Origin of the sequence: Burkholderia sp. KBS0801 (assembly GCF_005937855.2) — a bacterium.
In the GTDB taxonomy this organism is placed as follows: Bacteria; Pseudomonadota; Gammaproteobacteria; order Burkholderiales; family Burkholderiaceae; genus Burkholderia; species Burkholderia ambifaria.
Map to the genome: position 1 here is coordinate 57,672 of NZ_CP042177.1, position 56,170 is coordinate 113,841.

The 56,170-nt window shown below is 65.8% G+C and carries 55 protein-coding genes (2 of these 55 only partly in view); 34 read left to right on the forward strand and 21 right to left on the reverse strand.

Features of this window, described 5'->3' with window-relative positions; translation table 11 throughout:
* Both FFI87_RS00260 and FFI87_RS34395 read left to right on the forward strand, forming a co-directional pair.
* Positions 1-79, forward strand: the 3' end of a protein-coding gene (locus FFI87_RS00260; RefSeq protein WP_138846918.1) for an efflux transporter outer membrane subunit. It extends 1,451 nt beyond the left edge of the window; 79 of the gene's 1,530 nt are visible here — the last part of the coding sequence; its start codon lies beyond the left edge, outside the window; the stop codon is at positions 77-79.
* 244 nt (positions 80-323) lie between these two features.
* Positions 324-482: a hypothetical protein gene (locus FFI87_RS34395; RefSeq protein ID WP_012362731.1), complete on the forward strand. Its 159-nt coding sequence runs from the start codon at positions 324-326 to the stop codon at positions 480-482.
* A 164-nt stretch (positions 483-646) separates the two neighbouring features.
* Here the strand turns inward: FFI87_RS34395 and FFI87_RS00265 are convergent, their stop codons facing one another.
* The 8 genes from FFI87_RS00265 to gspG are packed head-to-tail and all read right to left on the reverse strand — an operon-like array spanning position 647 to position 6,619.
* Positions 647-1,435 carry a type II secretion system protein N gene (locus FFI87_RS00265; RefSeq protein WP_138848441.1) on the reverse strand — a complete coding sequence of 263 codons (789 nt, stop codon included), beginning with the start codon at positions 1,433-1,435 and terminating at the stop codon, positions 647-649.
* A 31-nt stretch (positions 1,436-1,466) separates the two neighbouring features.
* Positions 1,467-1,973 (reverse strand): type II secretion system protein GspM, encoded by a 507-nt coding sequence (gene gspM, locus FFI87_RS00270; RefSeq protein ID WP_012362733.1) that lies wholly within the window; start codon positions 1,971-1,973, stop codon positions 1,467-1,469.
* Positions 1,970-3,340 carry a type II secretion system protein GspL gene (gene gspL, locus FFI87_RS00275; protein ID WP_138846917.1) on the reverse strand — a complete coding sequence of 457 codons (1,371 nt, stop codon included), beginning with the start codon at positions 3,338-3,340 and terminating at the stop codon, positions 1,970-1,972. Before gspL ends, gspM begins: the two co-directional genes overlap by 4 nt.
* A 24-nt stretch (positions 3,341-3,364) precedes the next feature.
* Positions 3,365-4,486, reverse strand: coding sequence for a type II secretion system minor pseudopilin GspK (gspK, locus tag FFI87_RS00280; protein ID WP_138846916.1), 1,122 nt, complete (start codon positions 4,484-4,486; stop codon positions 3,365-3,367).
* A gap of 2 nt (positions 4,487-4,488) precedes the next feature.
* Entirely contained in the window at positions 4,489-5,193 is a 705-nt protein-coding gene (locus FFI87_RS00285; protein ID WP_011655581.1) for a type II secretion system protein J, read from the reverse strand.
* Positions 5,171-5,578, reverse strand: a complete 408-nt coding sequence (gene gspI, locus FFI87_RS00290; RefSeq protein WP_081467163.1) for a type II secretion system minor pseudopilin GspI — start codon at positions 5,576-5,578, stop codon at positions 5,171-5,173. The genes FFI87_RS00285 and gspI overlap by 23 nt, the downstream gene beginning before the upstream one ends.
* Positions 5,575-6,123 carry a GspH/FimT family pseudopilin gene (locus FFI87_RS00295; protein ID WP_011655583.1) on the reverse strand — a complete coding sequence of 183 codons (549 nt, stop codon included), beginning with the start codon at positions 6,121-6,123 and terminating at the stop codon, positions 5,575-5,577. Before FFI87_RS00295 ends, gspI begins: the two co-directional genes overlap by 4 nt.
* 43 nt (positions 6,124-6,166) lie before the next feature.
* Entirely contained in the window at positions 6,167-6,619 is a 453-nt protein-coding gene (gspG, locus tag FFI87_RS00300) for a type II secretion system major pseudopilin GspG (protein ID WP_006751354.1), read from the reverse strand.
* A gap of 177 nt (positions 6,620-6,796) precedes the next feature.
* On the opposite strand from gspG, the gene FFI87_RS00305 reads away from it, so the two are divergent.
* Positions 6,797-7,207: a type II secretion system protein N gene (locus FFI87_RS00305; RefSeq protein ID WP_006751353.1), complete on the forward strand. Its 411-nt coding sequence runs from the start codon at positions 6,797-6,799 to the stop codon at positions 7,205-7,207.
* Positions 7,208-7,236: 29 nt separating this feature from the next.
* Here the strand turns inward: FFI87_RS00305 and gspF are convergent, their stop codons facing one another.
* From gspF to gspD, 3 genes are read right to left on the reverse strand one after another with little or no spacing between them, the layout of a single operon-like run.
* Entirely contained in the window at positions 7,237-8,454 is a 1,218-nt protein-coding gene (gene gspF / locus FFI87_RS00310) for a type II secretion system inner membrane protein GspF (RefSeq protein ID WP_006751352.1), read from the reverse strand.
* 4 nt (positions 8,455-8,458) lie between these two features.
* The gene (gene gspE / locus FFI87_RS00315) at positions 8,459-9,958 is read right to left on the reverse strand and encodes a type II secretion system ATPase GspE (protein WP_012362738.1); all 1,500 of its coding nucleotides are present in this window, start codon (positions 9,956-9,958) and stop codon (positions 8,459-8,461) included.
* Entirely contained in the window at positions 9,955-12,291 is a 2,337-nt protein-coding gene (gspD, locus tag FFI87_RS00320) for a type II secretion system secretin GspD (RefSeq protein ID WP_041489732.1), read from the reverse strand. Before gspD ends, gspE begins: the two co-directional genes overlap by 4 nt.
* Positions 12,292-12,660: 369 nt before the next feature.
* Between gspD and FFI87_RS00325 the strand changes: the two genes are divergently transcribed.
* Both FFI87_RS00325 and FFI87_RS00330 read left to right on the forward strand, forming a co-directional pair.
* Entirely contained in the window at positions 12,661-13,110 is a 450-nt protein-coding gene (locus FFI87_RS00325; RefSeq protein WP_138846915.1) for a lytic transglycosylase domain-containing protein, read from the forward strand.
* A gap of 186 nt (positions 13,111-13,296) precedes the next feature.
* Positions 13,297-14,607, forward strand: coding sequence for a GTP-binding protein (locus FFI87_RS00330; protein ID WP_138846914.1), 1,311 nt, complete (start codon positions 13,297-13,299; stop codon positions 14,605-14,607).
* Between the two features lie 135 nt (positions 14,608-14,742).
* Here FFI87_RS00330 and FFI87_RS00335 read toward each other — a convergent pair whose 3' ends face one another.
* Positions 14,743-15,021 (reverse strand): HU family DNA-binding protein, encoded by a 279-nt coding sequence (locus tag FFI87_RS00335; RefSeq protein ID WP_006401505.1) that lies wholly within the window; start codon positions 15,019-15,021, stop codon positions 14,743-14,745.
* A gap of 390 nt (positions 15,022-15,411) precedes the next feature.
* Here FFI87_RS00335 and mnmC point away from each other — a divergent pair, with 390 nt between their 5' ends.
* From mnmC to FFI87_RS00385, 7 genes are all read left to right on the forward strand, one after another.
* Positions 15,412-17,370: a bifunctional tRNA (5-methylaminomethyl-2-thiouridine)(34)-methyltransferase MnmD/FAD-dependent 5-carboxymethylaminomethyl-2-thiouridine(34) oxidoreductase MnmC gene (gene mnmC / locus FFI87_RS00340; RefSeq protein WP_138846913.1), complete on the forward strand. Its 1,959-nt coding sequence runs from the start codon at positions 15,412-15,414 to the stop codon at positions 17,368-17,370.
* A 675-nt stretch (positions 17,371-18,045) separates the two neighbouring features.
* A complete protein-coding gene (locus tag FFI87_RS00355; protein ID WP_012362743.1) occupies positions 18,046-19,260 on the forward strand; it encodes a cation:proton antiporter in 1,215 nt (404 codons plus the stop codon).
* Between the two features lie 14 nt (positions 19,261-19,274).
* Positions 19,275-20,390 (forward strand): YbdK family carboxylate-amine ligase, encoded by a 1,116-nt coding sequence (locus FFI87_RS00360; RefSeq protein ID WP_006751345.1) that lies wholly within the window; start codon positions 19,275-19,277, stop codon positions 20,388-20,390.
* A gap of 505 nt (positions 20,391-20,895) precedes the next feature.
* Positions 20,896-21,534, forward strand: a complete 639-nt coding sequence (locus FFI87_RS00370) for a MarR family winged helix-turn-helix transcriptional regulator (protein WP_011655591.1) — start codon at positions 20,896-20,898, stop codon at positions 21,532-21,534.
* 28 nt (positions 21,535-21,562) lie between these two features.
* Positions 21,563-22,273, forward strand: a complete 711-nt coding sequence (locus tag FFI87_RS00375) for a glutamine amidotransferase (RefSeq protein ID WP_105830794.1) — start codon at positions 21,563-21,565, stop codon at positions 22,271-22,273.
* A gap of 216 nt (positions 22,274-22,489) precedes the next feature.
* Positions 22,490-23,602, forward strand: a complete 1,113-nt coding sequence (locus FFI87_RS00380) for an NADH:flavin oxidoreductase/NADH oxidase (protein WP_012362745.1) — start codon at positions 22,490-22,492, stop codon at positions 23,600-23,602.
* 180 nt (positions 23,603-23,782) lie between these two features.
* Entirely contained in the window at positions 23,783-24,319 is a 537-nt protein-coding gene (locus FFI87_RS00385) for an SET domain-containing protein (protein ID WP_012362746.1), read from the forward strand.
* Between the two features lie 90 nt (positions 24,320-24,409).
* Here FFI87_RS00385 and FFI87_RS00390 read toward each other — a convergent pair whose 3' ends face one another.
* Together FFI87_RS00390 and FFI87_RS00395 are read right to left on the reverse strand one after the other, a co-directional pair.
* A complete protein-coding gene (locus tag FFI87_RS00390; RefSeq protein ID WP_138846912.1) occupies positions 24,410-25,894 on the reverse strand; it encodes a sensor histidine kinase in 1,485 nt (494 codons plus the stop codon).
* A gap of 116 nt (positions 25,895-26,010) precedes the next feature.
* A complete protein-coding gene (locus tag FFI87_RS00395; protein ID WP_006401494.1) occupies positions 26,011-26,703 on the reverse strand; it encodes a response regulator transcription factor in 693 nt (230 codons plus the stop codon).
* 122 nt (positions 26,704-26,825) lie between these two features.
* On the opposite strand from FFI87_RS00395, the gene FFI87_RS00400 reads away from it, so the two are divergent.
* Positions 26,826-27,056 (forward strand): DUF3717 domain-containing protein, encoded by a 231-nt coding sequence (locus FFI87_RS00400; protein ID WP_006756491.1) that lies wholly within the window; start codon positions 26,826-26,828, stop codon positions 27,054-27,056.
* A 98-nt stretch (positions 27,057-27,154) separates the two neighbouring features.
* Here the strand turns inward: FFI87_RS00400 and FFI87_RS00405 are convergent, their stop codons facing one another.
* Together FFI87_RS00405 and phhA are read right to left on the reverse strand one after the other, a co-directional pair.
* Complete coding sequence (locus FFI87_RS00405) at positions 27,155-27,463, reverse strand: 4a-hydroxytetrahydrobiopterin dehydratase (protein ID WP_012362748.1); 309 nt, start codon at positions 27,461-27,463, stop codon at positions 27,155-27,157.
* A gap of 161 nt (positions 27,464-27,624) precedes the next feature.
* The gene (phhA, locus tag FFI87_RS00410) at positions 27,625-28,551 is read right to left on the reverse strand and encodes a phenylalanine 4-monooxygenase (RefSeq protein WP_138846911.1); all 927 of its coding nucleotides are present in this window, start codon (positions 28,549-28,551) and stop codon (positions 27,625-27,627) included.
* A 106-nt stretch (positions 28,552-28,657) separates the two neighbouring features.
* Here phhA and FFI87_RS00415 point away from each other — a divergent pair, with 106 nt between their 5' ends.
* The gene (locus tag FFI87_RS00415; RefSeq protein WP_006408082.1) at positions 28,658-29,143 is read left to right on the forward strand and encodes an Lrp/AsnC family transcriptional regulator; all 486 of its coding nucleotides are present in this window, start codon (positions 28,658-28,660) and stop codon (positions 29,141-29,143) included.
* Positions 29,144-29,197: 54 nt separating this feature from the next.
* Here FFI87_RS00415 and FFI87_RS00420 read toward each other — a convergent pair whose 3' ends face one another.
* The 5 genes from FFI87_RS00420 to FFI87_RS00440 form a co-directional block, all read right to left on the reverse strand.
* Positions 29,198-29,731 (reverse strand): class IV adenylate cyclase, encoded by a 534-nt coding sequence (locus tag FFI87_RS00420; RefSeq protein WP_006751335.1) that lies wholly within the window; start codon positions 29,729-29,731, stop codon positions 29,198-29,200.
* Between the two features lie 134 nt (positions 29,732-29,865).
* Entirely contained in the window at positions 29,866-30,669 is an 804-nt protein-coding gene (locus FFI87_RS00425; protein WP_138846910.1) for a hypothetical protein, read from the reverse strand.
* Positions 30,669-31,478 (reverse strand): hypothetical protein, encoded by an 810-nt coding sequence (locus tag FFI87_RS00430; protein ID WP_138846909.1) that lies wholly within the window; start codon positions 31,476-31,478, stop codon positions 30,669-30,671. The genes FFI87_RS00425 and FFI87_RS00430 overlap by 1 nt, the downstream gene beginning before the upstream one ends.
* 1 nt (position 31,479) lies before the next feature.
* Positions 31,480-32,481, reverse strand: coding sequence for a hypothetical protein (locus FFI87_RS00435; RefSeq protein WP_138846908.1), 1,002 nt, complete (start codon positions 32,479-32,481; stop codon positions 31,480-31,482).
* A 152-nt stretch (positions 32,482-32,633) separates the two neighbouring features.
* On the reverse strand, positions 32,634-33,533 hold the full coding sequence (locus FFI87_RS00440; protein WP_138846907.1) for a LysR family transcriptional regulator: 900 nt from the start codon (positions 33,531-33,533) through the stop codon (positions 32,634-32,636).
* A gap of 175 nt (positions 33,534-33,708) precedes the next feature.
* Here FFI87_RS00440 and FFI87_RS00445 point away from each other — a divergent pair, with 175 nt between their 5' ends.
* The 20 genes from FFI87_RS00445 to FFI87_RS00545 all read left to right on the forward strand — a co-directional run.
* Positions 33,709-35,394: a GMC family oxidoreductase gene (locus tag FFI87_RS00445; protein WP_138846906.1), complete on the forward strand. Its 1,686-nt coding sequence runs from the start codon at positions 33,709-33,711 to the stop codon at positions 35,392-35,394.
* 422 nt (positions 35,395-35,816) lie between these two features.
* Positions 35,817-36,596, forward strand: coding sequence for an ABC transporter ATP-binding protein (locus FFI87_RS00450; protein ID WP_011655601.1), 780 nt, complete (start codon positions 35,817-35,819; stop codon positions 36,594-36,596).
* Positions 36,593-37,348 carry an ABC transporter ATP-binding protein gene (locus FFI87_RS00455; protein ID WP_011655602.1) on the forward strand — a complete coding sequence of 252 codons (756 nt, stop codon included), beginning with the start codon at positions 36,593-36,595 and terminating at the stop codon, positions 37,346-37,348. The genes FFI87_RS00450 and FFI87_RS00455 overlap by 4 nt, the downstream gene beginning before the upstream one ends.
* A 77-nt stretch (positions 37,349-37,425) precedes the next feature.
* On the forward strand, positions 37,426-38,625 hold the full coding sequence (locus tag FFI87_RS00460) for an ABC transporter substrate-binding protein (protein ID WP_012362755.1): 1,200 nt from the start codon (positions 37,426-37,428) through the stop codon (positions 38,623-38,625).
* A gap of 119 nt (positions 38,626-38,744) precedes the next feature.
* Positions 38,745-39,629 carry a branched-chain amino acid ABC transporter permease gene (locus FFI87_RS00465; RefSeq protein ID WP_011655604.1) on the forward strand — a complete coding sequence of 295 codons (885 nt, stop codon included), beginning with the start codon at positions 38,745-38,747 and terminating at the stop codon, positions 39,627-39,629.
* Positions 39,629-40,603, forward strand: coding sequence for a branched-chain amino acid ABC transporter permease (locus FFI87_RS00470; protein WP_186381710.1), 975 nt, complete (start codon positions 39,629-39,631; stop codon positions 40,601-40,603). The genes FFI87_RS00465 and FFI87_RS00470 overlap by 1 nt, the downstream gene beginning before the upstream one ends.
* Positions 40,604-41,693: 1,090 nt before the next feature.
* Complete coding sequence (locus tag FFI87_RS00480; protein WP_012362757.1) at positions 41,694-42,851, forward strand: ABC transporter substrate-binding protein; 1,158 nt, start codon at positions 41,694-41,696, stop codon at positions 42,849-42,851.
* Between the two features lie 201 nt (positions 42,852-43,052).
* Complete coding sequence (locus FFI87_RS00485; protein WP_105830751.1) at positions 43,053-44,108, forward strand: branched-chain amino acid ABC transporter permease; 1,056 nt, start codon at positions 43,053-43,055, stop codon at positions 44,106-44,108.
* A 4-nt stretch (positions 44,109-44,112) separates the two neighbouring features.
* Positions 44,113-45,897, forward strand: coding sequence for an ABC transporter permease subunit (locus FFI87_RS00490; protein ID WP_138846903.1), 1,785 nt, complete (start codon positions 44,113-44,115; stop codon positions 45,895-45,897).
* Positions 45,897-46,655 carry an ABC transporter ATP-binding protein gene (locus FFI87_RS00495; protein ID WP_138846902.1) on the forward strand — a complete coding sequence of 253 codons (759 nt, stop codon included), beginning with the start codon at positions 45,897-45,899 and terminating at the stop codon, positions 46,653-46,655. Before FFI87_RS00490 ends, FFI87_RS00495 begins: the two co-directional genes overlap by 1 nt.
* A gap of 486 nt (positions 46,656-47,141) precedes the next feature.
* Positions 47,142-49,112 (forward strand): tRNA uridine-5-carboxymethylaminomethyl(34) synthesis enzyme MnmG, encoded by a 1,971-nt coding sequence (mnmG, locus tag FFI87_RS00500; protein WP_138846901.1) that lies wholly within the window; start codon positions 47,142-47,144, stop codon positions 49,110-49,112.
* Positions 49,109-49,795, forward strand: a complete 687-nt coding sequence (gene rsmG, locus FFI87_RS00505) for a 16S rRNA (guanine(527)-N(7))-methyltransferase RsmG (RefSeq protein ID WP_012362762.1) — start codon at positions 49,109-49,111, stop codon at positions 49,793-49,795. The genes mnmG and rsmG overlap by 4 nt, the downstream gene beginning before the upstream one ends.
* 51 nt (positions 49,796-49,846) lie before the next feature.
* A complete protein-coding gene (locus tag FFI87_RS00510) occupies positions 49,847-50,626 on the forward strand; it encodes a ParA family protein (RefSeq protein ID WP_012362763.1) in 780 nt (259 codons plus the stop codon).
* A 31-nt stretch (positions 50,627-50,657) separates the two neighbouring features.
* Positions 50,658-51,551, forward strand: a complete 894-nt coding sequence (locus tag FFI87_RS00515) for a ParB/RepB/Spo0J family partition protein (protein WP_006751763.1) — start codon at positions 50,658-50,660, stop codon at positions 51,549-51,551.
* Positions 51,552-51,564: 13 nt separating this feature from the next.
* Positions 51,565-52,695 (forward strand): SLC13 family permease, encoded by a 1,131-nt coding sequence (locus FFI87_RS00520; RefSeq protein WP_186381718.1) that lies wholly within the window; start codon positions 51,565-51,567, stop codon positions 52,693-52,695.
* Positions 52,696-53,265: 570 nt separating this feature from the next.
* Positions 53,266-53,793, forward strand: coding sequence for an ATP synthase subunit I (locus tag FFI87_RS00525; RefSeq protein ID WP_138846899.1), 528 nt, complete (start codon positions 53,266-53,268; stop codon positions 53,791-53,793).
* 110 nt (positions 53,794-53,903) lie between these two features.
* Complete coding sequence (atpB, locus tag FFI87_RS00530; RefSeq protein ID WP_011655618.1) at positions 53,904-54,752, forward strand: F0F1 ATP synthase subunit A; 849 nt, start codon at positions 53,904-53,906, stop codon at positions 54,750-54,752.
* 75 nt (positions 54,753-54,827) lie between these two features.
* Entirely contained in the window at positions 54,828-55,097 is a 270-nt protein-coding gene (atpE, locus tag FFI87_RS00535; protein WP_006482730.1) for a F0F1 ATP synthase subunit C, read from the forward strand.
* Positions 55,098-55,225: 128 nt separating this feature from the next.
* A complete protein-coding gene (locus tag FFI87_RS00540; protein ID WP_006751767.1) occupies positions 55,226-55,696 on the forward strand; it encodes a F0F1 ATP synthase subunit B in 471 nt (156 codons plus the stop codon).
* Between the two features lie 2 nt (positions 55,697-55,698).
* Positions 55,699-56,170, forward strand: the 5' portion of a protein-coding gene (locus FFI87_RS00545; RefSeq protein WP_006756468.1) for a F0F1 ATP synthase subunit delta. It continues 68 nt past the right edge of the window; only the first 472 of its 540 coding nucleotides appear in the window; it begins with the start codon at positions 55,699-55,701; the stop codon falls past the right edge of the window.

Here is a 56,170-nt window from a genome sequence, read left to right on the forward strand (position 1 = left end):
CATGGCGCGTGAAACGGGCGACACGGCGGCGCCGGTGCCGGCGAGCAGCGCGGCGACCACACCGGTCGCACTGAAATGAAAATCGCGCTCCATTGAACGACTGCATGCCATATCGCTTACCGAAAGGATAAGGAAAATGGCAGTTTTCGTTCACGTCCTAAAAATCGATAATCGAATTATAAAAAAACGACATAAATTTTGATTTTTTGTATTTTCAAAATTATCTCAAAATAAAGTCGTTGAACTTATTAATGTATCGTATTACAAATTCATTGCATCATCATCGTGATGCGAATTCACCATTAACAAGGAAACGACAGAAAATGATCGCAAATATCGGAGAAAAATGCCCGCAGGGCGGTACGTGGCATCCTGTTGGAAACCCGAGTGACACACGCTCCATCGGTATCGGCAATATCATGCCGCCCACGCCCAACGGCGAGCCGCACTGGGTTCTGAAAACGCCGACCGGCGACAAGTAAGTTGCATGGGCCGGCTTTGCCGGCCCTTCGTTCATTGGCTGGCGCCTTGCTATCTGATTCGATGGAATGCTCGGCGTATTGCGCCCAGGCCAGCCAGACGCAATTTCAGTGAAAATCATTCCGGCCAATCACACATTTGCGTTGTATTCGAGCGTACCGCGCGTTCAGCGCGTCGCGTCGCCGAAGATCAGCGACACCTGGTTGTTGCCGATCGGACGGCCGAGCAGGTTCAGCAGCCCCGCGAGGTTCGCCTGTTGCTCGGGCGCCGCGTGCGCGGTGCCGCGAAACGATCCGCGGCCGGGGCCGAAGCTGCCGTGCCCGTCGAGGAACAGCGGGCCCTGCGTCGTCGACAGGTCGAGATCGGCGTCCGCCCCCTTCGCCTGCAGCACCGCACGGTACGACCCGAGCGGCTTCACGCGAGACACGCGCGAACTCATCGAATCGATCGTCACCGTCAGCTGGCCGAACGCGTTGTTGCCGATCATCCGCCAGTCGGTCCAGCCGAGCCGCACGTCGCCCTGCAGGTCGAGCGTGTTGAACGGCGTGCCGAGGCCCGCGAGCAGCGACGCCGGCACGGCCATCGAGCCCGCCGACAGCACCGCGCCGCGCCACGTCGCGTCGAGCGTGACGGCGTCGGGCATCGCGTCGGTCTGCCGCATATGCATCTGCACGCGCCCGGTCAGCAGCGGCCAGAAGCGCGTGGTCCACTGGACCCGGCCGGGCAGCAGCGTCGCCGCGCTCTGGTCCGCGCCCGGCGCGAGCATCAGCGTGCCCGAACCGTGCCACAGCGAGCCTTCCGGATCGACGAGGTTCACGTGAGCGCCGGTCGCGCGCGCGACTTGCGGCGCGATCCACGCGGCCGGCGCGAGCGCGACGAGCGTCAGCGCCGTCGCGAGCCCGCCTGCCACCGCCCACGGCACCGCGGCGGCAAGCCGCCTGATTCCTGGCCTCATCGGCCGACCGTCGCTGGTTTCATCCACTGCGTCATTTCTGCGTCGAGGGTTGCATCACGGCCGTCAGGTCGACCTGGCCGTCTTCCTTCAGCCCGGTCACGTGCGCTTCGCCGACCTGCACCTTGAACTGCCTGCGCGCGTCGTCGAGCCACTGCGTCCACACCGGGAACGGCACGTTCTTCAACTGGATCTGCACGCCGTTGCCGACCACCTGCACCTGCGCGCCCTGCAGCCCGTGATCGGACAGCGACGCGGTGAGCGCATCCTTCAGCGCGAGGCCGGTCGGCGCGACGCCTTGCGCGGCGGCCGTCAGCGATTTCGCCTCGTTGGCCTGCGCGGTCATCTGCGCGAGCTCGCTGCGCATCGTCGGCAGTTCGCGCCGGATGCGCGCGCGGCCTTCCTGCGCGGGCGACCACAGCACCGAATACGCGATCGCGACGGCCAGCACGGCACCGCCCCAGCCGAGCAGCGTCCGCTCGCGCTGCGAGCGCTCGCCCCAGAACTGGGCCAGCGTCTGGTTCAGTTGTTCGGTCTTCATGGGCGGCTCCGGATGGTCCATTTGCCGGTGCTGCTGTCGACTTCGCCAGCGAGCCCGTTGCGCGCGAGACGCTGCGGGAAATCGGGGTCGACCTTGACCTCCGGCTTGAAGCCGACGTCGAGCCGCCGGTCGTGATAATCGAGCGACGCGATTCCGTTGAGCGGCAGCGCGCCCATCGAACGCGACAGCCCGCTCGACAGCGCGAGGAAGTCGTTCGGCGACAGCTCGCCCGCGGCGAGGCGCAACTGGTCGAGCTGGCGCTGCATCTGCGCGGGCGGATCGAGCACCGTCGTGGTCTTCGGGAAGGCGGACAGCAGCGTCTCGGTGATCTGCGCGGACAGCGCATCGCGCTCGCGCGACAGCTTCCACCAGTGCAGGTTCATCCCGATCACCGCGACGCCGAGCGTTGCCGCGACGAGCACGATCGGCACGCGCAGGCGCTTCATCGTCGCGCGGTCGAAGCGCCACGGCTGCGACTCGAATTCGAACTGGCACAGATCGAAGCGCTCGGCGAGCGCACGCCGCGCGAACGTGTCGAACGGCAGCGGCTGCGCACCTGGCAGCAGCGGGCCGTCGGTGCGGCCGACCGACGCGAGCCGCGGCTCCGCGCCCGGCTCGCCGAGTTCGTACAGTTCGACGTCGCCGCCGCCCGCGAGCGCGGCCAGCGTGCCGGCGGCCCGCGACGCGGGCGCCGCGAAACCCTCGCCGAGCGCGCCGCGTGCGATCGCGAGTTCGAGACGCGGCGCACCGGCCGCGACCGGCAGCGCGCCGGCTTCGACGAGCGCCGGTTCGACCGTGGTTGCCAGCCCGAGCACCGCGGCCACGGCCGTCGGGCGGGCGGCCGGTGCGGTCGCGAGCGTGATCGCGTCGGCCTTGGCGGCCTCACCGTCGACAGGCGCGTCGAGCGGCGCTTGCGCCGGCTCACGCGGCGCCGGCAGGCAGCGCGTCGCGGGTACCGCGCTCAGGCGCCGGTGGCCGGCCGCGGCGAACGCGTCGCAGATCGTACGGAACCACGCACGGTCGACGACGGCCAGCACGCGGCGGCCATCGGGCAGCGCGACCGGGTCGAGCGCGATATGGCAGCCGAGCGGATCCTGGATCAGCTGATCCTCGACGATGTTGGGCAGCGCCTGGCGCAGCTTCGGCCCCTTGAGCGGCGGCACGGTCGCGGCCAGCAGCAGCACGTCGCGCGCGGCGACGATCAGCCGCGTCTCGTTCGCGCGCGGCAGCAGCGCGAGCGCGGCGTGGCCCGCGCGCTGCACCTGGCCGGCCTTGTCCACGAGCGTGAACGGCAGCTCGGGCCACTGCCATTCCTGCAACGGCACGGCCGGCTCGCGCGGCGGCAAAGAAACAATCAGCGTGCTCAAGAGCTCCTCTCCCGGATGGCGTCGTTATAGCTGGTCGCGGATGCGCACGACCCGCGTCGAGTGCGTGGTCGGATCACGATACACGAGCGAGGTGCGATCCACCTCCGCGCGATCGTGCTGGATCCGGCCATGCACGATGAAATAGCTGGAATTGACGTCGACGAGGCTCGAGTCGATCGTCACGTTCGGCGCGCCGGCACCGCGCAGCGCGAGCTGCACGTCGCCGACGTTGCGGAAGAACACGGTCTCGCGGCGCGACACGAGCGCCTGCGCGGACGACACGCTCATCCCCGGCACCAGCGCCGCGATCACCTCGGCCGGCGCGGTGTTCATGTTCACCGGCGTGGTGGTCGGCAGCACGGTGACGAACGGGCGCAGCCGCGCGACCATCTCGGGCGTCACGCCGTCGACGTCGAGCAGGTTGTCGACGCCCGACATCACGAGCGGCGCAGGCCCGCGCTCGCCGTCGGACATCCCCGGCTCGTCGGTGAAGTTGCCGGCCTGCATGTCGCCGCCGGCCACCGGCGCGGTCGCGGCCGTACCGGCGCCGGGCAGCGTCGGTGTCTGGAAGCGCGTCGCCGAATGCATCAGGCCCGCGCGCATCTGCAGCGCGATCCGCTTCGCAAACGCGCCGTCGTAGCCGAGCGTCGTCAGCAGCCGCTGGAACGCCTGCAACTGCATCACGTTGAGCTGCAGCACGCCGGGCGCCGGCGACGACACGAGATTGCGCAGGTTGTACTTCGCCTGCGCGTCCTCGATCGATCCGGACAGGTAGGTGTCTTCGCCGCCGTTGTCGTTCGGCGCGCCGATCCGGCCGAGGAAGTCCGACAGCTTGGTCTTCGCGATCGGCACGGCCCAGATCCCGCCGAGATAGGTGATGCCGGGCGCCGTGTCGCCCTCGGAGCGCAGGATCATGCGCGTCCAGTCGAGCGCGCCGCGCGCGACCCACTGCGCCTGCGCGATCACGCGCTGGTTCTCGATCCGGCGAATCTGCACCTGCTGGCGCCACAACATCCCCGACACGAGGATCGCCGACAGCGCGACGACGAGCAGCGCGGTGATGATCGCCGCGCCGCGCTCGCGGCGGGCATGTGTGCTTGCGGGTGGGCGGGCGGCGAAGCGGGAACGGTGAGGGCGCGCGCGCATCGTCATTCCCCGACGAGGAAGATGCGCGTGACGGGCACGCGCAGCGACGTCGCGCCGATGCTGACCTGCAGCCCCGTCACCGCGCGTGTCGGCGGCGCGTTGCCGATCTGCGGCACCTTCAGCGCATCGTTGTTCTGCGCCAGCGCGTCGTTGGCCGTCTGCAGGTTGGTGGTCCAGCCGACGCGCGGCACGTACAGCTTCGCGTCGATCGCACCGACGCCGCCCATCAGCGCGACCCAGCTCCAGCCGTCGACGCCGCTGTCCTTCAGCACGTCGCGCAAGCGGTTCGCATCGGCGAGCGGCGGCGATGCATAGCGCACGACGCGCCCGCCGGCGATCCGGTAGCGGACCACCTGCAGCCGCGGCGCGGCGCCGGCCAAGTCGAGCGTGCGGACGATCTGCAGCGTATTGCCGGCGACGCCGATCGCCGGCTGGCCGGCTTCGTCGTCGGTCGCGGCGAGCCGCGCGTCGATGCGCATCTGGTCGAACATCTGCGCGAACACGCGCTCGTCTTCCATCGCGGACGCGACCTTGTCGCGGCCGCGCATGATCTGGTCGAGCCCGCGCCACGCGAGGATCGCGACCACCGCGAGGATCGCGATCGCGATCATCAGTTCGATCAGCGTGAAGCCGCGCACGCGGCGCGAGCCGGCGAAACGCATGGGACGGCGCCGCATCGGCGCGTCAGAGCGGACGGCTGGTTTCATTCGCGACCACCGTCACCATTTGCGCGAGCACGCCGGGGTGCCCCGGCATGCTCACCGAAATCTGCACGCGCCGGAACACCGGGTTCGGCGTCGTGCTCACGCGCTGCGTGCAGACCATCTGCACGTTGCCTTGCGAACAATCGAAACTCTGCTCGCCGACCTCCGGCCACGCATGCGTGAGCCGCAGCTGCGCGAGCGCGTTGTCGGCGCTCCAGCCGGCCAGCAGCCGGTGGTGGAGATCGGACGCATTGTTCGCCATCGTGCCGACCGCGCGGATCGACGCGGCGAGCGCGACCGCGATGATCGCGAGCGCGACCAGCACCTCGATCATCGTGAAGCCTCGTGAACCGGAAGCCGGGAAGGGCAGGCGACGACGCATCGTCATTGCACCTCGTACCGGCCGTTGCCGGTGCCGACGATCGTCGCGCTGCCGACCGCCGAATGCAGCGTCACGCGCACCGGCATGTCGACGCTTTCGGTGCCGAACACGACCGTGCTCGCATGCGTGTCGGACCCCGGATAGTCGATTTCGGCGCCCGTGACGCCACCGTCCCAGTCGCGCGGACGCAGCAGGTCGTCGCGCAGCGTGCGCCAGCCGTCGGGCGAACTCACGTCGAAACGAAAGCCGTGCGCGGTCGGCTGCCACGCGATCGGGCGCGCGCGCACCTGCGCTTCGTCGCCGGCCGTCTCGAACAGCAGCGCGATGCGCTGCGCTTCCTCGCGCAGGTCGGTGCGCGGATTGCGCGTGAGCGACAGTGACGCGAGCGACACCAGCAGGCCCGCGATCACGAGCACGACCAGCATCTCGAGCAGCGTGAAGCCGCGTGCACGCGTGCGTGCCGCGGTCACGGCCGCGCCGCGCCGCACGCGGCGGTCGCGGGCAGCGCGGCGAGCGCGAGCGGAGCGCAGGGGCGTGCGAAGGGCGGGCATGAAATGAAGAACGGGGACGATCGTCGGATCGGTCGATGCCGACTTACTGCCACGAACCGATATCGGAATCGTTGCTTTCGCCGCCTTCCTTGCCGTCGGCGCCGTAGCTGAACACGTCGATCTCGCCGTGCACGCCCGGGTTCAGGTACTTGTACCCGTTGCCCCACGGATCGTTCGGCAGGCGCTCGAGATAGCCGCCGTCCTTCCAGTTGTTCGGGATCGGATCGGTGGACGGCTTCTGGATCAGCGCGTTCAGGCCCTGCTCCTGGGTCGGATAGCGGCCGTTGTCGAGACGGTACAGCTTGAGCGCCTGCATGATCGTGCCGATGTCCTGCTTCGCGGCGATACGGCGCGCCTCGTCGGGACGGCTCATGATCTTCGGCACGATCAGTGCCGCCAGGATCCCGAGGATCGCGACCACCACCATGATCTCGATCAGCGTGAAACCGCGCTGACGGCGCACGGCCGCATTACGGCGAGTGATCCACGTTTGCATGACTGACTACCTCTTTCCAAAAAATATCGTCGATTGAGTGACGCACCCGGCGCATCGCGAACGTTTGCCTGACGGCAAGCTTCCGATTCCCCGGGCGCGGAGCACGCATTGTAAGGCGCGCATTGCCGAGGGCTTTCACCCAACGCAAATTTCATATACATCCGTACAATAGCGCGCATGAACGCGCTCTCGATCCGGATCCTCTCCCTCGCCCTCTTCGCGGGTTTGTGCGCGACGGCCACCTACTGGGTCGTCACGCTGTCGGCCCGCGAAGCGCCGCTGCCCGCCGCCGCCGCGCGGTTGCCGATCCGCACCGAGGATGCCGCCGCGCTCTTCGGCGGACAGCTCGACAAGAATCCCGTCCAGGACATCCACCTGTTCGGCATTCTCTCGCTCGGTCGTGGCGGCGCCGCGATCGTCGGTATCGGTGGCGAGCCGCCGCGTGCGGTGTCGCTCGGCGCGGAGCTCACGTCCGGCGCGAAGCTCGCCGAAGTCCGCAGCCGCTCGATCATCATCGACCGCAACGGCGCCCGCGCCGAAGTCCAGCTTCCCGCGAACACGCCGTCTCCCGCGATCTACATGCGTTGAACGGTGCGGCCTGACTTGCGGTCAGGCCGTCACTGCACCATGTTGTTCAGCTCGATGATCGGCAGCATCACGGCCAGCACGATCACGAGCACGATGCCGCCCATTGCGAGGATCAGCAGCGGCTCGAGCAGGCTCGTCAGGAACATCGTGCGCCGCTCGAGCTCGCGCGCCTCGCCTTCCGCCGCGCGGTCGAGCATCGTCGTCACGTCGCCCGTCGCTTCGCCGGAACGGATCAGGTGCACGAGCACCGGCGGGAATGTCTTCACGTTGTTCAGCGCGCGCGACAGCGCGGAGCCTTCGCGCACGCGCACGATCGCATCGTCGATGTTCGCGCGCATCGCGCGGTTCGACAACGTCTCGCCGGCCGCCTGCAGCGCGCGCAGGATCGGCACGCCGGCCGCGGTCAGGATCCCGAGCGTGCTCGCGAAGCGCACCGTGTTGTAGCCGCGCACGAGCTTGCCCGCGAGCGGCGCGGTCAGCACCCAGCGGTCGAACGCGAGCCGCGGCCCGTCGCGCGACAGCGTCGCCTTCACAAACCACACGACGAGCGCGACCGTGATCAGGATCGCCCACCACCAGTGCCGCACGAACTCCGACAGCGCCATCATCACGACCGTGAGAACGGGCAGTTGCTGCTTCGTGCTCGCGAACACGTTGACGACCTGCGGCACGACATAGCTGAGCAGGAACGTGACGATGCCGAACGCGATCAGCGTGACGATCCCCGGATACGTGAACGCCAGCAGGATCTTCTGCTTCAGCGCGTTGCTCTGTTCGATGTAGTCGGCGAGGCGCGACAGCACGATGCCGAGCTTGCCGGTGTGCTCGCCCGCCGCGACGAGCGCGCGGTAGATTTCCGGGAAGTCGCGCGGATGCTGCCCCAGCGCATTCGCGAGCGAATGGCCGCCGAGCACCTCGGCACGGATCGCGGCCATCAGCTCGCGGATGTAGTCGCGTTCGGCCTGCTCGGTCAGCACGCCGAGCGCCTCGTCGAGCGGCAGCCCCGCGATCAGCAGGCTCGCGAGCTGGCGCGTGAGGATCGCCTGCTCGCGCTGCGACAGCTTGCGGCCGAACGCGAGGCGCTGCGAACGCGCGCCGCGGGTCGCACTGGCGGCCGGCTCGACGACGAGCGGCGTGAGCCCCTGCGTGCGCAGCTGGCCGCGCGCGCCGCGCGCACTGTCGGCATCGATCACGCCTTTCTGCGGTCGCCCCGCCGAATCGATGGCTTCGAAACGGAATGCCGGCATCGCGCTATGCGCCTCCCGTCACGCGCAGGACTTCCTCGAGCGACGTCGCGCCAGCCGCGAGCCAGCGCTCGGCGTCGTCGCGCAGCGTGCGCATCCCTTGTGCGCGCCCCGTGGCGAGAATCTCCGCATCGGCCGCGTTGCGGTGGATCAGCGCGCGGATCGAATCGTCGATCAGCAGCAGTTCGTATACGCCGCGCCGGCCCGCATAGCCCGAATGCCCGCACCGGTCGCAGCCGACCGGATGCCACACGGTGCGGCCGTCCTCGTGCCGCTCTTCCTTGCACACAGAGCAGAGCTGGCGCACCAGACGCTGTGCGAGCACGCCGAGCAGCGACGACGCGAGCAGGTACGGCTCGACGCCCATGTCGGTCAGACGCGTGACCGCCGAGGCCGCGTCGTTGGTGTGCAGCGTCGCGAGCACGAGGTGGCCCGTGAGCGATGCCTGCACCGCGATCTGCGCGGTTTCGAGGTCGCGGATTTCGCCGATCATGATCACGTCCGGATCCTGGCGCAGAATCGAACGCAGCGCACGGGCAAAGGTCATCCCGATCCGCTCGTTCACCTGCGTCTGGCCGATGCCGGACAGGTCGTATTCGATCGGATCCTCGACGGTCATGATGTTGGTCGTCGCCGTTTCGAGCCGCGACATCGACGCATACAGCGTGGTCGTCTTGCCCGAGCCGGTCGGGCCCGTGACCAGCACGATCCCGTGCGGGCGGCCGATCAGCTTGTCGAACTGGACGAGCGTGTCGCGGCCCATCCCGAGTGCTTCGAGGTTCAGGCGCTGCGCATCCTTTTCCAGCAGACGGAGCACCGCGCGCTCGCCGTGCCCGGTCGGCAGCGTCGACACCCGCACGTCGACCGGCCGGCCGCCGACGCGCAGCGTGATGCGGCCGTCCTGCGGCAGGCGTTTCTCGGCGATGTCGAGCTGCGCCATGATCTTGATCCGCGAGATCAGCGCGCCGTGCAGCGCCTTCTTCGGCCGCACGACGTCGCGCAGCGTGCCGTCGACGCGAAACCGCACGACCGACGCATTCTCGAACGGCTCGATGTGAATGTCCGACGCCTGTTCGCGCGCCGCTTGCGTGAGCAGCGCGTTGATCATCCGGATGATCGGCGCGTCGTCTTCCGATTCGAGCAGATCCTCGACTTCGGGGATGTCCTGCATCAGTCGCGACAGGTCGACTTCGCCTTCGACCTCGCCGACGACCTGCGCGGCGCTGCCGTCCTGGCGCGCGTACGCCTGGTTGATCGCCTGCGCGAGCTCGTCGGCCGGCACGCGGTGCACGGAAATCGAGCCGAAGTTGCGCGCGATTTCGGCGAGCGCCGCGTCGTTCGTGCGCTCGCTGATCCACACCTCGAGCGTGTCGTCGAGCTGGTGCGCGATCAGCACCTGGCCGCTCTTCGCGAAGCCGTACGGCAACAGGCGCGCGGCGAGCGGCGACGGCGGCTGCCGTTCGCCCGGCGCGCCGTCCTGGGTCGAGGACGCGAGCACGTTGCTCACTGCGAGGCTCCCGGTGTGGCGGTCAGCGGTTGCTGCGGCACCGACTGCTGCGGCACGCTCTGCGGCTGCACCGGTTCGGGCGCGGGCACCGGGGCCGGCGCGGGAACGGGCGCGACCTGGCGCTGCAGCTGCTGGCGACGCATCTTGTCGAGGTCGAACAGGTTCCCGGCGGGCGTGCCGCCCTGGCTCGGGCCGAGCGGCATCGGCGGGACGACCGGATCGTCCTTGTCGCGGATCACGTTGTTGTCCGACTTGTACGCGCCGGTCACGCCCTGGATGTAGTCGTAGCGGTTGGCCGTGACTTCCTGCGCGGTGCTGCGATCGGAGATGATCACCGGGCGCAGGAACACCATCAGGTTGGTCTTCTGGCGCTGCTTCGATTCCGAACGGAACAGCTGGCCGATCCACGGGATGTCGCCGAGCAGCGGCACCTTGCTGTTCGACACTTGGTAGTTATCCTGCATCAAGCCACCGAGCACGATGATCTCGCCGTTGTCCGCGAGGATCGTCGACTGGATCGAGCGCTTCGTGAAGGTCGGGCCGGTCTGCGCGTTGGTGGTGCCGCTGACGACCGCCGAATCCTCCGTGTAGAGCTGCAGCTTCAGGATCCCGCCGTCGGTGATCTGCGGCTTCACGTGCAGCGTCAGGCCGACGTCGCGACGGTCGTAGGTGTTGAATGCGTTGCTCGTCGTGCCGCTCGTCAGGTTCGAGTACGAACCGGTCGCGATCGGCACGTTCTGGCCGACGACGATCTTCGCTTCCTCGTTGTCGAGCGTGATCAGGTTCGGCGTCGACAGCACGTTCGCGTCGCTCACGCCCGCGAAATACTGGAGCAGCGCGCCGAGCCCCTGCACGCCGAACATGTTGTGCAGCCAGCCGATGTTGAGGCCCTGGCTCAGGCCCGCGAGATTGGCGGCCAGCCCGGTGGTGGCGGCCGTGCCGCCGCTCGTCAGGTTGACGATGCTGTTGCCCAGGCCGGTGCCGGCCGTGGGTGCCAGGTTCGTGCCGCCGAGGAACTGGCCGCTCGCCACCTGCCACTGGATCCCGAGGTTGCCCTGCGTCGTCGAGTTCAGCTCGACGATCAGCGCCTCGATATAGACCTGCGCACGCCGCGCGTCGAGCTGGTCGATCACCGAACGCAGGTTCCGGTAGACCGGATCGGACGCGGTGATGATCAGCGAATTGGTGGCCGCATCGGCCTGGATCATCCCGCCCGGCTGGTTTTCGTCGCTCTTGTCCTTGTCGCCGCCGAGCAGGCCGCCGCTGCCGACGCCACCGCTGCCCGACGCACCGCTGCCGTAGGCCGACGACGAAGACGAACCGCCGCCGAGGCCGCCGGACGGCAGCGGCGGGGTGCCGGACGTGCCGGTCGAGAAGTTGCCGCTCGCCGACGAGCCGCCGCTCTGGTTGAAGCTGTTCGCATCGTTGGACGACGCCGACGAGCCGCTGTCGTTGCCGCCCTTGCCGAGCATCCCGCGCAGTGTCTTCGCGAGCTTCACCGCATCGGCATTGCGCAACGGCACGACGTGCATGTTGCCGGGCACGCCGCTCGGCGCGTCGAGCTGCTGCACGATGCGCTTCGCCGCCGCGAGGCGCGACGCGCTCGATGCGCGCAGCATCAGAGAATTGGTGCGCGGGTCGGCCGTGACCGACACCTTCAGCGTCGCGTCGCTGTTGCCGATCGCGCCGGGGTCGAGCATCTTCTGCAATTGCGCGGCGAGGTCGATCGCGTTCGCGTTACGCAGCGGTATGACCTGCACCTGCGCGCCCGCGGCGCTGTCGACGCCAGCGATGATCTGCGCGATGCGGCGCACGTTGTCAGCGTAATCGGTGACGACGATCGTGTTGTTCGCCGGGTAGGCGGTGACCGTGTTGTTCGGCGAGATCAGCGGCCGCAGCACCGGCAGCAGGTTGTTCGCCGATTCGTTGTGCAGCTCGAACACCTGCGTGATGACCTGGTCGCCGCGCGCGCGCGGCGCATTGCCGATATAGGTCGGCACGCCCTGCAGCTTCGCGTCGGCCTCGGGCACGACCTTCAGCACGCCGTGATCCTGCACGAGCGCGAAGCCCTGCATGCGCAGCGCCGACTGCAGCGTCTTCAGCGCCTGGTCTTCCGGCACGGACCGTTCCGATACGAGGTTGAGCTGCCCCTTCACGCGGGGGTCGACGATGATGGTCTTGCCGGTTGCGGCGCCGATCGCCTTCGCGACCTGGTCGATATCCGCATTCACGAAATTGAGCGTGACCTGAGCGTAGGCGGCTTGCGAGACGATGATGCCGGCGACGATCAGGGTCGTGGCGACGCGCCGCATAACGAAGCGATTTCTTGTCATGGATGAATGGGTCGATGCCGGCTCAGGGCCACTTCCGGCGGTAGTGCTGGGATCCAAGTCCTAAAGAGGCGACATTAGCAGTTTTTCATGTCCGAAATATCACATTGAGCTGAGGACTGTCTCACATACGACATGGTTCCGGCATACCGTATGCAATATGTAAGATTTCGGCCTCCGCCAGGCATTCCGGCCATCGCGGCCGTTTTGGGATGAACCGACACCGAAATGCGGTATAAACGGGCTGCTGTCTTTCTCGTGTCAATACGTGACGGACTGCCGGTATGATACGGGCGGCGCGTTTCCATCCGTACGAATAACAGGCACGGGTTTTCCCGACCTTTGCGTCATTCCCTTTTCGTTTTCCGCACCATGAACAAACGGTTCGTTTCGATCGCGTTGATCGCCGCCGGCGTGTGGTTCGCCTGCGGAAACGCTCGCGCGGATTGTTTCGACGAGGCCGCCCGATACCAGCAGGTCAATCCGCTGATCCTGCGCGCGATCGCGTGGCAGGAGTCGCGCAACCGGCCCGCCGCGCTGAACAAGAATACGAACGGCTCGGTCGACTACGGCCTGATGCAGATCAATTCGATCCACCTGTCGACGCTGTCGCGGTACGGCATCGGCCGCGACATGCTGATGGAGCCGTGCAAGAACGTCTATATCGCCGCGTGGCATCTGCGCCAGAAAATGAATCGCTACGGCAACACATGGCAGGCGGTCGGCGCCTATCATTCCGAAACGCCGTCGCTGCGCGACAAGTATGCGCGGCAGATCGCCGCAATCCTGGCGCAGTGGAAGCTGCTGCCGCCCGAGCAGTGACCTCGCGCCGCGCCGCGGGCTGACGCCGGGCCGCTCGGCCGGTGCGCGTTTGATGCACAATGCGGGCTCACGCCGCGGTTTCGACCGGCTTCGGGCGACCGGCTCCGGGCGACTGGCCCGCGGCTGTTCGCGCCCCGCCAGGGCCCCACGGCCGCTTTTTCATCTTTTCCGTTGGTGCAAATCGTTATGAATCCGGCAATGAACCAGCCGTTGCCCGTCACCGTGCTGTCCGGTTTCCTCGGCGCCGGCAAGACCACGCTGCTCAATCACATTCTCGCGAATCGTGCGGGCCTGAAAGTCGCCGTGATCGTCAACGATCTTGCGGCGGTCAACATCGATGCGTCGCTCGTGCGCGATGCGCAGGCGCTGTCGCACGTCGAGGAACGCCTCGTCGAGATGTCGAACGGCTGCATCTGCTGCACGCTGCGCGACGATCTGCTCGTCGAGATTCGCAATCTCGCGGCCGACGGCCGCTTCGACGCGATCGTGATCGAATCGACCGGCATCGCGGAGCCGATGCCGATCGCCGAAACCTTCACGTTCGTCGACGACGACGGCGCGTCGCTGTCGAACGTCGCGCGGCTCGACACGCTCGTCACCGTGGTCGACGCCTACAATTTCCTGCGCGACTATGGTTCCGACGACGCGCTCGCGACGCGCGGCATCGCCGCATCGGACGAAGACGATCGCACGCTCGTCGAGTTGCTGATCGAGCAGATCGAATTCTGCGACGTGCTGGTGATCAACAAGGCCGACCTCGTCGGCGCCGACGAACTCGCGCGCCTGCGGCACATCCTTGCGCGGTTCAACCCGCGCGCGCACCAGGTCGTGTCGACGTTCGGCAACGTGCCGCTCGACGAAGTGCTGGACACCGGCCGTTTCGATTTCGACGAAGCCGCGAATGCGCCGGGCTGGCTCGCGTCGCTGGACGACGATCACACGCACTGCGACGATCCCGAGTGCCACGATCCGCATCATGCGCACGTGCACGGCGAAGCCGACGAATTCGGCATCGGCAATTTTGTTTACCGCGCGCGCCGGCCGTTTCATCCGGCGCGACTCTGGGCGCTGCTGCATCAGGAGTGGCCAGGCGTGCTGCGCAGCAAGGGTTTCTTCTGGCTCGCGACCCGCAACGACATCGCGGGTTCGCTGTCGCAGGCGGGCGGCGTGTGCCGGCATGGCCCGGCAGGCCTCTGGTGGGCCGCGCAGGATCGCGCGGAATGGCCGGATGACGACGAACTGCTCGCGGAAATTCGCACCGAGTGGCAGGGGGACCTCGACGATCGCTCGGTGGGCGATCGCCGTCAGGAACTCGTGCTGATCGGTATCGGGCTCGATGCCGACGCATGGCGCGCGAAGCTCGACGCATGCCTGCTCACCGATGCGGAATTCGCACTCGGTGCCGCGCAATGGACCGCGTTCGACGATCCGTTCCCGGCATGGGATGTCGACGCGCACGACGACGAGGATCCCGACGCGCAGATCGTGCACGTGTAACGCGCGGTAAAAAACGGCGCGCGAAAGCTAACCGTTAAATCTTGCAAGAGTTGTGCGGACTGTGGCGAAAATGCCGCGCGCGCCCAACAAAAAACCCGCCGAAAGGCGGGTTTTTTTCCAGGCACAGGCGCTGAATCAACGCTTGTTGACGGCGTCCTTGAACGCCTTGCCAGCCGTGAACTTGACCGTCTTGGCTGCCGGGATCTTGATGGTTTCGCCCGTCTTCGGGTTGCGGCCCGTACGTGCTGCGCGCTTGCCCGAACCGAAGCTGCCGAAGCCGATCAGCTGAACCGCATCACCCTTCGACACGGCCTTCTTGATGACTTCGAGCAGCGTGTCCAGCGTTTCGCCGGTTTGAGCCTTGCTGGCGCCCGTTTGGGCGGCGACGGCGTCGATCAGTTCCTGTTTGTTCATTAAGGTTCCTTTTTCAGGTTAGGTTTGACACGAACAGCGCGAACGCGCCGATTATACGTGCGCGAACCGTGCCATCGAGAGTCAGACTCCGACGACACAGCGCCGAATCCTGGCCCGCGCGACGTGCCGTCCGGCTTGGCCGGCGGCCACCCCGCGGTACGGCGTTGCTATGATAGCGCAGCGCAAACCCAATAACGACAAGGGTTTCAAAGATTTTCATCGGTATTTCGCCGAATGAATCGTCGATTGCCCGTTTTTTGACCTGCGCCAACCGGACAGGATACGCAGCCGCGTCCGCCCGCACGCAACGCCGTTGGATTTTGCCAACGGCGCGCCGGACGCCTCCGCGCAAACCCTTGCCAGGCTTGGCTGCCACGTTTTTTGTTTCGCATGCCCGACCGACTCGTTCCCGCCACGCTCGCCCGCCGCGACGACGGCATTCTCGTCTCGCCCGAGTACGGCGAGCTCCCTCGCGACGCGTCGCACGCTCGCGCGCACGCGAACCGGATGCTCGCCGGTACCGGCCTGCCGGCCCACTGGCAGGGCCGCCGCACGTTCACGATCGTCGAGACGGGATTCGGCACGGGCAGCCGTTTTCTCGCGACGTGGGCCGCATGGCGCGATGACCCGGCACGCTGCGAGCGGCTGCATTTCGTCGCGATCGAACCGCATCCGTTCGCGCGCGACGACCTGCGCCGCGCCGTTTCGAATTTCGTTGCTGACACAACCATATCGGAAAATGCCGACGCTTTGCTCGACGCCTGGCCGATGCATGTGCCCGGCCTGCACCGGCTCGAATTCGACGCGGGACGCGTGGTGCTCACGCTCGCATTCGGCGATGCGCATGACATGCTGCAACGGCTCGTCGCGCGCGCCGACGCGTTCTATCTCGGCAATCTCGCGTCGGCCGCGCACGGCGATGTGCTGTCGACCGACGTGATCCGCGCGCTCGCACGCATCGCCGCCGACGGTGCGACTTATGCGACGCATTCGCACGACGACGCCGTGAAACATGCGCTCGAGCAAACGGGTTTCACGAGTCGCGACGTCGAGGATGGCACAGGCGAGCCCGCATTGCGCGTCGGCGAATACGCGCCGCGCTGGCGGATGCGGCGGCACGAACCACCGCGTGCATTGCCGGTTGCCGCGCGGGAAGCGATCGTGATCGGTGCGGGCCTGGCAGGCTGCGCGGTCGTCGAACGGCTCGCCGCGCGCGGCTGGAACATCACGCTGATCGAGCGGCACGAACGAATCGCGAGCGAGGCATCGGGCAATCCGGCCGGTGTATTCCATCCATTGATGACGCGCGACGACAACGTCGCGAGCCGCCTCACGCGCAGCGGGTTCCTGCATGCGCTCGCACGCTGGCGCGCGCTCGAGGAGGCGGGCCATGCGTTCGCGCGCAGCACGCGCGGGATGATCCATCTCGCGGAATCGGCCGACGATTTCGCGCGGATGCGCGATGCGTTCGATGCGCTCGGCGCACCGTCCGACTATGTGTCGCTGCTCGATACGGACGCCGCCCGCGCGCATCTGAACCTGCCGGTCGCACACGGCGGCCTGCTGTTTCCGCACGGCGGCGCCGTCTGGCCGGCCGGGGTGTGCGCGGCGCAAATCGCGGCGGCCGGCGAACGCGTGAAACTGCTGGCCGGCACCGAAGTCGCCCGGCTCGAGCGTGGTCGCGACATGTGGCGCGCCGTCGATGCGGCAGGCGCGACGCTCGCCGAAGCGCCGGTCGTCGTGCTCGCGAACGCGGGCGACGCGGTGCGTCTCGCGGGCCTGCGGCACGTCGCGCTGCAACCGGTGCGCGGCCAGCTCACGCTGCTGCCGCCCGGCAGCACGGCGCCGCTTCCGTGCCCCACGATCGGCGACGGCTACGCGGTGCCGCTCGACGACGGCACGCTGCTGATCGGCGCGACGTTCGAACCCGACGACGTCGATCGGACGATGCGCACCGCCGGACATATCGAAAACCTGGAGCGCGTCCGGCATCTGCTGCCCGGCCTGATCGGCGAACTGCCGGACGTCGATACGCTGCGCGGGCGCGTCGCGTTTCGCTGGGTCGTCGCCGACCGCGTGCCGGTGATCGGCCCGCTCGCCGACGAAGCGCAGGGCGTCGCGAACGCCCGCGCGCTGAGCGGCGCGAAAGCGCGCGACCTGCCGCGCGCCGCGGGCCTCTACGGCGCCTTCGGCTACGGCTCCCGCGGCCTCGTCTGGGCGGCGCTCGGCGCCGAGCTGATCGCGTCGCAACTCGAAGGCGAGCCGCTGCCGCTCGAGCGGGAACTCGTCGACGCCGTCGATCCGGCCCGGTTCCTGATCCGCGCGCTGCGCGGCCGCCAGATCGGCTGATCTCGTCGGTCGAATCCTCACAGCGCTTCGATTTTTCCGTGCGAAGTTATCCACGCGATGCTGTGGATAACTGCGAGGAATCCGCGCGCAGTTCGTGTGCAATCACAGTGGACGTAAACTGGGCAACTCGGCACGGCTGTGAAGCGGCCCGAAAGTTGCCCCACTCAAACGTCTGTGAGTGAACAGCCTGTGCAACGGGTTGTGGCGGCGCCAACCCCTTGATCTTGTTGCGTAAACCGAAGTTATCCACAGAACTGTGGGCGCCTTGTTAACTTCTACTACGTATATATACAAGTAAACCTTTGAAACCAAAGACCTGCGGTGCCTCACAGCGCCGCGAGTCGATTCGATCGGTTCCGGAGCGAAAAAGCTGTGGCACAATCGGTTTCCTTCGCGTTCGTTCGGCCCTGGCGCCGGACATGCTTCAACGGAACGGTCGGCACGATTTCGAATCTGAGTCTTCGAGACCGCGCAGTCCGTTCACACACCAGGCCGACAATCCAGATCGGCAGCCTGAACGACAGTTCCGCCTGATGGCGGAAGAGGCGGATCCCATGTCCTGCCGTCGTCGACCACAACAATCACATTCGGGGCGACACCCAGCCGGCGCGCATCTCATTTCCGACGCTTGACCCCGCGTCGCTGGCGGTTGCTTCCAAAGGAGAAGTCACCACGATGAAGTCGGCGTTCTCATTCCTGCCCAACTGGCCGCTCGCGCCGGATGCCGTGTTCTGGGCCGGGCTTGCGCTGTTTGCGGCCGGCCTGTGCGGCGAGCTGTGCTATCGCGCATGGCGGCTGCCGCGCATCACCGGCTATGCGGTGATCGGTCTCGTTGCCGGGTCGTTCGGATTCGGCGTGATCGACGCGAGCACCGACGAAACCTCGCGGCTGCTGATCAACGTCGCGCTCGGCCTGTTGCTGTTCGAGCTCGGCAGCCGTCTCGACCTGAAATGGATCCGCCGCAATCCGTGGCTCATTGCATCGAGCCTCGCGGAGGCGACGCTGACGTTCGTGCTCGTGTTGTTCGTGATGCTCGCGCTCGGCGTGTCGGGCATGGTCGCGCTGGTGCTGTCCGCGATCGCGATCGCGACGTCGCCGTCGATGGTGATCCAGCTGAAGACCGAACTGCGCGCGGAAGGGCAGGTGTCGCAGCGCCTCATCACGCTGACCGCGCTGAATAGCGTCTACGCGATCGTGCTGACCAAGCTCGTGACGAGCTGGCTGCACCAGGAAGCGTACGGGAACGTTTTCGCGACGGTCCTGCAACCCGTCTACCTGATCGCCGGTTCGTTCATCGTCGCGTATCTGGTTGCGCGCGCATGCAATTACCTGTTCCGCCACATGACCTCGACGATGCGCGACGAGCATTCGTTCGTCGCGCTGTTCGGCCTCGTGATGCTCGCGATCGCGGTCGCGCAGGCGTTGAAGCTGTCGACGCTGCTCACGCTGCTGCTCGCGGGCATCATCGTGAAGAACCTCGAAGCGCGTCCGCAGCTGTGGCCCGAGCATTTCGGCACGGCCGGCTGGCTGCTGACGGTGATCCTGTTCGTGCTCACGCTCACGTCGTTCACGTGGGGCGACATCGCGATCGGCGGGCTGCTCGCGATCGTGCTGATCGTCACGCGACTCGTCGCCAAGCTGGCCGGCGTCGTCGTGTTCGCGAAGCCGAGCGGGCTCGGGATGAAGCAGGGCGTCGCGCTCGGCATCGCGCTGACACCGATGTCCGCGCTGTCGTACCTGCTCGTCGACGATACCTACCAGCTCTATCCCAATTTCGACCCGCATCTGCGCGCGATCGTGATGTGCACGATCGTGATCCTGCAGCTCGTCAGCCCGTTCGTCGTCTACCGCTGCCTGTCGGCGGTCAGCGAACGCAGCGACAGAAACTGATTCCGGAACCTGCCATGGCACTCGAAACCTTCGTCAATTCCGAACCGTTCACGTTCGGCGTCGAACTGGAGATCCAGGTCGTCAACACGCACAACTACGACCTGACCAAGGCTGCATCCGACCTGATGCGCCTGATCCAGGGCGAGACCTTCCCCGGCAACATCACGCCGGAAATCACTGAGAGCATGATCGAGCTGTCGACCGGCATCTGCCACTCGCACGAACAGGCGGTGTCCGAGCTGCATGCGATCCGCGACGTGCTCGTGAAGGCGGCCGACCAGCTCAACGTCGGGCTGTGCGGCGGCGGCACGCACGCGTTCCAGCAGTGGAGCGACCGGCAGATCTACGACGCGCCGCGCTTCCAGTACATCTCCGAGCTGTACGGCTATCTCGCGAAGCAATTCACCGTGTTCGGCCAGCACGTGCACATCGGCTGTCCCGATCCGGACAGCGCGCTGTTCCTGCTGCACTCGATGTCGCGCTTCATTCCGCACTTCATCGCGCTGTCCGCGTCGTCGCCGTTCGTGCAGAACGTCGACACCGGCTTCCATTCGGCGCGCCTGAATTCGGTGTTCGCGTTCCCGCTGTCGGGCCGTGCCCCGTTCGTGCTGACCTGGGACAGCTTCGAGGAGTACTTCACGAAGATGGTCAACACGGGTGTCGTCAACTCGATGAAGGACTTCTACTGGGACATCCGGCCGAAGCCCGGCTACGGGACGATCGAGGTGCGCGTGATGGACACGCCGCTGTCGGTCGATCGCGCGGCCGCGATCGCGTGCTACATCCAGACGCTCGCGCGCTACCTGCTGACCGACCGGCCGCTGAAGCTGTCGGAGGACGACTATCTCGTCTACACGTTCAACCGGTTCGAAGCGTGCCGCTTCGGGCTCGAGGGCACTTGCGTCAATCCTCAGACAGGTGAGCGCCGCACGATCGCGGAAGACATCCTCGACACGCTCGACCGGATCGCGCCGCATGCGGCCGCACTCGGCTCGCGCGCGGCGCTCGACGAGATCGGCGCGCTCGCGAAGGCGCGCGTGAATGACGCATCGTGGTTGAGAACCGTTTTCAAACAGGAAAAATCGCTGAACGAGACGGTGCGCCAGCAGTGCCTGCGCTGGCGCGAATGAAAAAATGTTTTGCAGATTACGGGCTCGACCGCGCGGCGATTCACTGAACGCCGTTCAGTGCCGATTCGCGCGCGGCACGTCGCCAGTCGTCCTGAAAATCTGTGGATAACCCGATATTCCGCTTCAAAGTCAACGCTCTGCGGGATGGATAACCCGGTGGACCGGTGCGCTCGGCACGATGGCCGATCCGAACAGGAAAATGCTTGCGCGTGGCGCCGTGGGGCTGGCAGAAATTGCCGGCACAACGAAAAAGTCCGGTTATCCAGCGATTTTCCACAGAACGAAGGGGATAACTTAGCTGTGCGATTTTCCGCTCTCGCTTAGAATGTCGGCTTTGCGGACACCGGAACGACGTGTGTCTCACCGGTCGCCGCGAACGCGACCGCCGCGTGTGCCTCGCGACGGCCGTGTCGACGCTCCTCGATGAGCGTCTGTTTTGAGATAGACATTCGATCTCCACACTACGGCTGCTCGGCAATCCGGGCGGCGGCAAAGCGAAAAGACTATGAGCGAAGGCGTTTACGGGAATCAGGCTTCGGGACGTGTGACCCACAGCTTGCTGCGATTGAGTACGGCCATGCGAAGCCAGGCATGGGATTGGGCGGAAGGCGCGGGTCTCACGCCGACGCAGGGCGAGATCCTCGTGCTGCTGCTGCAACGCAAGGGCCCGATGCGGCTCGGCGAGATCGCGCGCGAGACGCAGCTCACCGCGGCGACCACCAGCGACGCGGTCAGTACGCTCGAGACGAAGGGGCTCGTCGAGAAGCGTCGCGCACTGGACGATGGCCGCGCGCTCGCCGTGCGCCTGTCGGCCCGCGGCCGTACCGCGGCGAAGAAGGCGCTGCAATGGCCGGAATTCCTGACGAAAGCAGTCGGCAAGCTCGGCGCGGACGAGCAGGGCGCGCTGTACCGCGCACTGCTGAAGACGCTGCGCGAACTGCAGGTGGCCGGCGCGACGCCGCCGCAGCGCATGTGCCTGACGTGCACGCATTTGCAGCCGGGCAAGCCGTCGAAGAAGACGGTGCATCACTGCGCGGCGCTCGACCTGTCGATGACCGACAGCGATCTGCGTCTCGACTGTTCGGTGCACGAAGAAGCCGACGCGGCCACGCAAAAGAAGACCTGGAAGGTATTCGCCGGCTGACGTCCGTCGATCGACCGGGAGGCCGATGATGAACGCTGAAGTGGTGGCGATTCGCCACGTGCATTTCGAGGACCTCGGCAGCTTCGAGCAGGTGCTCGGGGAGCGCGGGCGCCGCGTGCGCTATGTCGACGTCGGATCGTCGCGCGTCGAGGTGCTCGATGCGCTCCAGCCGTCGCTGCTCGTCATGCTCGGCGGCCCGCTCAGCGTGTACGACGATGCGCAGTATCCGTCGATCGCGCCGCTCGCCGCGCTCGTGCGCCAGCGCATCGACGCGGGACTGCCGATCCTCGGCATCTGCCTGGGTGCGCAGTTCATCGCCCGTGCGCTCGGCGCGCGCGTCTATCCGGCGGCGCAGAAGGAACTCGGCTGGGCGCCACTGACGCTCACCGACGCGGGCCGTGCGTCGCCGATGCGCCATCTCGACGGCGCGGCCACTTCGATGCTGCACTGGCACGGCGATACGTTCGACCTGCCGGGCGGCGCCATCCATCTCGCGTCCACACCGGCATGCCGCCACCAGGCATTCGCGTGGGGGCAGCACGTGCTGGCGCTGCAATGCCATCCTGAAATCCGCGCCGACCGCTTCGAACCCTGGCTGATCGGTAACGCCGGCGAAATCGCGTCGACGCCGGGCATCGACGCGCGCCAGTTGCGCGCCGACACCGTACAGCACGGTCCCGCGCTGGAGGCGGCCGCGCGACGCATGTTCGCGGAGTGGCTCGATAGCGTCGGGCTTTGATGCCGAGCATGCGGCACCCGCGCGTGAGCGGCCCGCCGGCAAAACCGGCCGGCGCACCGCGGCATCGCGCGTGCGCATTGCCTCACCGTTGCCACCGCCGCCGGCTTCACGCCGGCTGTCCCTGACCATCGGCTTACTGCCGAACCGGCCGCCAGCAGGCTTCGAGCCTGCGTGCTACGCTCGTCAGCTCTTTTCCTTTCCTGGCGAGCGGCACCCATGACTGCGCTGTTTTCTCCGTTCACGCTGCGCGGCGTGACCCTTCCGAACCGGATCGTGATCTCCCCGATGTGCCAGTACTCCGCCGAGCGTGGCGAGGCGACCGACTGGCACATGATCCATCTCGGCCATCTCGCGCTGTCCGGCGCGGGCCTGCTCTGCATCGAAGCGACCGCCGTCGAACCCGACGGGCGCATCACGGCCGGCGACCTCGGGCTGTGGGACGACGTGACCGAAGCGGCGCTCGAGCCCGTGCTGGCGTCGATCCGCAAGCATTCGTCGGTCCGTGTCGCGATGCAGTTGTCGCATGCAGGACGCAAGGCGTCGAGCGACGTGCCGTGGAAGGGCGGCCAGCTCGTGTCCGTCGCCGATGGCGGCTGGTTGCCGCACGCGCCGTCGGCGCTGCCGCACAAGGACGGCGAGACGCCGCCGCTCGCGCTCGACACCGCGGGCCTGAACCGGATCCGCGCCGCGTTCGCGGCCGCCGCGAAGCGTGCCGCGCGCCTTGGCATCGACGCGATCGAAGTGCATGCGGCGCACGGCTACCTGCTGCACCAGTTCCTGTCGCCGATCTCGAACCAGCGTACCGACGAATACGGCGGCTCGCGGGAGAACCGGATGCGCTTTCCGCTCGAGATCTTCGAGATCGTGCGCGCGGCGTTTCCGGAAGACCGGCCGGTCGGCGTGCGGGTGTCGGCGACCGACTGGGTCGAGGGCGGCTGGGAACTCGACGACACGATCGCGTTCGCACACGAACTGAAGCAGCGCGGCTGCGACTGGATCGACGTGTCGTCCGGCGGCGTGTCGCCGCTGCAGAAGATTCCGCTGTCGCCCGGTTACCAGGTGCCGTTCGCGCAGGCCGTGAAGCGCGCGGTCGGGATGCCGACGATCGCGGTCGGCCTCATCAACGATCCCGCGCATGCGAACCGGCTGATCGAGGCGGGCGACGCCGATCTGGTCGCGATGGCGCGTGCGATGCTGTACGACCCGCGCTGGCCGTGGCATGCGGCCGCCGAGCTCGGCGCGCAGGTGTCGGCGCCGCCGCAGTACTGGCGTTCGCAGCCGCGCGAGCACAAGGCGTTGTTCGGCGACATCGCATTCGGCCAGCGTTGAGCGTCATGCGCGCGATATTGCGCACGATGTTGAACGAAGCAATCTTGAACGTGTAGGATGCGGATGATTCGCCGCATGGCCCGACGCGGCACCCACCGGTGCCGCGTTTTCGTTTTGCGCGACGCTGGGCCGTGAGCGCGGCCGTCTTCCATTCAATTCGTCTTCACAAGGATTCGTTCGATGAGTTCACGCAGGATCGCGGTGCGCCGCTCGGGAGTACACGGCAAGGGCGTGTTCGCGGTGGCGCCGATCAAGGCCGGCGAGCGCGTAGTGGAATACAAGGGCGAGCGGATTTCATGGAAGGAAGCGCTGCGCCGGCATCCGCACGACCCGAGCGAGCCTAACCATACGTTCTACTTCGCACTGGAAGAAGGCGGGGTGATCGACGGCAAGATCGACGGCAACAGCGCGCGCTGGATCAACCATTCGTGCGCGCCGAACTGCGAGGCCGAGGAGACGAAGGGCCGTGTGTTCATCCACGCGCTGCGCGACATCGAGCCGGAAGAAGAGCTGTTCTACGATTATGGCCTCGTGATCGACGAGAAGCTGACGAAGAAGCTCAAGCGCGAATACGCGTGCCATTGCGGCGCGGACTCATGCCGCGGCACGCTGCTCGCCACACCGGACGATGACGGCAAGAAGAGGAAGAAGAAAGACAAGAAGGACAAGGACGGCAAGTCCGAATCCGCCGCGAAGGACAAGAAAAAGAAGAAGTGACCGGGGCGGCCGCGCATCGAGCGCGGCGGCTTCACCGGACGGCCGCCGCGTGGCTGTTCTTCTCTCTACCCGATGTGCGCACCGCGCGGCTCAGTGCGTCGGCGCGGCGGCCGGCGTTTCGCTCGCCGGCTTCTCGGTACGCTTGGCGAGCGGCACGCGCACCACGAAGCGCGAACCGCCTTCCGATGCATCCTCGTACGACACCGTGCCGCCGTGCATCGCGATGATGTCGTGGACGATCGCGAGCCCCAGCCCGGCGCCCGTCTCGACGCCGTTGCCGCTTTGCGCATCACCGCGGAAAAAGCGCTTGAACAGGTCGGCCTGCTGACCGGCCGGCACGCCCGGGCCGTTGTCCTCGACGACGATCTCGGCGGCCGGCTGGCCGCCCTCGAGCGCGCCGCGCGCGACGTTCACCGTGATTCGCGCCCCGTCCGGGCGTGCGAGCGGCACGTATTTCAACGCATTGTCGAGCAGGTTCGCGATCACCTCGCGCAGCAGCACGGGGTTGCCGCGCACGTTCAGCGTTTCGTCTTCGCCGGGTTCGTCGCTGCGCTGGAAGCCGAGGTCGACATGCGCCGCGAGCGCGCGCGGCACCCATTCGGCACCTGTCTCGAATGCCATCGCGGCCAGATCGACGTCGACGAAACGCGCGGCCTGTTCTCCCGGCTCCGCCCGCGCGAGCGACAGCAACTGGTTCGACAGCCGCACCGCGCGGTCGGCGGCCGCGCGCAGCTCGCGCACCGCGGCGTAGGTCTGCTGCGGGTCGCGCGCGACGGCGGCCTGCTCGGCATGCAGCTTCACGGCGGTGAGCGGCGTGCGCAACTGGTGCGCGGCATCGGCGATGAACTTGCGCTGCGCGTCGAGCGCGGTCTTCAGGCGGCCGAGCAGCGCGTTCATCGCACTCGTCAGCGGCCGGATCTCGAGCGGCACGTCGGTTTCGTCGACCGGCTCCAGCGACGTGTGGGTCTGCCGGTTCAGCGAATCGGCGAGATGCGTGAGCGGGCCGAGCTGCTGGTTCACGACGCGCCACACGATGCCCCAGCCCGCCAGCAGCAACAGCAGCAGCGGCATCATGATCGCGACGAGGAATTCGGCGGCGATCCGGTAGCGGTGCCGCACCGGCTGCGCGACCTCGACCACCATCGGCCGGCCGCCGTCGACTTCCTCGACGCGCACCTGCGCGACCCGCACCGCGCGGTTGTCGTACTCGGCCTCGAACACGTACGCGTGATGCATGCGGCGCACGTTGATCCCGCGCAGCGGCAGCTTCGGATCGCCGGCGAGTTCCTCCTCGCCGTCGCTGATCCGGTAGATCAGCGCCTCGGCCGGATCGGAGAACATCGCCTGCGCGAGCGGCGGCACCGTGAACGGCGCGTCGGGGCCGGCGATCTGGATCTGTTTGGAGATGGCGGTCGCGAGATCGGCGAGCGAGCGGTCGATCACGTGTTGCGTGTATTGCCACGCGAGCCAGTAGGCAATCAGGCCGCTCATCAGCGCGAGCATCGACAGCGGCGCGGCGAGGCGTCTGAGCAGCGAGCGGCGCAGGCTGGTGGTGACAGCCGGATCAGAAGACATTTCGACGGGCAAATGGATAAGCGCCGCTCACGGGGAGCGGCGCGGTCGTGCGCCGGACGGCGACGCGGGCAGGGCGGCGCGCCGGCGGCACGCGGCCGGCCGGCATGCGGCGCCGCTCAGACGCTCGCGGTCTGGCGGATTTCCTGCAGCAGGTAGCCGAAGCCGCGCACCGTGACGATCTCGACACGGCACTGCTCGAGTTTCTTGCGCACGCGGTGCACGTAGACTTCGATCGCGGTGTCGCCGAGATCGCCGCCGAAATGCGTGAGGTGATCCTGCAACTGGGCCTTGCTGACGACGCGGCCGTGGCGCAGCAGCAGCATTTCGAGCACCGCGAACTCGCGCGGCGACAGTTCGAGCGGCTTGTCGTCGTTGAAGATGCGGCGATCGACGCCGGACAGGCGGACGCCGCCGAGCGACACTTCCGGACGCGGCATGTCGCTGTGCGGGCCGCTGCGACGCATCACCGCGCGGATGCGCGCTTCGAGCTCGGCCGGCTCGAACGGCTTGAGCATGTAGTCGTCGGCGCCGGAGTTCAGGCCCTGGATCCGGTCGTTCAGTTCGTCGCGCGCGGTCAGCACGATGACGGGCGTGTGGCGGTTGGTCTGGCGGAAACGCGTGAGCAGCGTCATGCCGTCGATGCCCGGCAGGCCGAGGTCGAGGATCACGAGTTCGTGGCGGTTTTGTGCCAGCGCCTGTTCGGCAAAGATGCCGTCATGCACCATGTCGACGGTGAAGCCAGCCTGCTCGAGGCTGCTCTGGATACCGCGTGCGATGGGGCGGTCGTCTTCGATCAGAAGGAGTCGCATGAAGTTCGCTCAAGTACAATGGGTTGGCGGTTCAGGCACGCGGACAGCACGACACCGTTTCCACAGGGGCGCCGCATCGCCTGACATCAAGCATGGCGGCCAGCGAACGATTACATCCAATCATGTCCGATATCTCGATCCACGACCTCGAAGCCGCGATCAATTTCTGGCGCGCCCGCTCGCCGTCGAGCGGCGACGAACTCAAACTCTGCGAAGAGGCCAGCGCGCTCTCCAAGCCGTATGCGCTGCTGATTGTACAGCGCGAAGGCGCGCTGCAACTGGAAGGTTTGGACCCCAAGGCGCGGAAAGCGTACGAGACTTACGTGCGCCTTAAGGATGGCTTGGAAAGCTGAAGGCTTTCGCTGAGTACATCCTAGAAAACGTTCAGCGAAATGAAAAGTTGACGCGCCGCGCGTCGATCGTCGCAGGATGCGCGGCGCCAGGGAAAGCCTCAGGCGGCCGGCTCGGTGTGCGCGCACACGTGGTCGATGAACTGCGCGAGCGCGATGTCGCGCTCGGTCAGGCCGTGCGCGTCGTGGGTCGACAGCGTGATGTCGACACGGTTGTACACGTTGAACCATTCCGGATGATGGTTCATTTCCTGCGCCTTGATCGCGATACGCGTCATGAAGCCGAAGGCCTCGTTGAAATCGGCGAAGCGCAGGCTGCGCTGGATCGCGTCGCGCCCCGGCACGGCCGTCCAGTGCGGCAGCCCTTCGAGCCGGGTCTTGCGTTCTTCTGATGTGAGCTTGTGGATCATGTTGCACCTCGTTCGGTAACCAGCGGCGCCCGCGCGCGGGCGAAGGCCACGCGGCAAAGCCGGTACCGGTCATTGTTTCATAGTTGTGCGACGGGCATTGGGAGGCGGGCATCCCGGGGACGGGCGCCGGCGCCCGAATCATGCCGGCGTAGTCCGCCGCATTACGCGCGCGCGCCGTCCGGCCAGCCTTCGCCCGTGCCGCGATGCAGCACGAGATCGTGCTCGAGCACCGCGCCGGACGGGATTTCCGGCAGCGCGGCCAGCCGGTTGGCCAGCGCACGGCCGTCGACGTCGGCGAGCGCGAACAGCTGCGCGAAATCGTCGATCACGAAGTAGGTCGTCTGGAACGTGTCGATCCGGTACTGCGTGCGCATCACGCGCTCCAACTCGAAGCCTAGGCGGTTCGGCGCCGCGCTTTCGAGGCTGTACAGGCTCTCGCCCTTGCTCGACACGATCCCGGCGCCGTAGATCGACAGCCCGTTCGTGCCGTTCGGGTCGCGAATCAGCCCGAATTCCACCGTATACCAGTAGAGGCGCGCAAGCCGCGCGAGCGCCGCTTCGTCGTCGGCGACCGCGAGCGCCGTGCGGCCATAGGCCTGCATGTAGTCGGCGAACACCGGCTCGATCAGCAGCGGCACGTGGCCGAACAGGTCGTGGAAGCAGTCGGGTTCCTGCAGGTAGTCGAGCTGGTCCGGACGACGCATCCACCAGGTGACCGGAAACCGGCGGTTCGCGAGGTGCTCGAAGAACACGCGATCGGGTACGAGGCCCGGCACCGCGACGATCTCCCAGCCGGTTGCCAGCGTCAGCTGGCGGTTCACGTCGGCGAACGACGGCACGCGGTCGGCCGGCAGGTCGATCTTCCCGAGCCCGGTGACGAACGCATCGCATGCGCGTCCGCGCAGCAGCGCCGACTGGCGCGCATAGAGCTGCTGCCACACCGCGTGGTCGACCTGGCCGTAGCGTTCGAGCGGCTGGTCGATGGTGAAATCGGCGCGGGTTTCGAGGCCCGCATCGAACTGCTCCTGCAGTTTCGCGGTGACGACGGTGGACATGATCAGGCTCTGCACGCTGTGGTTGGGAACCATGCAAGTGTAGAGCGGGCGACGTGCGGAATGGGCGCAAAGATGGCGTGAATATGCTTGTTGATGCGATAATCGCGCATCAGAACACAAATCAATGCGGAGTATGCTCATGCTGGAACTCGATCACTTCGATCTCGCGCTTCTCGATGTGCTGCAGCGCTTCGGCCGCGCGACGCACCAGCAGCTCGGCGAGGAGGTGCCGCTGTCGCCGTCGCAGATCGGCCGGCGGCTGCAGCGGCTCGAGGCGGCCGGAGTGATCGAAGGCTACCGCGTGATGTTGCGCCCCGAAAAGCTCGGGCTCGGCGTTACCGCGTTCACGAGCCTGAAACTCAAGCATCACGGCGATTCGATCATCGAGCAGTTCCAGCAGCAGATCGACGTGCTGCCCGAAGTGCTCGAATGCCATGCGGTGGTTGGCGACGCCGACTATCTGCTGCGGATCGTCGCGCCGGATCTCAACGCGCTGTCGCAGTTCGTGATGAAGAAGCTGATGCGCGTGCCGGGCGTCGACAGCGTGCGCTCGAACATCGTGCTGACGACCTTCAAGCGCAACGGCGCGCTGCCGCTCGCGCATCTTGCGCCCGGCGCCGCGTGATGCGGCCGCTGGGCCGGCGGCGGGGTGCCGGATACCGCCGCGGATAGGGCCTGATCAGGCCGCTTCGGATTGCGCGTCGGCGTTCAGCAGGTCGACGTACGCGACCGCGACGAGATCGTCCTGCGCCACGCCGAGCTTGGCGAACACGTCATGCGCTTCGGCTTCGCCGCCGGCTTCGTCGTCGTCGGGGCCGAGCACCACTTCCAGTTCGATGAAGTCGCCGAGGCCGTCGACGCGGTCGAGGTGGATTCGCGTGCGGCCGACGAGGTACACGTGCCGTTCCTTCGTCACGATCCCGCGCGTGGTCAGCGCGGTCGCGAGCAGCGAATGCATCGCGTCCGGGTTCGTCACCGGGCTGCGCGTGTAGTACGACGCCTTCGGGCCGTCGCGGTCGTCGCGCTGATAGAAGATCAGTTCGGCCGGCGTGCCGTCCTCGAAGCGGCGCAGCTTCAGCCGGCCGCGCGGGACGTCATAGAAGAAATCCTGCTGGCGGTAGAAAAGCGGTGCTTCGGTCGCGAGCGTAGCCGCCTGTTCGCGCAGCCGGTCGAATTCACGGGCGCGGGCTTTGATCTCGATGTTGCGGGCCATGCGGGTCTCCTTCAATCATGGATCTCGCGGTGTGCGAACGCACAATCTAGCAAAAAGCCTGCGATGGTGGCGTGACGCGTACTGCGAGCTGACCGGGGGCGGAGGGCTCGGGCGCAATGCGGGGCATGCAGGGATCAGCGCGAGCGCCGAAACGCCGCCAGTTTCGCCAACACGCGGCACAGCAGGAAGGTGCGACGAAGCGCCTGTACTTTCTCGTATTCCTGGTTGACGAAGCGTCGGCCGGTTTGGCGTTCATACCGGTATAACTCGTACAGGTAAGCCAGTTGCGGGCCAATGAAGACAGCGGCCACGTAAGAAAATAACAGCGCGTATAGCGATGTCGCGATCAGGAGCGCGTTGCTGTTTTCGCCGATGTAGGTATTCAACGCGATCGGCAGATTGACGGTCAACGCGATGGTCGCCGGCGCGAGCATGTTCGGGGGAGCGGTCCTGCCGCAGTTGGGATCGATCGTGAATGAGCGGATATCGGCGAGGTATTCGTTATTTTTGAAACGGCGATCGGGATGGCGCTTGAGTTCGCGGAGTTTGAGGGCAAATGGCAACGCGAGTGAGGATAGCGCGGTTGCGTGATAGAGAGAAACAAATAGCAGATATGGCTTGCTTGACGCCGGTTTTTCAAGGAGCGACCACGCGCTCAATAGGGTGGTACCCGGCAGAAGGCCCGCTACGACAACGATATAAACCATGATCGCCGTCTGCGAGCGTACGGACAGCGTGGAGCGGTACTTGATGTGGTATCCGGCAACCAGCCCTGCGACAAGAAGCGCAAGCATGGGCCAGCTCGTGAGCTGGAACGCGACGCCGTTTGCTTTCGCGACGACGCTCAGGCAGAGGCCGAAGATCATGAAGCTGCAGGGGCCGAGGCAAAGCGGGGCATGGCAGAGCAGCGGCCGCGCACGCTCGAAGTCGGGAAACATTATGAGCGCGCGCGCCGAAACGCCGCCAGTTTCGCCAACACGCGGCACAGCAGGAAGGTGCGACGAAGCGCCTGTACTTTCTCGTATTCCTGGTTGACGAAGCGTCGGCCGGTTTGGCGTTCATACCGGTATAACTCATAGAGGTAAGCCAGTTTCGGCCCAATGAAGACAGCGGCCACGTAAGAAAATAACAGCGCGTATAGCGATGTCGCGATCAGGAGCGCGTTGCTGTTTTCGCCGATGTAGGTATTCAACGCGATCGGCAGATTGACGGTCAACGCGATGGTCGCCGGCGCGAGCGTGCTCGTGGGAACGGTCCTGCCGCAGTTGGGATCGATCGTGAACGAGCGGATATCGGCGAGGTATTCGTTGTTTTTGAAACGGCGATCGGGATGGCGCTTGAGTTCGCGGAGTTTGAGGGCAAATGGCAACGTGAGTGAGGACAATATGGTTGCGTGATAGAGAAAGACGAAAAGCAGGTATGGCTTGCTGGACGCTGGTTTTTCGATGAGCGACCACACGCTCAACAATGCGGTACCCATCAGAAGACCGAATACGGCAACGATATAAATCATGAGCGCCGCGAGAAAACGTACAGACAACGTAGAACGGTATTTGATCTCGTATCCGGCGGCCAGTGCAGCGACAAGAAGCGCAAGCATCGGCCAGCTTGTAAGCCGGAACGCGACGCCGTTTGCTTCCGCGATAGCGTTCAGGCAGAGGCCGAAGATCATGAAGCTCACCAGGCCGAAATAAAGCGGGGCATGGCGGACACCTGCACGTGATCGCTCGAGGTCGGGGAACATCATGTCAGTTATCCAGTAGGCGTCGAGCCTGCGATTCCGCAAAGTCAGGACCAATGTAAGCGTTCCAGAGTACTTGTATGACGAATCCGGTTCCGAATGCGATCAAGATGACCGGGAGAGCACGGACGCCCCCCATGGACAGGGCAATGGACATAGCCGTCGAAACGCCAAACCCAACAGCATTCCCACTTTGACTACGCGCAGACGCGAGCACGAACGCGCGGCTATCGAATCTCACTGCCCCCTGAGTATCCCGACTGATACTGGCCGCAATGTCGAGCGCCAGACTCGGCGCAAACGTCAGAACGCCGCTGCCGATCAGGCTGCCGGCGTACAGGTGCCTGAGCGGCGAAATGCCGGGCGTCAGCTTTTTGAGATCCGTCCCCTTGAGCGCCGCAGTCGTGGTTCGGGTGCGCGGATTGTGCTTCGCATGCGGGCCGAGCGCCGGTTGGACGGTCTGAATCGGCAGGTTGCGTATGCGCAGCTTCGGCCGGGGTTTTCCCTTGCCGGTGGTGTTGCCGTCATAGAGCGTGACGTAATGGTTGATCGTCACGCTTGGCGAAGCGCGGCGGATCACCGTCTGCGCGCCCGCGTCGATGTTTCTTTGCAGAGATAGCGCGTGGGCTGCATGGGCTGCGCCGAGCCCCGTGTTGAGGTTCCCGAGGATGCTGCCCGGGCCCACCAGGTTGTTGCGGCCTTCTTCGTAAAGACGGGCGAGGGTTCCTGGATCGCCGGAGTATCCACGGTCGGCGAAGTCATGCGTCCAGTCGGACGCGGAACACTGGCCCGATGTAACGAGCGCGTCCAGAAGCTGGTTCGCAAGATGCGGATCGATATCGAAATCGCCATTGAAAGCATCGTCGCCGAGCAACCAGCCGTTGCGTTGATGCGTGCGAATGCTGGTATGGGCGGGCAGGTTTTCGGCGAGCGTGCGGCGATGGCGTCGCAATGCATCGCATACCGCGAAGCCTTGCGAGCGAGCGTGATCGGCGAGCGGACCGGTCATATTCGAATTTCCCGTGTTCGATAAACGAATCAACGAGATTACAAATATCTTTCAATCGCGTCTATTGGACCGGAACGAAAGGTGAAAGGCATGTCGAGCAATCCGTGCAATCTTTTCACCCGCCCAGCCCGCGCACGCACGATGAGCGCCGCTCATATCGCCCACTGCGCCTCGATCAGCCGCAGCGCGGCCTCGATCGCCGGTTCGTCGCGCCGCTCGGCGAGCGTCACGAACGTCAGCTCGGTGGGCACCGTCACACGTTCGACGATCGTCAGCGCATGCGCATGCGCTTCGGCCAGCGCGGTCGAGTCGCGCGCGAGCGTCAAGCCGATCCCGGATTTGACGAGGTCGAGCATCGACTGCTCCTGGTCGACCTCGGCGACCTTGACCGGCTGCGCGCCGGCCGCCGCGAAGCGCCGCGACAGCAGCCGGTGATGGGCGGACGCGGGCGGCGTCCAGATCCACGGCAGCGCGGCGAGCGCACGCCAGTCATGCGCGCGCTGCACACGCTCCTTCCAGCCGGCCGGCGCCAGCACGCGATACTGGAAATGCGTGAGCGTGACCGTGTGGAACAGCGTGTCGTCGCGCGGATCGTCCTCGCCTGGCCGGCCGATGTAGTAGCCGACGTCGAGCGCCTGCGCCCGCACCTGCTCGAGTACCCAGCCCGACATCCCGTGCCGCAGCGCCGTCTCGATCTGCGGATGGGTTTCGACCAGTGCGCGCAGGAAGCCGCCGAGCCGCAGGAAGCCCGGATCGAGGATCGTGCCGATCCGCAGCCGGCCGCGCACTTCATGGCGCAGCGCGGCAGCGGCGCGCTGCACGTCGGCGGCGGCGGCGAGCGCGCGCTCCGCGTGCGGCAGCAGCGTCTGGCCGTCGCGCGTGAGCGCGAGTCCGCGCGACGTGCGCGTGAACAGCGTGATGCCGAGCGTTTCCTGCAGATGCTTGATCTGCAGGCTGACGGCCGGCTGCGTGAGGTGCAGCTGCACGGCCGCGCGCGTGAGGTTGCCTTCGCGGGCGACCGTCGCGAACGCGCGGAGCAGAGTGAGATCCATCGTCGTGATATGAGCGCAGCTTATAACGCAGTTCAGCATAACTCATTGGATCGACGGCCGGGCGGCGGAGTACGCTTCATCGATCGCGTCGTCCGCGGCGCACCATGCTGAAAAACGCCGTGCGCGAGCGCGCTGCGCGGCGTACAACAAGGAAGAAGACGCAAGGAGACATGTCGTGAGTACTCAACGTACGCTCGAGGGCGAATTCGATTACGTGATCGTCGGCGCGGGCACCGCGGGCTGCGTGCTCGCGAACCGCCTGACCGAGGATCCCGAGATCCGCGTGCTGCTGCTCGAGGCGGGCGGCAAGGACGACTATCACTGGATCCACATCCCGGTCGGCTATCTGTACTGCATCGGCAATCCGCGCACCGACTGGCTGTACAAGACACAGCCCGAGGCGGCGCTCAACGGCCGCGCGCTGTCGTATCCGCGCGGCCGCGTGCTCGGCGGCTGCTCGTCGATCAACGGGATGATCTACATGCGCGGCCAGCGCGAGGATTACGACAGCTGGGCGCAGGAAACCGGCGACGCCGGCTGGTCGTGGGACAGCGTGCTGCCGATCTTCAAGCGCAGCGAAGACCACCACGCGGGCGCGAGCGATGCGCACGGCACGGGCGGCTACTGGCGCGTCGAGAAGCAGCGGCTGCGCTGGGAGATTCTCGAATCGTTCGCGCAGGCCGCGCAGCAGACGGGCATCCCGGCGACCGACGATTTCAACCGCGGCGACAACACCGGCGTCGGCTATTTCGAGGTGAACCAGAAGCGCGGCGTGCGCTGGAATACGTCGAAGGCGTTCCTGAGGCCCGCGATGACGCGCCCGAACCTGACCGTCATCACCGGCGCGCACGCGCAGCGCGTGATCTTCGACGGGCGGCGCGCGGTCGGCGTCGAGTATCGCGGCGGCGGCACCGACTACGTCGCGCGCGCGCGCGTCGAAGTGCTGCTGACCTCCGGCGCGGTGAATTCGCCGCAGCTGCTCGAACTGTCCGGCATCGGTGCGGGCGCGCGGCTGCAGGCGCTCGGCATCGACGTCGTGCAGGATCTGCCCGGCGTCGGCGAGAACCTGCAGGATCATCTGCAATTGCGGATGGCGTTTCGCGTCGATGGCGTGCGCACGCTCAACACGCTGTCCGCGCACTGGTGGGGCAAGCTGATGATCGGCGCCGAATATGCGCTGCTGCAGCGCGGGCCGATGTCGATGGCGCCGTCGCAGCTCGGCGCGTTCGCGAAGTCCGATCCGGACGATCCCGCGCTCACGCGCCCCGATCTCGAATATCACGTGCAGCCGCTGTCGCTCGAACGTTTCGGCGAGCCGCTGCACGGGTTCAACGCGTTTACGGCGTCCGTCTGCCATCTGCGGCCGACCTCGCGCGGCAGCGTGCACATCGCGAGCCCCGATGCGGCCGTGGCGCCATTGATCGCGCCGAACTACCTGTCGACTGACCACGATCGTCATGTCGCCGCGAACGCACTGCGCCTCACGCGCCGGATCGCATCCGCGCCGGCGCTCGCGCGCTATCGTCCGCAGGAAATCCTGCCGGGTACGCAATATCGGACCGAAGCCGAACTGATCGATGCGGCGGGTGCCATCGGCACCACGATCTTCCATCCGGTCGGCACGTGCCGGATGGGGCGCGCGGACGACGAACGGGCCGTCGTCGACAGCCGGCTGCGCGTGCGCGGCGTCGCGGGGCTGCGGATCGTCGATGCATCGGTGATGCCGTTCATCACGTCCGGCAACACGAATTCGCCGACGCTGATGATCGCCGAGCGCGCGAGCGACATGATCCGCGCCGATCGGCGCGCGGCGCACGAAACGACGCACGCGCGAACGGAAGCGGTGGTGACGGCTGCGTGACACCACGCTGACATCCACGACAGCGGGCCGTCATCCCGTCGCCCGCTGATTCGCTATGCGAAGCAAGCCGAAGCGAGCGGATCGCACCGGATTGGTGAGATAAGCGTGCACAGTGTGCGTGCGTTCGCGCAGGCACGCGCGATGCGCATGCGCGTACCGATGATGCGCGTGTCAAAAAAACACGTCGCCAATTCGCGAAGCGCCGCATCGGATATGGCTGCCAGCCCTATAAGTGCAAATCCCGATGATTGCACTGCACCAACGGGGCGACAATGTGGCGCAATGTGCAGACGCGTCGGCGCGGGAGACCACCCTCGATGCGTAATACGGCGTCCGGGGACAGCCCGCTCATCCGCAGACCTGTTCGCGGTCGCTTGCGCGAATCTTCCCGGTGGTTCGCCTGACTTCGTACGGAAGGGAACATGATTCTCGGCGACACGATTCTCGAAACACGCGGACTGACGAAGGAATTCAGGGGCTTCACCGCCGTGAACGGTGTCAACCTGCGTGTGCGTCGCGGTGCGATCCATGCGTTGATCGGACCGAACGGCGCGGGGAAGACCACCTGCTTCAACCTGCTGACCAAGTTCCTGACACCGACGGCCGGTCAGATCGTCTTCAACGGCATCGACATCACCGACGAGCGCCCGGCACAGGTCGCGCGCCGCGGCATCATCCGTTCATTCCAGATCTCGGCGGTATTCCCGCACCTGAGCGCGCTGCAGAACGTACGCATCGGCCTGCAACGCTCGCTCGGCACCGAATTCCATTTCTGGCGCAGCGAGCGCACGCTGAAGCGGCTCGACGATCGCGCGATGGACCTGCTCACGCAGGTCGGCCTCACCGATTTCGCGCACGTGCCGACCGTCGAGCTCGCATACGGCCGCAAGCGCGCGCTCGAGATCGCGACGACACTCGCGATGGAACCCGAACTGATGCTGCTCGACGAACCCACGCAAGGGATGGGCCACGAAGATGTCGACCGCGTGACCGCGCTGATCAAGAAGGTCGCGAGCGGCCGCACGATCCTGATGGTCGAGCACAACATGAACGTGATCGCCGGCATCTCCGACACGATCACCGTCCTGCAGCGCGGCGAGGTGCTGGCCGAAGGCTCGTATGCGGAGGTATCGAAGAATCCGCTCGTGATCGAAGCCTACATGGGCAGCGCCGACGCGGCGCTCGCGGGGGCGCACGCATGAAGCGCAGCGAACGGGAGGAACGCGAATTGAGCGGCGTCGAGAGCGGCACGCCCGCGCTGGAGATCACGGGCCTCGAGGCCTGGTACGGAGAATCCCACATATTGCACGGCGTCGACCTGAGCGTTCATCGCGGCGAGGTCGTGACGCTGCTCGGCCGCAACGGCGCGGGCCGCACCACGACGCTGCGCGCGATCATGGGCCTCACCGGCCGCCGCAGTGGGTCGATCAAGGTCGCGGGCAACGAGACGATCGGCCTCGCGACGCACCGCATCGCGCATTTCGGCGTCGGCTATTGCCCGGAGGAGCGCGGGATCTTCTCGAGCCTGTCGTGCGAGGAAAATCTGATGCTGCCGCCGTTGATCGGGCCGCGCGAGCATGCGATGCCGCTCGACGAGATCTACGCGATGTTCCCGAATCTCGCGTCGCGCCGGCAGAGCCAGGGCACGCGGTTGTCCGGCGGCGAGCAGCAGATGCTCGCGGTGGCGCGGATCCTGCGCACCGGCGCGAACCTGCTGCTGCTCGACGAAATCTCCGAAGGCCTCGCGCCGGTGATCGTGCAGGCGCTCGCGCGGATGATCATCGCGCTGAAGGCGCGCGGCTACACGGTCGTGATGGTCGAACAGAATTTCCGCTTTGCCGCGCCGCTCGCCGACCGCTTCTACGTGATGGAGCATGGCCGCATCGTCGAGCATTTCCGTGCATCCGAACTGGAAGGCAAGATGCCGATCCTTCACGACCTGCTTGGGGTGTGACGCCGCCCCGTTTACCTTGCCGCTAGCCGTGGCGGCCCTCGAATAACCACAACGCATCAGAACAACAGGAGACGTCAATGAAAATGAAGACCCTCGCGCAGGCCTGTCTCGCGCTCGCGACCGCCGCGTTCACCGCCGGCGCCGCGCATGCCGCGGATACCGTGAAGATCGGTTTCGTCACCGACATGTCGGGGCTGTATGCGGACATTGACGGTCAGGGCGGCCTCGAGGCGATCCGCATGGCGGTCGCCGACTTCGGCGGCAAGGTGCTCGGCAAGCCGATCGAGGTCGTGTACGCGGATCACCAGAACAAGGCAGACATTGCCGCGTCGAAGGCGCGCGAATGGATCGACCGCGGCGGGCTCGACCTGCTCGTCGGCGGCACGAATTCGGGAACGGCGCTGGCGATGGCCAAGCTCGCCGCGGAGAAGAAGAAGGTCTACATCAACATCGGTGCGGGCGCGGACACGCTGACGAACGAGGAGTGCACGCCATACACGGTGCACTATGCGTACGACACGATGGCGCTCGCGAAAGGCACCGGCTCGGCGGTGGTGAAGCAGGGCGGCAAGACGTGGTTCTTCCTGACCGCCGACTACGCGTTCGGCAAGGCGCTCGAGAAGAACACGTCCGACGTCGTGAAGGCGAATGGCGGCCAGGTACTCGGCACGGTGCGCCACCCGCTGTCCGCGTCGGACTTCTCGTCGTTCCTGTTGCAGGCGCAATCGTCGAAGGCGCAGATCCTGGGCCTCGCGAACGCGGGCGGTGACACGATCAACTCGATCAAGGCCGCGAAGGAATTCGGCATCACGAAGACGATGAAGCTCGCCGGGCTGCTGATGTTCATCAACGACGTGCACAGCCTCGGCCTCGAAACGACGCAGGGCCTCGTGCTGACCGACAGCTGGTACTGGAACCGCGATGCGGCGTCGCGCCAGTGGGCGCAGCGCTACTTCGGCAAGATGAAGAAGATGCCGTCGAGCCTGCAGGCGGCCGACTACTCGTCGGTGACGACCTACCTGAAGGCCGTGCAGGCCGCCGGCACGACCGACTCGGACAAGGTGATGGCCGAGCTGAAGAAGATGAAGATCAACGACTTCTACGCGAAGGGCGCGATCCGCCAGGACGGCAGCATGATTCACGACATGTACCTGATGGAAGTGAAGAAGCCGTCGGAGTCGAAGGAGCCGTGGGACTACTACAAGGTGCTCGCGACGATTCCGGGCGACCAGGCGTTCGGCACCAAGAAGGAATCGCGCTGCGCGCTGTGGAAGTAAGCGCGACGTAGCGATGTAGCGGCGCGCGGGGGCCGCGGCGATGTACTCGCTGCGCCGCCCGCGTGCGCCGCGGCTTGAAGGTTGCGCACGCAACGAAACTCATACTGACGGCTAAGTCGATGGAAATCTTTGGCATTCCGTTGCCGGCGATGCTGAGCCAGTTGCTGCTCGGGCTCGTCAACGGCTCGTTCTACGCGATCCTGAGCCTCGGGCTCGCGGTGATCTTCGGGCTGCTCAACGTGATCAACTTCGCGCACGGCGCGCTGTTCATGCTGGGCGCGATGCTCGCATGGATGGGGCTGTCGTACCTCGGGTTGCCGTACTGGGCAATGCTCGCGCTCGCGCCGCTGCTCGTCGGCGCGTTCGGGATCCTGGTCGAGCGTTCGATGCTGCGCTGGCTGTACAAGCTCGATCACCTGTACGGGCTGTTGCTCACGTTCGGCCTCACGCTCGTCGTCGAAGGCGTGTTCCGCTCGGTCTACGGCTCGTCCGGCCAGCCGTACGACGTGCCGTCGCAGCTGTCCGGCGCGACCAATCTCGGCTTCATGTTCCTGCCGAACTACCGCGCGTGGGTGGTCGTCGCGTCGCTCGCGGTGTGTCTCGCGACCTGGTTCGTGATCGAGAAGACGCGCCTGGGCGCGTATCTGCGTGCCGGTACCGAGAACCCGAAGCTCGTCGAGGCGTTCGGCGTGAACGTGCCGATGATGATCACGCTCACCTACGGTTTCGGCGTCGCGCTCGCGGCGTTTGCCGGCGTGCTTGCCGCGCCGGTGATCCAGGTGTCGCCGCTGATGGGCCAGCCGATGATCATCACCGTGTTCGCGGTGGTCGTGATCGGCGGGATGGGCTCGATTCTCGGCTCGATCATCACGGGGCTGATGCTCGGCGTGATCGAGGGCTTCACGCGTGTGTTCTATCCGGAAGCGTCGGCCACGGTCGTGTTCGTGATCATGGCGATCGTGCTGCTGATCCGCCCGGCGGGCCTGTTCGGCAAGGAAAAATGATGCAGAGAAAAGTGCTCTACGGCGTGCTGCTCGCCGCACTGCTCGCCGCGCCGTTCATCGGCGCATATCCGGTCTTCGTGATGAAGGTGCTCACGTTCGCGCTGTTTGCGGCCGCGTTCAACCTGCTGATCGGCTATACGGGGCTGCTGTCGTTCGGCCATGCGATGTTCCTCGCGACCGCCGGCTACGGCACCGGTTATGCGATCCAGACGCTCGGCTTCACGCCGGAGCTCGGCGTGCTGGTCGGCACGTTCGCCGCGACGCTGCTCGGGCTCGTCGTCGGGCTGTTCGCGATCCGGCGGCAGGGCATCTACTTCGCGATGATCACGCTCGCGTTCGCGCAGATGGTCTACTTCATCTACCTCCAGGCGCCGTTCACGCACGGCGAGGACGGCCTGCAGGGCGTGCCGCGCGGCCACCTGTTCGGGCTCGTCGACCTGTCGAACGACGTCGCGCTCTACTACGTCGTGCTCACGGTGATCGTGGCGGCGTGCGCGTTCATCGTGCGAATCGTGCACTCGCCGTTCGGCCAGGTGCTCGTCGCGATCAAGGAGAACGAGGCGCGGGCGATCTCGCTCGGCTACGACACCGACCGCTTCAAGCTGCTCGCGTTCATCCTGTCGGCCGGGCTCGCGGGGCTGGCCGGTTCGCTGAAGGTGCTGGTGCTCGGCTTCGAGACGCTGTCCGACGCGCACTGGACGATGTCGGGCCTCGTCGTGCTGATGACGCTCGTCGGCGGGATGGGCACGCTGTTCGGGCCGTTGCTCGGCGCGGCGCTGATCGTCGCGCTGGAGGACCGGCTGGGCGACATCGGCGAATGGCTCGCGTCGGTCACCGGCATCGGCTGGTTCCACTCGCTCGGCGAATCGACGACGATCGTCACGGGGCTGATCTTCATCGCATGCGTGCTTGCATTCCGGCGCGGGATCGTCGGCGAGATGGTCGCGCGGGTCAAGACGCTCAGGCCGTCCTGAGTGCATCGCGCCGGTGCGGCGGGTGGATCCGAGGGAGACGCGAGGTTGATGCGAAGCACCATCCGGCATGGCCGGGGAAGGGCGCTTCGGCGGCCTCCGGCCGGCCCCGTGCGGCAGCGCTGGTGCCCCATTTTCGTGCGGCGATGCACCATAGGGGTAAATGCTAAGTTGTCCCGGCATGAAAGGTCCTTTAATCTTCGTTCAGTTCTGATGCACCGCGAAACGAATTTGCAGGTGGAGAACGAGGAGACAATCGAGGCACAAAGTGCCCGGACCCCAAAGCGCTGTTGGACGGAATCCAACAGCGCTTTTTCATTTGTGTGCGCGAATTTCCCATGATGGTGCAGTGAAGCGGCGTCGCGTTCCGCGCCCCCGTATTCAGCTTCGCACTGCCCGCGTTTCACCCCCGTCCTCCCGTTTTCGTCATGCCTGCCGGTGGATCGCCCGCTGGCGCGCAGCCGCGTGCATGCCGTCCGGGCTTACCCGGTTGGCGTGCGCAAAAGGCGTCCGTTACACTCAGCTTTCGCCGACCGCGCGGTCGGGAAAATCGGTCGGCAGTTCTCCTACAAGCAAAATGCAGAAGAGGGAGTACGGTTGGATGAGAAGCGCAGGACGATGGATCGGGGCACGACGGGCGGCTGGCGCCGCTCGTACGGGGTGGGAAGCGCATGGGTATGCCCGCGCTTTCGCGAGCCGTTCTGTGGCCGGTATGCGCGTTCCGGCGCGATTGGCCGGTACGGCTCTTTCTCCGGTCGTTGCGTTCGCATCCAGATGAACTGCACCTGCGCCGCCCGCGCGCGTGGCCGAATCCGCTTTGGCCGGTCGATCTGCCGACGATCGTTGCCTGCGCATCGATCGCTTTCCCGCAAAGCCGCCTTTCCGCGCTTGCTTCATCCTGACGACATTGCTGCCGCGCATCGTGACGGTCGAACGACCGCTTCGGAATGCGCGGCGGCGCACGCGCGCGTTTCACGGGAAAACGAGCGTAGGCGCGGCATGGCGAGATAGTTAAATTATTAACTTGTTTTGAGGACCGGGAGTCGCCCGAGCGACCCGTGGATTTTTCGAGCAGCGTTTGGAGACGACATAAATGAAGATGAATCGATGGATGGAGGTTTTGCTTGCCGCGGGCCTCGTGTGTGCGGCGGCCACGGCGTCGGCACAGGTGAAGATCGGCGTGACGCTGTCGGCCACCGGGCCGGCCGCATCGCTCGGGATTCCGGAAAAGAACACGATCGCGCTGCTGCCGAAGGAAATCGCGGGCAAGAGCGTCCAGTACATCGTGCTCGACGATGCGTCCGACACGAGCCGCGCGGTGCAGAACGTGCGCAAGCTGATCGACGAGGATCACGTCGACGCGATCATCGGTTCGTCCGTCACGCCGAATTCGCTCGCGATGCTCGACCCGGTGTCGCAGGGCAAGACGCCGACGATCTCGCTCGCGGCGAGCGCGCAGATCATCGCGCCAATGGACACGAAGCGCGCGTGGATGTTCAAGGTGCCGCAAAACGACCAGCTGATGGCCGACGCGATCGCCGGCTACATGGCGAAGCACGGCGTGAAGACGATCGGCTTCATCGGCTTCGCCGACGCGTACGGCGACAGCTGGTACAACACATTCAACGCGGCCGCGACGAAGAACGGGTTGAAGGTCGTGTCGAACGAGCGCTACAACCGCACCGATGCGTCGGTGATGGGGCAGGTGCTGAAGCTGCTGGGCTCGAATCCCGACGCGGTGCTGATCGCCGGTTCCGGCACGCCGGCCGCGCTGCCCGCCAAGACGCTCAAGGAGCGCGGCTACAAGGGCAAGGTGTACCAGACGCACGGCGTCGCGAACAACGACTTCCTGCGCGTGTGCGGCAAGGATTGCGAAGGCGAGATCCTGCCGGCCGGGCCGGTGCTCGTGACCGACCAGCTGCCCGATTCGAATCCGGTGAAGAAGCCGGCGCTCGGCTACAAGGCTGCGTACGAGAAGGCGTACGGCGCGGGCTCGCTGTCGACCTTCGGCGGGCATGCGTGGGATGCGGGGCTGCTGCTGCAGCGTGCGATTCCCGACGCGCTGAAGAAGGGCCAGCCGGGCACCGAGGCGTTCCGCGAGGCGCTGCGCGCGTCGCTCGAGAGCGTGAAGGACCTGCCCGTGTCGCACGGCGTGATCAACATGACGTCGACCGACCACAACGGCTTCGACACGCGTGCGCGCGTGATGGTGCAGATCGTCGACGGCAAGTGGAAGCTGCAGGCCGAGTAAGCATCACGTGAAACCGGCGGGCGCGGCGCGAACGGCGCCGTGCGCGCCGTCGGCAGCATGGCGGGCCTGGCGGCCTGTGCTCGTGCCGCATGGAATGTCCGGGAAGCCGCCGCACGACGCCTGACCTTCCGGTCTTGCCGTCCGCGTGCGCGGGCCGCTCCCGTCGCCGTTTCTCCGCAGCATTCTCGATACACGAAACGTATGGATTTCTCGATTGCGGCGATCCTCGCGCAAGACGGCATCACGACCGGCGCCATTTATGCATTGCTGTCGCTGGCGCTCGTGCTGGTGTTTTCCGTCACGCGGGTGATCTTCATTCCCCAGGGCGAATTCGTCGCCTACGGCGCGCTCACGCTTGCGGCGTTGCAGGCGCAGAAATTTCCCGCGACCTGCTGGCTGTTGTTCGTGATGGGCATCGCGTGCTTCATGCTGGAAGTCGGCGGCCTGGTCCGCCATCGCGAACGCCGCCACCAACTCGGCCGCACGCTCGCGACGCTGGCGAGCCGCTACGTGCTGCTGCCGCTTGCGGTGTTCGCGCTCACGCGCAGCTTTGCAGCGCAGCCGTTGCCGATGCTCGCGCAGATCGCGCTGACGCTTGCGATCGTCGTGCCAATGGGGCCGTTCGTCTACCGACTCGTCTATCAACCGATCGCCGAAGGCACGACGCTGCTGCTGCTGATCGTGTCGGTCGCCGTCCATTTCGCAATGGTCGGCCTCGGGCTCGTGATGTTCGGCGCGGAAGGTTCGCGCACCAACGGATTCGCGGATGCATCGCTGTCGGTCGGCAGCATGACGGTGTCGGTGCAGAGCATTCTCGTGGTCGTGACCGCGCTGGTGCTGATCGGTGCGCTCTACGTGTACTTCGGCCGCACGATCGCCGGCAAGGCGCTGCGCGCGACGTCGGTGAACCGGCTCGGCGCGCGGCTCGTCGGCATCGGCACGACCGAAGCGGGGCGGCTGGCGTTCACGCTGGCGGCGGGGCTCGGCGTGCTGTCCGGCATCCTCGTCGGCCCGCTGACGACCATCTATTACGACTCCGGCTTCCTGATCGGCCTGAAGGGCTTCGTCGGCGCGATCATCGGCGGGCTGGTCAGTTATCCGCTCGCGGCCGCGGGCTCGCTGCTCGTCGGTGTGCTCGAATCGTATTCGTCGTTCTGGGCGAGCGCGTACAAGGAAGTGATCGTGTTCACGCTGATCATCCCGGTGCTGCTGTGGCGCAGTTTCGCGACGCCGCATGCGGAAGAGGAAGAGGAGTGACGCGATGAAGACGATGGTACGCAACAAGACCTTCTGGGTGTTTCTCGTGGTGCTGTTCGCGCTGCCGGTGCTGCCCGGCGCGCTGCAGGTGCCCGAATACTGGATCACGCTGCTGAACTACATCGGCCTCTACGCGATCGTCGCGATCGGGCTCGTGCTGCTGACGGGTGTCGGCGGGATGACGAGTTTCGGGCAGGCCGCGTTCGTCGGCATCGGCGCGTATGCGACGGCGTTTCTGACGACGCGATACGGCGTGTCGCCGTGGCTCGCGCTGATCGTCGGCGTCGTGCTGACGGCGCTCGTCGCGCTCGTGCTCGGTGCGGTCACGATGCGGCTGTCCGGGCACTTCCTGCCGCTCGGCACGATCGCGTGGGGCCTCGCGCTGTTCTATCTGTTCGGCAACCTCGAACTGCTCGGCAAGTACGACGGGATCAACGGGATTCCGGCGCTGAACCTGTTCGGCATCGAGCTCGGTAGCGGCCGCAGCCTGTACTTCTTGATCTGGGCCGTCGTGCTGGCGGCGATCGTGTCGGTGCAGAACCTGCTCAACAGCCGCCCCGGCCGAGCGATCCGCGCGTTGCGCGGCGGCGGTGTGATGGCGGAGGCGATGGGCGTGGACACCGCATGGATGCGCGTCGTGATCTTCGTCTACGCGGCCGTGCTCGCCGCGGTATCGGGCTTCCTGTACGCGCACCTGCAGCGCGCGGTGAACCCGACCCCGTTCGGGCTGAACCACGGGATCGAATTCCTGTTCATGGCCGTGGTCGGCGGCGTGTCGCACGTATGGGGCGCGGTGCTCGGTGCGGCGATCCTCACCGTGCTGCAGGACTACCTGCAGACGCTGCTGCCGAAGCTGCTCGGCTCGGAAGGCAACTTCGAGATCATCGTGTTCGGCGTGCTGATGGTGCTGCTGCTGCAGTACGCGCGCCAGGGCGTGTGGCCGTTCGTCGCGAAGCTGTTTCCGCGCGGGCCGCGCGCCCATGTGCCCGACCAGGCCGATCCACTGCCGCAGCGTGCGAAACCGGTGGCCGGCGAGCCGCTGCTCGTCGTCGACAACGCGCGCAAGCAGTTCGGCGGGCTGGTGGCCGTCAACGACGTCAGTTTCGACGTGAAGGCGGGGCAGATCATCGGCCTGATCGGCCCGAACGGCGCGGGCAAGTCGACCACGTTCAACCTCGTGACCGGCGTGCTGCAGCCGACCGGCGGCACGATCACGTTCCGCGGCGAGCGGATCGACGGGCTCACATCGCGTCAGATCGTCCGGCGCGGGATCGGCCGTACGTTCCAGCACGTGAAGCTGCTGCCGACGATGACGGTGCTCGAGAACGTCGCGATCGGCGCGCATTTGCGCGGCCGTACGGGCGTGTGGCGCAGCATCGCGCGGCTCAACGCGCACGAGGAGGCGCAACTGCTGGCCGAAGCAGCACGCCAGATCCGCCGTGTCGGGCTCGAAAAGCACATGTACGACGAAGCGGCCAGCCTCGCGCTCGGACAGCAGCGGATTCTCGAAATCGCCCGCGCGCTGTGCTGCGACCCGACGCTGCTGCTGCTCGACGAGCCGGCCGCCGGGCTGCGCTACCAGGAGAAGCAGCAACTCGCCGATCTGTTGCGGCGCCTGAAGGCCGAAGGGATGAGCGTGTTGCTCGTGGAACATGACATGGATTTCGTGATGAATCTCACCGACCGGCTGGTGGTGATGGAATTCGGCACGCGGATCGCGGAAGGGCTGCCGCAGGACGTGCAGCAGGATCCGGCGGTGCTCGAAGCGTATCTGGGCGGGGTGGAGTGATGACGGCGGACACGACGATGCCGATTCTCGAGGTGCGCGGACTGGCGGTCCGATACGGGAAAGTCGAGGCGCTGCACGGTGCGGCGATCAAGGTGGGCGCCGGGCAGATCGTCAGCGTGATCGGCCCGAACGGTGCCGGCAAGTCGACGATGCTGAACGCGATCATGGGTGCGTTGCCCGTGACCGGGCATGCGTCGGGCGCGGTCATGTATCGCGGCCACGACGTGGGCGCGCTGCCGGTCGAGCAGCGCGTCGCGCGCGGGATGTGCCTCGTGCCGGAAAAGCGCGAGCTGTTCAGCACGATGACGGTCGAGGACAACCTCGTGCTGGGCGCGTATCGCCGCAAGCTCGCGGGCGAGTCGAACTTTCTCGACCAGCTCGATCATGTGTTTGCGCTGTTTCCGCGGCTCAAGGAGCGGCGCAAGCAGGCGGCCGGTACGCTGTCGGGCGGCGAGCGGCAGATGCTTGCGGTGGGCCGCGCGCTGATGGGCAAACCCGACCTGCTGATGCTCGATGAGCCGAGCCTCGGGTTGGCGCCGCTGATCGTGAAGGAAATTTTTCATATCATCAGCGCGTTGCGCGGCACGGGTGTGGCGACGCTGCTGATCGAGCAGAACGCGCGGGCGGCACTGCAGATCTCGGACTACGGTTATGTACTGGAGACGGGGGAGCTAGCGCTGGAAGGGCCGGCGGCCGAGCTGGCACAAAATCCGCGCGTGATCGAAACTTACCTGGGGTTGGCGAAGAAAACGGCTTGATGGTTAGGGCGGGTGGCGGGAAACGGGGCGGCGTGTTTCACGTGAAACACGCCGTTTTTGTTTTTCGGGGGCAGGGCGATGCGTCGTTGGGGATAAGTGTCGGAGCAACCAGCCGAAGCGCTGTGTCGGGGGCGGGGGCTATCGCGCCGGGTTGCACAGGGTAACGAGCGTTGTGTGTGCGACAGCCTGCTATTCCCCTGAGACGAATGGAACAGGGGATAAGTATCGGGCGATCGATCGGAAATGCTGTGACCCAGGAGGGATGTCGACACCGGTTTTGCACAGCTTGGCGATGTGCGTCGAGGCTGCGGCCCACGTCGCCGTAGCAGGGTGGGACCGCACAGCTCGGCCGATCGGCCAAAAAAAACGCCGAAATGAACGGGCCCTACCATTCGGATGGCCTTCGGGTGAAAAGCGAACCCGCTATAATTCGCCCCATACATTTCTCAGATAGGTTCGTGCACAGTCCTGTGCGCGGAATCCACCATGCTTTTTCCCACAGAATTTGACGTCATCGTTGTCGGTGGCGGGCACGCCGGCACGGAAGCCGCGTTGGCATCGGCCCGTATGGGTGCGAAGACGCTGCTGCTGACCCATAACATCGAAACGCTCGGGCAGATGAGCTGCAATCCGTCGATCGGCGGCATTGGCAAGGGCCATCTGGTCAAGGAAGTCGACGCGCTCGGCGGTGCGATGGCTGCCGCGACGGACGAAAGCGGTATTCAGTTCCGGATCCTCAATTCGTCGAAGGGCCCGGCCGTGCGCGCGACGCGCGCCCAGGCCGACCGCATCCTGTACAAGGCCGCGATCCGCCATCGGCTCGAGAATCAGCCGAACCTGTGGCTGTTCCAGCAGGCCGTCGACGACCTGATGGTCGAAGGCGACCGCGTGGTCGGCGCCGTCACGCAGATCGGCATCCGCTTCCGCGCGCGTGCGGTGGTGCTGACTGCGGGGACGTTCCTCGACGGCAAGATCCACGTCGGTCTGAACAACTATACGGGCGGTCGCGCGGGCGATCCGGCGGCCGTGTCGTTGTCCGCGCGCCTGAAGGAGCTGAAGCTGCCGCAGGGCCGCCTGAAGACCGGTACGCCGCCGCGTATCGACGGCCGCTCGATCGACTTTTCGAAGCTGGACGAGCAGCCGGGCGACCTCGATCCGATTCCCGTGTTCTCGTTCCTGGGCCGGGCGGAGCAGCATCCGCAGCAGCTGCCGTGCTGGGTCACGCATACCAACGAGCGCACGCACGACATCATCCGCGGCGGCCTCGACCGTTCGCCTATGTATACAGGCGTGATCGAAGGCGTCGGCCCGCGTTACTGCCCGTCGATCGAGGACAAGATTCACCGGTTCGCGTCGAAGGAATCGCACCAGATCTTCCTGGAGCCGGAAGGGCTGACGACCAACGAGTTCTACCCGAACGGGATTTCGACGAGCCTGCCGTTCGACGTGCAGCTCGAGCTCGTGCACTCGATGCGCGGCCTCGAGAACGCGCACATCCTGCGCCCCGGCTACGCGATCGAGTACGACTACTTCGACCCGCGTGCGCTGAAGGCGTCGCTCGAAACGAAGGCGATCAACGGGCTGTTCTTTGCGGGCCAGATCAACGGCACGACCGGCTACGAAGAAGCGGCCGCACAAGGTCTGCTGGCTGGCCTGAACGCCGGGCGCTATGTACAGGAGAAGGACGCATGGTGCCCGCGTCGCGACCAGGCCTACCTTGGCGTGCTGGTCGACGACCTCGTCACGCGCGGCGTGGCCGAGCCGTACCGGATGTTCACGAGCCGTGCGGAGTACCGCCTGAGCCTACGCGAAGACAACGCGGACATGCGTCTGACCGAGATCGGCCGCGAACTGGGGCTCGTCGACGACGCGCGCTGGGACGCATTCAGCCGAAAGCGCGACGCTGTTTCACGTGAAACCGAACGCCTGAAGTCGACGTGGGTCACGCCGAAAACGCTGCCGCCGGAGGAGGCGACGGCTTTGCTCGGCAAGGCGATCGATCACGAGTACAGCCTCGCGGAGCTGCTGCGCCGCCCGGGCATCAGCTACGACGGCGTGTGCAGCCTGAAGGGTGGCGAATGCGCGCCGGCCGAACCGCTGGCCGACGATCCGGTGCTGCTCGAGCAGATCAAGGAGCAGGTCGAGATTGGCATCAAATATCAGGGCTATATCGAGCGACAAGCGAGCGAGATCGAGCGCAACGATGCGAACGAGAACACGCGCCTGCCGGACGGTATCGACTACCGCGAGGTTCGCGGCCTGTCGTTCGAAGTGAGCCAGAAGCTCAACGAGTTCCGGCCGGAAACGATCGGCCAGGCCTCGCGGATCTCGGGCGTCACGCCGGCTGCGATCTCGTTGCTGATGGTGCACCTGAAACGCCGTGGCCTTGGCCGTCGTAACGGCGCCGCCGCAGAGGCGACGGAGCAGGGGGACGGCACCGTCCCGACGCAACAATGACGGCGCGTCGCGCGCCGGCGGTTAATCGGGACGTACTTGAACAGATGCTCGTCGACGGCACGGCCGCGCTCGACATCGCATTGACGGATGCACAACGCAACCAGCTGCTCGACTATGTCGCGCTGCTCGGGAAATGGAACGCGGTCTACAACCTGACCGCGATCCGCGACCCGAAGCAGATGCTGATCCAGCACATTCTCGATTCGCTCTCCATCGTTCCGCATCTGCGCGACCGTGCATCGGCGCGCGTGCTCGACGTGGGTTCGGGCGGCGGGCTGCCCGGCATTGTGCTGGCGATCGTCCAGCCGGACTGGCAGGTGACGTTGAACGATATCGTGCAGAAAAAGTCTGCATTCCAGACGCAAATGCGCGCGGAGCTGAAGCTCGCGAACCTGTCGGTCGTCACCGGGCGGGTCGAATTGCTGCAGCCCGGTGTCGAAGTGCCGGAAAAATTCGACATGATCGTGTCCCGCGCCTTCGCGGATCTATCCGACTTCGTTAAACTTGCTCGTCATCTCGTCGCGCCCGGCGGCTCGATCTGGGCAATGAAGGGTGTTCACCCGGACGACGAAATTGCACGACTGCCGGAAGGCAGCCGTGTAAAGCAGACGATGCGGCTTGCAGTACCGATGCTCGATGCCGAACGGCACCTGATCGAGGTGGTCGTCGACGAGGCGAATTGAAGGCGCGCGGTAGCGCGCCGTTTGTTTGAAGGTAAAGGGAACACACCAACGATGGCAAAGATCTTCTGCGTTGCGAACCAGAAGGGGGGCGTCGGCAAGACGACGACATCGGTCAATCTCGCCGCAAGCCTTGCAGCGCAGGAGCAACGAGTCCTGCTGATCGATCTCGACCCGCAGGGCAACGCGACGATGGGCAGCGGGATCGACAAGGCCGCCTGCGAGTCGACCGTGTACGAAGTGCTGATCGACGGCGTATCGGTGATGGACGCGCGCGTGCGTCCGGAGGGCGTCACGTACGACGTGCTGCCGGCCAACCGCGAGCTGTCCGGTGCCGAGATCGAGCTGATCGGCATCGACAACCGCGAGCGTCGGCTGAAGGCTGCGCTCGAGCGCGTGGCCGACGACTACGACTTCGTGCTGATCGATTGCCCGCCGACGCTGTCGCTGCTGACGCTGAACGGACTGTGCGCGGCACATGGCGTCGTGATCCCGATGCAGTGCGAGTACTTCGCGCTGGAAGGGCTGTCGGATCTCGTCAACACGATCAAGCAGGTTCACGCGAACATGAACCGCGACCTGAAGATCATCGGCTTGCTGCGCGTGATGTTCGATCCGCGCATCACGCTGCAGCAGCAAGTCTCCGATCAACTGAAAGCGCACTTCGGCGACAAGGTGTTCGACGCGGTGATCCCGCGCAACGTGCGCCTGGCGGAAGCGCCGAGTTACGGGTTGCCGGGCGTCGTGTTCGACCGCAACTCGCGCGGTGCGCAGGCGTATATCCAATTCGGTGCCGAGATGATCGACCGCGTGCGCGCGTTCGAGGTGTCGTGATCCGGACATGAGCGAAGCGAGGAAGAAAGACATGAACGCGGTACCAAAGAAGAAGGGCTTGGGACGTGGCCTCGAAGCGCTGCTCGGCGGCAGTGCGGACATCACCGAAGCGGTGAAGATCGAAGGGGCGCCGAACACGCTCGCGCTCGGCAAGCTGCAGGCCGGCAAGTACCAGCCGCGGACCCGGATGGACGAAGGCAGCCTGCAGGAACTGGCGGCCAGCATTCGCGCGCAAGGCGTGATGCAGCCGATCCTGGTGCGGCCCATTTCGTCTGACAAATACGAGATCATCGCCGGCGAGCGACGTTTCCGCGCGGCACGCCTGGCCGGTCTCGACGAAGTGCCGGTGCTCGTGAAGGACGTATCCGATCAGGCTGCCGCTGCGATGGCGCTGATCGAGAACATCCAGCGCGAGGACCTTAACCCGCTGGAAGAGGCGCACGGTATCCAGCGCCTGCTCGACGAGTTCGGTTTCACGCACGAACAGGCGGCCGAATCGGTCGGCCGTTCGCGCAGCGCGGTGTCGAACCTGCTGCGCCTGCTGAATCTCGCCGCGCCGGTGCAGACGATGTTGCTGGCCGGCGATCTTGACATGGGCCACGCGCGTGCGCTGCTCGCGGTCGACGCGGCGACGCAGATCACGCTCGCGCATCAGGTCGTCAACAAGCGCATGTCGGTGCGCGAGACCGAGAAGCTGGTCGCGCACACGACGAAGGAAGCGCCGACGGTGAAGGCGCGCGCGAAGGATGACGGCGGCCGCGACACGCGCCGTCTCGAAGAGGAGTTGTCCGACCTGCTCGCATCGACGGTGAAGATCAAGCTCGGCCGCCGCGGGCGAGGGCAGGTGATGATCGATTTCGGCAACCTCGATGCGCTCGAGGGCATTCTCGTGCGCCTGCGCGGCAACGTCGCGACCGAAGAGTAACGAGGCGCGATTGATAGAGAACACGGGCGCGGCGGCGCCACGCCGTTGGCTTGCCTGGCTGTTGAAGGAGCCGGTGCTGTCGGTACTGGCGCTTGCACTGATCATTCTGCAATGGTTGCATCCGCAACCAATCGCCGCGCTGGCCGGGCGCGTGGACTGGCAGACCGTCGCGACGCTCGCGGGCCTGCTGATGCTGACCAAGGCGCTCGAGTTGTCCGGATGCCTGATGTGGCTCGCGCATCGCATCGTGCATCACGTGCATTCCGAGCGCGGGCTCGCGATGCTGCTCGTCGTGTTCGCGGCGGCACTCGCGATGTGGCTCACCAACGACGTCGCGCTGTTCGTCGTCGTGCCGTTGATGGTGTCGCTGCGCGCGCTGACGCCGCTGCCGTTCCGGCGGCTCGTGATCGTGGTCGCGCTGGCCGTCAACGCGGGGTCCGTCGCGACGCCGCTCGGCAATCCCCAGAACCTTTTCCTGTGGCAATTGAGCGGCATGTCGTTCGGCCGCTTCGTCGTCACGCTCGGTCCGCTCGCGCTGGCGCTGATGGCGCTGCTGCTCGTGCTGACGGCGTGCGCGTTTCGCGCGAAACCGCTCGACCTGTCGGGCGACGTCGAGCCCGTTCCCGTGCAGCGCATGCACGCGCTGCTCGCGGCGGTGCTGTTCGGTGCGTTCGTGCTGCTGGCCGACGCGCATCATCCGGTGCCGGCGCTGTTCGCCGTCGTGATCGCGCTGCTGGTGGCAAAACGCGACGCAGTCCTGAAGATCGACTGGCTGCTGCTGCTGATCTTCGTGCTGATGTTCGTCGTGCTGCGCAGCGCGGCCGCGCTGCCCGTCGTGCACGACGCGATCGCGCGGACCCATCTCGATTCGCCGCTGCGTGTGTTCGGGGCAGGTGTGGTGCTGTCACAGGGAATCAGCAACGTGCCGGCGGCCATCCTGCTGTCGGAATTCACGCACGACTGGCGTGCGCTCGCGTTCGGCGTATCGGTCGGCGGCTTCGGTTTCGCGATCAGTTCGCTCGCGAACCTGATCGCGGTGCGTCTCGCGAAGGAGCCGCGCATGTGGCTGCCGTTTCACCTGGTGTCGATTCCGTTCGCGATCGCGAGCGCGGCACTGGGGGCGTGGTTGCTCGTTCACGGTTGAGGGGTGCGGCCGCCTGCGGTGCAGGCGTGCTGCAAGCGTGACGGGGAGGGCGCACGGCGTTCCCGGCTGTTGTGAGGCGGGCTGTTGATAAGTGCGGCGATTCACAGTCGATATTCTGTGGCGGCACAACAACTGATTGCGAGCATCGGCCCGCTCGCGGCCGAGCGCATTTCGCGCGTCGCGCCCAACGCATGGTCGCGCTATTTCCGTCGTTCCGCATCGTTGCGCCGGGCCGTTTTCCGCGGTCGCGTCACAGCAGCATTCCTGCTGCGATCGCGTCGCGTCGATGACGCCCGTGCCAGGCATCGATGTCGCGTCATTTCCCGGTCGCCGCACTTTTTCGGGCAAGAAATACCGGTGCGGGAAAGCGACCTTACAACTGTCATCGTACGTCGTCGATTCGCGCGTTTTTCACATGATGAGGCGTCGTTTTGCACAGGTTTTTGTCGCGTCTAAAGCCTTGAATCACTTGCAACTATCGCTTACAATCGCCCGGATTTGTTAGCTAGGCACCCCTGAAAGCTTTCGGAAAGTCTGGGGCCGGGTTCAAGGATTTTGCGGAAAATTGCGATGGCGGGTCAGGCGCCGAACGACAGGCACGATGATCACCGAGCGCAACGCACCGCTTCAGCGGCCGGCGAACGGCGCGAGTCCGAGGCCGACGACTGGGATGCCGAGCAGCAAGATAACAACATCGTTCCGCTCACGCGGACGGAAGCCGAGAGGCTGTTCGGTCCGAACGTGAGCAAGCCATCGCGCGTGACCCCCTCCAAGGTGGTGGCCGCGCAGGTGGTCTTGTCCCTGGTTGCAACGCTGGCGTGGTGGCTGTTTTCAAAGTCGCCGGGCGCCGCTGCGCAGTCCGCGTTTCTGGGCGGGGCGATCGGCTGGGTGCCAAGCGCGTTGTTCGTGGCACGACTGAAGGCAGGTGGCTCGGCCACCGTCATGAGCTGGGTGATGGGCGAAGCCCTGAAGCTCGGCCTGACGATCGGGATGTTTGCAGCAGTGGCGTTCGGCTGGGCCGGCGTGCACTGGGTGCCGTTCCTGGTCACGTACCTCGTCGTGCTGAAGACGTACTGGATCGCGCTGGCCTGGCGGTAAGAAACAAGCAGCGTGCGGTTTCGACAACGAACCGCACCGGCCCGTTCCCGCAATAGCGTATTGCGGAACGGGGCAAAACGATTTTCGACAATTTGGGTGGCATTAACGATATGGCAGCTAGCGAAGGCACGCGTCCGGATCCGTCCGAGTACATTGCGCACCACTTGCAGAATTTCTCCACCTCGCATCAGACGTCGATTTTCGATATCCACGTCTGGAATCTCGATACGCTGTTCTGGTCGATCGTGTGCGGCATCGTGACGATCCTCGTGCTGCGTCTGGCCGCCCGCAAGGCGACGTCGGGCGTGCCGGGCCGTTTCCAGTGCGCGATCGAGATGCTCGTCGAAATGGTCGAAGACCAGTCGAAGGCCATCGTCCACGGCAATCGTACGTTCATCGCGCCGCTCGCCCTCACGGTGTTCGTGTGGGTCACGCTGATGAACTCCCTCGACTTCCTCCCGGTCGACCTGCCGGGCCGCGTGATCGGCCTGCTCGGTCTGTCGGACGTGATTTCCCACCATCGCATCGTCCCGACGGCCGACCTGAACGGCACGCTCGGCATCGCGCTCGGCGTGTTCGTCCTGATGATCTACTACAGCATCAAGATCAAGGGCGCGGGCGGCTTCGTGCATGAGCTGCTGTCGGCCCCGTTCGGCGGCCACCCGCTGCTGTGGATCCCCAACCTCGCGCTCAACATCGTCGAATACGTCGCAAAGACCGTTTCGCTCGGCATGCGGCTGTTCGGCAACATGTACGCGGGTGAGCTGTTGTTCCTGTTGATCGCCCTGCTCGGCAGCATGTGGAGCTTCGGTGGCGACGCAACGTTCCTCGGCTTCATTGGTCACGTGATCGCGGGCAGCGTCTGGGCAATCTTCCACATCCTGATTGTTCTGTTGCAGGCATTCATTTTCATGATGCTGACGCTGGTGTATCTCGGCCAGGCGCACGACAAGCACTAAGCGCGGCGTGCAACAAAGAGTCTTCGTTTTAGTTTTTTAAATCTCAGTTCCAAGTCTTTTCACAAAGGAGTGATCATGCAAGCTTACATCGCCAACATCCAGGGTCTGACCGCCATCGGTATCGGCATCATCATCGGCCTGGGTGCAATCGGCGCCTGTATCGGTATCGCGCTGATGGGTGGCAAGTACATCGAAGCGTGCGCACGTCAGCCGGAACTCATCAACCCGCTGCAAACGAAGATGTTCCTGCTGGCCGGCCTGATCGACGCTGCATTCCTGATCGGTGTTGGTGTCGCAATGCTGTTCGCGTTCGCGAACCCGCTCCTGTCGAAGCTCGCAGGCTAAGGTTCCTCGGAAATATGCGCCCGGCGCAAGCCGGCGCAGGGCGGAACGGAGACTTGGGGCGCTGATCGAATGCAACTCGATGAGCGCCTTACCGTTTCATTTTTCCGGATAGCAGATAAGGAAACACCGTGAATCTCAACGCAACTCTGTTTGCGCAAATGGTCGTGTTCCTGGTCCTCGCGTGGTTCACGATGAAATTCGTGTGGCCGCCGTTGATCAACGCCCTCGACGAACGTTCGAAGAAGATCGCCGACGGCCTCGCCGCCGCGGAGAAGGGCAAGGCGGAACTCGACGCAGCGCACAAGCGCGTGGACCAGGAACTCGCGCAGGCCCGCAACGACGGCCAGCAGCGCATCGCCGACGCTGAAAAGCGTGCCCAGGCGGTCGCCGAGGAAATCAAGGCCAACGCCCAGGCTGAAGCCGCCCGCATCGTCGCCCAGGCGAAGGCGGAAGCAGAACAGCAAATCGTGAAGGCGCGCGAAGCGCTGCGTGGCGAAGTCGCCTCGCTGGCCGTGAAGGGCGCCGAGCAGATCCTGAAGCGCGAAGTCGATCAAACGGCCCACGCCCAACTGCTGAATCAACTGAAAGCCGAGCTCTGATCATGGCCGAACTTGCAACCATCGCCCGCCCTTACGCAGAAGCGCTGTTCCGCGTGGCCGAGGGAGGTGACATCGCCGCCTGGTCCACGCTCGTGCAAGAGCTGGCCCAGGTTGCGCGTCTGCCGGAAGTGCTGTCGGTCGCGTCGAGCCCGAAGGTGACGCGCACGCAAGTGGTCGAGCTGCTGCTTGCTGCGGTGAAGTCGCCGGTCGCGGCCGGCGCGGAAGCGAAGAACTTCGTGCAGATGCTGGTCGACAATCATCGTATCGCGCTGCTGCCGGAAATCGCCGAGCAGTTCGAGGCGCTCAAGAACGAACGTGAAGGTGCAGCCGACGCCGAGATCGTGAGCGCGTTCCCGCTGAACGGCGCGGATCTCGAAAGTCTCGTCTCTGGCCTCGAACGCAAGTTCAAGCGCAAGCTGAAGCCGACGGTCGAAGTCGATTCGTCGCTGATCGGCGGCGTGCGCGTGACGGTCG

Coding starts and splice junctions, on each gene's coding strand:
- FFI87_RS34395 (WP_012362731.1), top strand. CDS start 324: ATGATCGCAAATATCGGAGAAAAATGCCCGCAGGGCGGTACGTGGCAT.
- FFI87_RS00265 (WP_138848441.1), bottom strand. CDS start 1,435: ATGAGGCCAGGAATCAGGCGGCTTGCCGCCGCGGTGCCGTGGGCGGTG.
- gspM (WP_012362733.1), bottom strand. CDS start 1,973: ATGAAGACCGAACAACTGAACCAGACGCTGGCCCAGTTCTGGGGCGAG.
- gspK (WP_138846916.1), bottom strand. CDS start 4,486: ATGCGCGCGCGCCCTCACCGTTCCCGCTTCGCCGCCCGCCCACCCGCA.
- FFI87_RS00285 (WP_011655581.1), bottom strand. CDS start 5,193: ATGAAACCAGCCGTCCGCTCTGACGCGCCGATGCGGCGCCGTCCCATG.
- gspI (WP_081467163.1), bottom strand. CDS start 5,578: ATGACGATGCGTCGTCGCCTGCCCTTCCCGGCTTCCGGTTCACGAGGC.
- FFI87_RS00295 (WP_011655583.1), bottom strand. CDS start 6,123: ATGCCCGCCCTTCGCACGCCCCTGCGCTCCGCTCGCGCTCGCCGCGCT.
- gspG (WP_006751354.1), bottom strand. CDS start 6,619: ATGCAAACGTGGATCACTCGCCGTAATGCGGCCGTGCGCCGTCAGCGC.
- FFI87_RS00305 (WP_006751353.1), top strand. CDS start 6,797: ATGAACGCGCTCTCGATCCGGATCCTCTCCCTCGCCCTCTTCGCGGGT.
- gspF (WP_006751352.1), bottom strand. CDS start 8,454: ATGCCGGCATTCCGTTTCGAAGCCATCGATTCGGCGGGGCGACCGCAG.
- gspD (WP_041489732.1), bottom strand. CDS start 12,291: ATGACAAGAAATCGCTTCGTTATGCGGCGCGTCGCCACGACCCTGATC.
- FFI87_RS00325 (WP_138846915.1), top strand. CDS start 12,661: ATGAACAAACGGTTCGTTTCGATCGCGTTGATCGCCGCCGGCGTGTGG.
- FFI87_RS00330 (WP_138846914.1), top strand. CDS start 13,297: ATGAATCCGGCAATGAACCAGCCGTTGCCCGTCACCGTGCTGTCCGGT.
- FFI87_RS00335 (WP_006401505.1), bottom strand. CDS start 15,021: ATGAACAAACAGGAACTGATCGACGCCGTCGCCGCCCAAACGGGCGCC.
- mnmC (WP_138846913.1), top strand. CDS start 15,412: ATGCCCGACCGACTCGTTCCCGCCACGCTCGCCCGCCGCGACGACGGC.
- FFI87_RS00355 (WP_012362743.1), top strand. CDS start 18,046: ATGAAGTCGGCGTTCTCATTCCTGCCCAACTGGCCGCTCGCGCCGGAT.
- FFI87_RS00360 (WP_006751345.1), top strand. CDS start 19,275: ATGGCACTCGAAACCTTCGTCAATTCCGAACCGTTCACGTTCGGCGTC.
- FFI87_RS00370 (WP_011655591.1), top strand. CDS start 20,896: ATGAGCGAAGGCGTTTACGGGAATCAGGCTTCGGGACGTGTGACCCAC.
- FFI87_RS00375 (WP_105830794.1), top strand. CDS start 21,563: ATGAACGCTGAAGTGGTGGCGATTCGCCACGTGCATTTCGAGGACCTC.
- FFI87_RS00380 (WP_012362745.1), top strand. CDS start 22,490: ATGACTGCGCTGTTTTCTCCGTTCACGCTGCGCGGCGTGACCCTTCCG.
- FFI87_RS00385 (WP_012362746.1), top strand. CDS start 23,783: ATGAGTTCACGCAGGATCGCGGTGCGCCGCTCGGGAGTACACGGCAAG.
- FFI87_RS00390 (WP_138846912.1), bottom strand. CDS start 25,894: ATGTCTTCTGATCCGGCTGTCACCACCAGCCTGCGCCGCTCGCTGCTC.
- FFI87_RS00395 (WP_006401494.1), bottom strand. CDS start 26,703: ATGCGACTCCTTCTGATCGAAGACGACCGCCCCATCGCACGCGGTATC.
- FFI87_RS00400 (WP_006756491.1), top strand. CDS start 26,826: ATGTCCGATATCTCGATCCACGACCTCGAAGCCGCGATCAATTTCTGG.
- FFI87_RS00405 (WP_012362748.1), bottom strand. CDS start 27,463: ATGATCCACAAGCTCACATCAGAAGAACGCAAGACCCGGCTCGAAGGG.
- phhA (WP_138846911.1), bottom strand. CDS start 28,551: ATGGTTCCCAACCACAGCGTGCAGAGCCTGATCATGTCCACCGTCGTC.
- FFI87_RS00415 (WP_006408082.1), top strand. CDS start 28,658: ATGCTGGAACTCGATCACTTCGATCTCGCGCTTCTCGATGTGCTGCAG.
- FFI87_RS00420 (WP_006751335.1), bottom strand. CDS start 29,731: ATGGCCCGCAACATCGAGATCAAAGCCCGCGCCCGTGAATTCGACCGG.
- FFI87_RS00425 (WP_138846910.1), bottom strand. CDS start 30,669: ATGTTTCCCGACTTCGAGCGTGCGCGGCCGCTGCTCTGCCATGCCCCG.
- FFI87_RS00430 (WP_138846909.1), bottom strand. CDS start 31,478: ATGATGTTCCCCGACCTCGAGCGATCACGTGCAGGTGTCCGCCATGCC.
- FFI87_RS00435 (WP_138846908.1), bottom strand. CDS start 32,481: ATGACCGGTCCGCTCGCCGATCACGCTCGCTCGCAAGGCTTCGCGGTA.
- FFI87_RS00440 (WP_138846907.1), bottom strand. CDS start 33,533: ATGGATCTCACTCTGCTCCGCGCGTTCGCGACGGTCGCCCGCGAAGGC.
- FFI87_RS00450 (WP_011655601.1), top strand. CDS start 35,817: ATGATTCTCGGCGACACGATTCTCGAAACACGCGGACTGACGAAGGAA.
- FFI87_RS00455 (WP_011655602.1), top strand. CDS start 36,593: ATGAAGCGCAGCGAACGGGAGGAACGCGAATTGAGCGGCGTCGAGAGC.
- FFI87_RS00460 (WP_012362755.1), top strand. CDS start 37,426: ATGAAAATGAAGACCCTCGCGCAGGCCTGTCTCGCGCTCGCGACCGCC.
- FFI87_RS00465 (WP_011655604.1), top strand. CDS start 38,745: ATGGAAATCTTTGGCATTCCGTTGCCGGCGATGCTGAGCCAGTTGCTG.
- FFI87_RS00470 (WP_186381710.1), top strand. CDS start 39,629: ATGCAGAGAAAAGTGCTCTACGGCGTGCTGCTCGCCGCACTGCTCGCC.
- FFI87_RS00480 (WP_012362757.1), top strand. CDS start 41,694: ATGAAGATGAATCGATGGATGGAGGTTTTGCTTGCCGCGGGCCTCGTG.
- FFI87_RS00485 (WP_105830751.1), top strand. CDS start 43,053: ATGGATTTCTCGATTGCGGCGATCCTCGCGCAAGACGGCATCACGACC.
- FFI87_RS00490 (WP_138846903.1), top strand. CDS start 44,113: ATGAAGACGATGGTACGCAACAAGACCTTCTGGGTGTTTCTCGTGGTG.
- FFI87_RS00495 (WP_138846902.1), top strand. CDS start 45,897: ATGACGGCGGACACGACGATGCCGATTCTCGAGGTGCGCGGACTGGCG.
- mnmG (WP_138846901.1), top strand. CDS start 47,142: ATGCTTTTTCCCACAGAATTTGACGTCATCGTTGTCGGTGGCGGGCAC.
- rsmG (WP_012362762.1), top strand. CDS start 49,109: ATGACGGCGCGTCGCGCGCCGGCGGTTAATCGGGACGTACTTGAACAG.
- FFI87_RS00510 (WP_012362763.1), top strand. CDS start 49,847: ATGGCAAAGATCTTCTGCGTTGCGAACCAGAAGGGGGGCGTCGGCAAG.
- FFI87_RS00515 (WP_006751763.1), top strand. CDS start 50,658: ATGAACGCGGTACCAAAGAAGAAGGGCTTGGGACGTGGCCTCGAAGCG.
- FFI87_RS00525 (WP_138846899.1), top strand. CDS start 53,266: ATGGCGGGTCAGGCGCCGAACGACAGGCACGATGATCACCGAGCGCAA.
- atpB (WP_011655618.1), top strand. CDS start 53,904: ATGGCAGCTAGCGAAGGCACGCGTCCGGATCCGTCCGAGTACATTGCG.
- atpE (WP_006482730.1), top strand. CDS start 54,828: ATGCAAGCTTACATCGCCAACATCCAGGGTCTGACCGCCATCGGTATC.